The organism is Enterobacter sp. 342 (assembly GCF_036663495.1).
Classification (GTDB): domain Bacteria; phylum Pseudomonadota; class Gammaproteobacteria; order Enterobacterales; family Enterobacteriaceae; genus Enterobacter.
The window spans coordinates 1-57,423 of the sequence record NZ_JAWUEI010000014.1 but is presented as its reverse complement, the minus strand read 5'-3'; the positions used below and the strand labels follow the sequence as shown (position 1 = coordinate 57,423).

The following is a 57,423-nucleotide window of genomic DNA, read 5'->3' as shown; positions in this document are numbered from 1 at the left end:
GGTTGAACCGCTGGACTTCGAAACGCTTTTCGCGCAGCGCAAGGCCGCATTTATTGCGATGTACCCGGAAGATGAACAGGAAGAGATCGCCCGCACGCTTGAGCTTGAATCGGAGCCGATCACCATGCTGCTGGAAGAGAATTGCTATCGCGAATTGCTGTTGCGCCAGCGGGTGAATGAAGCGGCCCGCGCGGTGATGCTGGCTTATTCCACGGATAGCGATTTGGATAATCTGGCGGTCAATTTCAACGTTGAACGTCTGACCATTCAGGAAGAAGACGACAGCGTTACCCCGCCAATTGAAGCCGTGATGGAGTCAGACCCGGATTTACGCACGCGTACCCAGCAGGCTTTTGAAGGTCTGAGCGTGGCCGGGCCAACGGCGGCGTATGAATTTTGGGGGCGTTCAGCAGACGGGCGCGTAGCTGATATTTCGGCGGTCAGCCCTACGCCTGCCTGCGTCACCATTTCGGTGCTATCGCGTGAGGGTGACGGAACGGCCAGCGATGATCTGCTTTCCGTGGTCGCTGCTGCCCTGAACGATGAAGAGGTGCGCCCGGTGGCCGACAGGGTAACGGTGCAGTCTGCGGAGATCGTGACGTATCAGATCGATGCAACGCTTTACATCTATCCGGGGCCGGAAGCTGAACCCGTCCGGCAGGCATCGGAGCAACAATTACAGGCGTATATTGCCGCGCAGAATCGCTTAGGGCGCGATATCCGTCTTTCAGCTATCTACGCCGCCCTGCACGTCGAAGGTGTCCAGCGCGTTGAACTGGCGCAGCCTGTTGCGGATATCGTGCTGAGTGACTACCAGGCATCGCACTGCACCGAATACACCATAACGGTGGGTGGTTACGATGAGTAATGACCTGTTACCACCCAGCGCCAGCCGAATGGAGAGAGTCGCCGCGCGCGTCTGCGCGTCGTTGGGTGAAGTGCCTGTGCCGCTGCGCCAGTTGTGGAACCCGTGGACGTGTCGGGCTGATCTGTTGCCCTATCTGGCGTGGGCCTTCTCCGTTGATCGCTGGGATGAGGCCTGGCCGATAAGCACAAAACGAAAGGCGGTGGCCGATGCGTTCTACCTGCATAAGTACAAGGGTACAACGGGCGCCATGCGCCGGGTTGTGGAGCCGTTCGGCTTCTTCATCCGGGTAAACGAGTGGTGGAACATCGACACCGCACCGGGCACCTTCACGCTGGATATTGGGGTGGAGGACCAGGGCATTAGTGAAGAAACCTATCAGGAGCTTGAACGCCTGATCGCCGATGTGAAGCCGTGCAGCCGTCATATGCTGGGAATGTCTCTTCACCTGCAAACAACCGGCGATCTGTATATCGGCGTGGGCAGTTATTCCGGCGATACGTTGACCGTGTATCCGTATTTCCCTGAAACCATAGCCGTGGGCGGTGATGATTACACCGGGGCGGCAATCCATTTAATTGACACCGTGGAGATCGCAAGTGGCGACTAAATATTATGCCGTGCTAACCAATGTGGGCGCGGCGAAACTGGCAAATGCCACGGCATTGGGTGCGCAGGTTGAGATCACCCAGATGGCTGTAGGCGATGGAAACGGCGCATTGCCGACGCCGAACCCGGCACAAACAGCGCTGGTTCATGAGTTGCGCCGCGCGCCACTCAATACCCTGAGCATTGATCCGAACAACGCCAACCAGATTATTGCCGAACAGGTGATCCCCGAAGACGTGGGCGGGTGGTGGATCCGTGAAATCGGCTTATTCGATAAAGACGGCGATATGATTGCCGTAGCCAACTGCGCAGAAACCTATAAGCCGCAGTTGCAGGAAGGTAGTGGGCGCGTTCAGATTGTCCGCATGATCCTGATCGTCAGCAGCACTGCAGCGGTGACGCTCAAAATTGACCCGTCTGTGGTGCTGGCTACCCGCGCTTACGTCGATTCTCAAATTATTGTCGCGAAATCCTATGCGGATGGTTTGATGAGTGATCACCTCGGTAAAGATAACCCGCATAATCAATATCCGCTGATTGCTAATGCTCTTAAGGAAATGGCCGATGCGGGATTAATCGGCGATGTCTTTGTTAATCTAGGATTGGGTTCATCGGCAAAATTAGCCGCTTCATCAGCCGTTACATCATCGACAGGGCGATTAACCATTTCCGTTTTGATAGACGGTAATCCCAGCTCGGTTTTAATCCAATGGGGAATAGTTAATGCTGCCAGGCAAGAGACAACGAATTTAACACTTCCAGTAACGTACGATAATGCATGTCTCTTTGCGATAGCTGTTAAGGGGAGTGCAATTTCACTTACCCAAGAGTATGGATGCGGCTGCTCGCCAGTCGATAAATCTACGATTGCAATTACGAATTCAAACGCTGGATCGGGATCAACTCAAGGTATCCGATGGCTAACTATAGGTTATTAGTATGAATAAATATTTCTCTGGTTCTGCTCTGGGTTTCTATATTGAAGGAACAAGCTTAGTTATCCCAGAAGACGCCTTGATAGTATCCGACTCTGTTTATCAGGAGTTTACTAATGTTGCGTGGCCTGAAGGTAAAGTGTTGGGGACGGATGCTGGGATGCCAGCCTGGATTGATGCCCCGCCTTTAACACATGAAGAAGAGGTCGAGAACGCCGACGAAAAAAAGCAGTCTTTAATTGAGCAGGCTAATGCATATATCAATAGTAAGCAGTGGCCAGGCAAAGCATCATTAGGGCGTCTTACTGATGATGAACTGATCCAATACAATATTTGGCTAGATTATCTGGATGAGTTGGAGGCTATTGATACATCTAAAGCGCCGGATATCACCTGGCCGGATAAGCCGGAATAAGTTCATGTTCCGGCACGCATGGCCGGTTCTAACCGTGCTGGCCGTGCGTATCGAGTACAGTCATTTTTAACGGTGCTGTAGCACGGTCAGTTATGGCGGTGTGTTCCGGAAGACGAAGCGGGCAAAGGCCCGCTTTTCTTATATCGAAAGGTTGGTTTTCACAAGAGAGAAGAGATCGTCGGTGGTCGTTTCGGCCAGCTTTTCCCGTATGTCCTCGCTTACGCGTTTCAGGTTGAGCGTAAAATCAATTTTCTTTGCCTTCCCGTCCTTAAAAAACTCCGTCCGGTTTTGCGTGATCTGCTCAATTACATACATGCCGTAGATCCTGCCCGTGCCTTCTATCAGGGGCCACGGGCGCCCGGAAAAAGCCATAGTTTCCAGCATGACAATCGACACATCACCGCCGCTTATTTCGGGGTACAGCGTGCCGCTGAGTACGAAAGGTTCTTCATCTGCGCCGATGAACTGATAGCGCGGGGATTTCCCCACGCGATCGTTTTTGACGTGCCGCCAGGAGTTGGTTTTATTCGCACTCTGGTAAGGCGTGGTTTGCAGTGAAAAGGGGAACATCCCCAGAATCATCATCATGATATTGCCCTTAGACGTGATCGGTCAGTTGGGAACGCTTGCGCCGGTCGGCTTGCTGCTTCGCTAACGCAAGTTCTTCGCGCACGCGCCTGATAATGGTTTCTTCATCCAGTTTCTGGCCGCTAAAGTCGAAGTTAAGGTTATATACATCGCCACCCTGCGCAGGCATTAGCGCAGCGACGGAAGCCGCAGACGGCGACGCCGAAACGGGCACTCGTGCGGCGGGCTTCTCAACCTGCCACGGCGTAACGGAAGCGATCAGCGATCCGGCCTGCTGCGTCACCCAATCGGTAAGGGATGGTAGCTGGCGCTGCGTCTGCTTAAGCGGTTCCGAATATCCGCCACGGATCGGGATATAGGGCTGCTTATTCTTGAAGACAATCTCGCCGGGGCCGTCTTTCTTCTCCGTGGTATTGGTGGCGATCTTGTCCAGGCTGCTGCTCATCTTCGGCACGATGTTGGCCGGGCCCTTGAGCGAGTTAATTAAGCTTTCCTGCTTTTTCTGCTGGTCAATGGCCTGCTGTTGCTTCTGGTTGGTTTTCTTCTGCTGATCGTCTTTCGGCGACCAGTTCCAACCCTTTTTAACCATTTTCTTTTGCTGCGGATCCCACTCCCAGACAACAGGGTCTTTGTGCATACTTTCCGCAGCTTGCTGCGCTGCTTTTGTTGCGTCGGGGATGGCGCCGAGTTTCTCAAGTATCCATCCAATCCCGTTAGCGACGGCTTGAATAGGTAGCGTCAGCGCGCTAATTGCGGCCCCTACAACCTTGCCGAACGTTTCCCCGGCACTGGTGCAGGATGCCAGCGCTTCACTGGAAAACTGGATCGGTTCCAGCAGTTTGGTAAACCATTCCCAGACCCCACTGATCGCGTTGCCGATACTGTCAAAAATCGGGGCCAGTGGTGCAAATACGGCGTTAAATGCCTGCGTGATTGGTTGAAGGCCAGCCATCAGGCCGGTAAAGAAGCCGCTGAAAAACGCCTGTATGGGTTGCCAGAATTTAATGACGGCCACTGCTGCCGCAGCAAAGAGCGCAATCAGCCCCCAGACGGGCGCAGAAATACCAGCCAGTAGAGTAATAAGCGGGCCGAATACCATGCGACCGGCGCTTAATAATGCCTGCATAGGCGAGCCAGCAAGCCACTGGAACGCACCACCCAGGCGCATTACTCCGCCAGTCAGCCGCGCTATTCCTCCTTCCCCGGCCAGCGTGGTGAAGCTGAGGCGAACAAGTGCCATCGGGCCCAGCACTGCGCCGATGGACAGCATCAGACCACCCACGACAACCAGCAACGCGCCTATGGCTGCGGTGACTTTCATGATTGAACCAACCAGTGCCGGGTTTGCCTCAACCCAACGGCGGACGCTGCCAACCACCTTACTGACAGTAAGCATGATATCCATCAGCGGCTCGCGGAGCGTTTCCCCTGCTGAACTGAATGCGTTAACCGCGCCGGTTTTGGTCAGTTGCCACTGAGCAGAAAGGGAAGCTTTATTGATATCAGATTCCCGATTCATGGAACCTTTAGCGGCTGCTCCCTGCGTCAGTTCTATCTGGCGGCGTAGTTCGGGCAGGTTGTTCGCAAGTTTCTGTGCATCATCCCCGAACTCTTTACCGAAAATCTGGGTAAGGTTGGCTACCTGCTTATCTGGTGCAAGTTTTTTGGACGCTTCCAGCACTGAAATGATCGTGCCCATCGCGTCCACTGACATGCTTTTCTGGACTTTTTCAGCATTGACGCCGATTTCATCCAGCGCACCCAAAAATTTATCGCTTTGTACTGTGGCGATCGACAGTTCGCGCACCATTGCATTTGTTGCGCTGGCGGCAACTTCGGCAGGTGATCCAAGAGTCAGAAAGGTGGAACCCAGCGCGGCGGCTTGCTTGTAATCCAGTTGGCTGGCAAGCCCGCCAACGCGCTGGAGCACGTCGATAATATCGGAGCCTTTCGACTTCGCGTTATCGTCCAGATAGTTTATTGCGTCGCCTAACTGTTCAATATTCTGGGTGGGTATCTTATACAGCCCGGCAATCTTACCGAGGCTTTCAGAAAGCTGATCGGCGGGCAGTTCAAAGGCTACCGAAGCTTTTGCCGCCATGCTGGCGAAAGCCAGCAGATCGGCTTTTTGTTTTTCCCACGGATCATCGCTGTTTGCCACGCCCATGCGCGCGCCACCTTCGACCAGGGCGGCATAGTCAACAGCGCCGTTAGCCATTGGTAGCTTTTCGCTGGCATCCATGATCGCCCGCTGCATTTCTTCATACTGCGGGGTGCGGTTGCCGCTGTCGTCACGCAAGCCGTTTACCTGTTTGGCTACGCCTTTCATGGCGTCTTCAAGGCTGCTGTAGGATTTCACCGCAGCGGCGACAGGTGCCAGGGTTGCCGCCCCTACTGCGGCGGTTTTCATCCCCCCGCTCATCATCTTTTCGCCGGTTTCTTTGGCGCGGCTGTAACGGGCCTGCGCCTGGTTAACAGCGTCAAGCCGTCGCTGCTGTTCGGCAAGCTGGCGGTTGTATTGCGCGGTGCGCTGGTTGATCTGTTCCGTCGCCCGGCTGGCGCTGCTGATCGCAATGCCTTCGCTGTAGAAGCTGGCGCGCAACTGGTTAAGCTGCGTCTGCTCGCCTTTCTGCTGCTGGGTTAACTGGCGAATGGCTGCACGTTGCTGATTGAGGGCGGCAACCTGTTCGGCGCTGCGCTGGCGTAACGGGCCATAAGCCGCCGCCATTTGCCGGGCCTGTTCTTTCGCCTGGGCCAGTTGTTCGGTGGTTTTTTTATTGGCTGCGGTGAGGCGGTCAAAGCTGGTTGCCTGACGCTCAAGCCCTTTAATGCTGGTTTTGGTCTGGTTGATTTGAGACGCCAACGCGGCGGCACTCTGGCGCGCCGCGTTGACAGGGCGGGACATATTATTCAGGGCGCTGAATGCCACCCTGATATTTAAATTGCGGTCTGCCATTTAGTGATCTCCACCACTGCGCGCAGCCGCCTGATCACGCCATAACAGTATTTCCTGTACCGTCATGGCGTCCATCTCTACCGGCCGCCAGTGGAATATGACGGCGATATCTGCCATCAGGTCTTCTATGCGTTCGCAGGGGCATCGGATGATTCGTTGCCCGTATCCGTCGCGGTCAGTTCCGAAGAGGGTTGCAAAAAATCAACCACCGCGTTGGCTAACTGGCAAAAATCCCAGGTATCCATTCGGGCAATCTCATCGGCGGTTAATGCCGGAGCGGTAACGCGAGGCAGCAGAATAACCAGTGCGTCATAGTTGGACGTCAGAACGTCATAGGCTTTTAAGCCGCGCAGTGATCCAGCCTGTTTAAGCACGGAAGTGATCGCCACTTCGGTGATCTTGGTCTTACCGCGCGTAATAGGGGCGGTAAGAATAACGGTGTTTTCTTTGGTCTTGCTCATGGTGCCAGGTTTCCTTATAGGCCGATGTTAGCGCGGTGTTTTTCCAGCACATCCACACCGGCAACTTTGTAGATCATGTTGAGCACATCAACTTCGATAATCTCTTCGCCGTTGATGGTCAGCTTGTAATAGGTGTTTTTCAGGGTGTACTTATGCGAAGTGTCATCCCCGACTTTTGCCGAACCGGGATCCAGTTCAGTGAAGCGGCCACGCGTCTGGATTTCGCACGGTACAGCGTCGCCGGTCGCATCGTCCTGATAAGAGCCAGCAAAACGTGTTTGCATCCCGTCCGCAGTGGTGACGCCCCATTTTTTCAGCAATCCGGCATCCAGACCGCCAAGCGTGATATCCATATCTAGGGCGCCAGCGTCGAAGCCAAGATCCACCGCAACCGAACCCGGCATACCACCCGCCTGGTAGTCTTCGGTTTTTTTGGTGAGTTTGGCGGGGGTGATTTCCGGCACCATGCCGAAGTAGTTATCCCCGTCAAAGAACATATTGAAATATTTGAGTTTCTTAGGCAGTGCCATAAGCGCCCCCGGTTAGTTATTCACTGCGCTGGAAAACGTAGCGAAATATTCGTCGGTGAACTCCTGTACCAGGCTGAGATTTTCCAGCGGTGGAACAGGGGTGTAGTTGTACTTAATGGTCAGTTGACCATTGCGCAGGGTTTCCGAGGTATTCGGTTCCGGGTCATACCAGCAGCGGGCGCCCAGGAGCTTGCCAGCCGTCACATATGAGGTCAGCTTCTTATTGATGCCGTCCACAATGTCCTTTACCAGCGACGGGGTAAGCGGTTTATCAACATAGGCGAAATGGGCTTCGGCGACGGTATCCGCAACGATCTGCGCGGTTCGGGTATAGCTTTCGAAGATATACGTTTCGGCGTCGCAGGTACGCGATCCCCAGATGCGGTAGCCGTCCTGCTTGATCAGCGTGGTAACGCCTGCTGCGTTCAGTTCGTCGGCGTCGGTATCGGTGCCCTGCAACGTGAAATAGATATCCCGATCCATCCCCAGCACGTTATTAACGGGCACGTTGGAAATGGTTTTATGCCAGCCCTGAGTTGCGTCGATTTTGGCGCGCATCCCAACCGCATGGGCACCCACGGGAACGGTGGCATTCGCCCCGGCGTTGGTGTCGTAGCATATGAAATTAGGCCAGATAACCATCATTTCACGCTGGGAGAACTGTTCGCGGTATTCCTTCACCTCAGCGATGGTGTTGCAGCCGTTCGCTGCCACGTAAGCAAACGCGCGCAGCTTTTCGGCAATGACGCCGAGTTGTGCGGCCACCGCTTCCGTATCAAGACCGGGAACGGCCAGCACACGCGGGCGCACGCCTACGCGCATTTCGGCAGACAGCAGCGCGTACATGCCGGTAAAGCGTCCGTTTGCATCGGTGCCGCCAATAACCAGTTGATCCTGTGTCTGTGCTGTGCCGCCTTCAGGTGGTTCGATATTTGCAGCATCAGCAACGCGGATCACAATGGTTTGCGGGCTGGTCTGGTCTGAAATCGCTTTCAGGGTGGTAAACAGGGTGCCGGTTTTACCTGCCTTGCCCAGCATGTTAGCCACGCGGGTGATCAGTACAGGGGTATCCAGCGGGAACGCTGTTTCGTCCGCATCATCAGCGGTGCAGACAACGCCGATCACCGCCGAATCAATGTCGGTGATCATCGTGCTAAGGTCGGTGGTTTCCGTGACGGTTACACCGTGATGGTAGTTAGTGGCCATGTATTTGCCTCGCCAGTTTAATGACTGCGAATATCATTGCGGCAATGGCAGGCCGATGCGATGAATAAGGGTTGTCAGCAACCTGCAACAATGACGGGGCGTTGTTCATGCGCGCGCGCGTGGCGACGATGTACCCCATCATGATGAAGGGGTTGATATGGACACGACAGAAAACCGATATTCGCCGCGCCCGGCGTTCAATATTGAAATTGAAGGTAATCAGCTTACGGCGCTGGATAACCGGCTGATCTCCCTTTCCCTGACAGATAACCGGGGCTTTGAAGCGGACACGCTGGATCTGACTCTGGATGATGCAGACGGGCAGGTAGCATTACCACCACGCGGCGCAAAGATATCGGTGGCGCTGGGCTGGGATAATGATCCATTGGTTTTTAAGGGCGTGTATACGGTTGATGAGATAGGTCACTCAGGCCCGCCTGACCAGCTAACGATCAGTGCCAGAAGCGCAGATTTCCGCGATACCTTCAACGTGAAGAGGGAATATAGCTGGCACGATATTACCGTGGGGGATGTGGTCGCCAGCATTGCCAGCCGCTACGATCTGCGTGCGGGCGTCAGCGAAGAACTGGCGAAGATTGAGATAGACCACGCCGATCAGACGAGTGAATCAGATATCAGCTTCTTAACGCGCATGGCCGAAATGCTGGGCGCGGTGGCGACCATTAAAAACGGTATGCTTCTGTTTATCACGCCGGGCAAGGGAGTGACGCAGAGTGGCAAGCCGCTGCCGGTAATCGAGATCGTCCGGTCAAGCGGTGATAAACATCGGTTTAACGTAGCTGACCGCGACGCGTACACAGGCGTAACTGCATACTGGCTTGATCTCAACTTTGGCAAAAAACCATCCACTACCGTGAAGAAAACCACCCGCAGGCGACGAACCAGCCAGGCCAAAAAGAAAGAGCCTGCATCCAGCAAAAAAGAGGGTGATTATCTGGCCGGGGCCGAAGGTAACGTTTTTGTTATCCGTAAAACCTTCAAGACGGAAAAGGCGGCGAAGCGTGCCGCTGCGGCTAAGTGGCGGGAGTTGCAGCGTGGAGCGGCGACATTCAGTATCACCCTGGCGCGTGGCCGCGCAGATTTGTACCCGGAACAGCCCGCCAGCGTCTACGGCTTTAAGTCCACGATCGACAGTGGGAACTGGACGATAACGCGGTGCGTTCACGATATTGGCGGGGGAGGGTTTACCACGTCGCTGGAGCTGGAAGTAAAAATCGACGACTGGACAGCGGAGAGTGACGATTCAACGTCTTAAGCGTTATACTTGCGTTGATATTAACCAGTCCTGAAAGGAGGCCCGCGTATGGCAATGCGCTGTCCTCGCTGCCGTGCAATAGCAAAAACCAGAACCAGCGTTGAGCTGAGTTTGCTTGTGCGGCGCAGCTATCACCAGTGTCAAAATATGTTGTGCGGGTACTGTTTCACCAGCATGACGGAAATAGACGGTTCACTAAACCAGACCCAGCCAGCGCCCGGCGCGATGGTGCCACAAGAAGCTTTTCCAAGAAGTCACCACGGCGAAGATCAGTTATCGCTGGCACTCTAAAATAACCCGCCTATATGGCGGGTTAATTTTTATTTATTCAAACAAAATCAACTGATAGGCTTTATGGCGGTTATGTAACCATGTCTATGGAGTCTAGGAAAATGGCATTAGTAAACTGCCCGGAATGCAGTAAAGAAATTAGTGATTCAGCGTTTAAATGCCCGTCTTGCGGCCATCAGGTCAGAAAGCCGAAGCGCTCATTTTTTGGCAAGATCGTTAAGTGGATATTTATCCTGTTTAACATCTTTATGATCTATTGCATTTTTGCCGGGGCTGGCGGCAGTAGTGACGTTATCAATAACGCAGCCTCAGACGCAGAACGGGCCGGAGCCGCAATTGGTACGGGGCTGGGGATGATGATGCTGGGAACCATCTGGGTTATTGGCGATATCATTATCGGAATGTTTGTTTTCTTTACTCGCCCGAAATCATGAAAGGTAATGGTATGAAAAAGATAATCATTGCTATGGCGCTTTGCTCTTCTGCTGTATCAACAGCGTATGCGGTAGAACCAGTTAAAGCCGATATTAACAATGACGCATTAATGAAATGCCAATCCGAGGCAAAAAGTGATGCGCGTTTAGCTTGTTACGATAAGGTTCTTCCTCCGAAAGTAGCCGAAGAGGCTAAGCCAGTTGTAGGAGTTGGAAAATGGCAGGTATCCACGAAAACTTCACCCGTGGATGATTCAGAGAATGTTTATGTTAGCCTTTCTGCTAATGATTCTTTCCGGTCGCAGTTTGGTGAATCGATCACACCAAGTCTTTACATCACTTGCCGCGAGAAAAAAACAGAACTTTTCCTCAATTGGGATACCTATCTTGGGTTGAACGAAACACAGATGTTGTCTCGCCTGGATAAACAGAAGGCAAAAACGAAAACATGGGACATATCTAGCGATACCAAATCGGTATTTTATCGTGGCAATGTCATCGAGTTCGTCAAGGCGCTTAGCCAGGCTAACTCAATGTTTACTCAGATCACGCCTTACAATGAAAGTCCCGTGAGTGCGACATTTGATGTTGCTGGTCTGTCAGAGGCATTGAAGCCGCTTCAAAAAGCGTGTGGATGGAAGTAATGCGGTGTGCAGCCCCGTAATGCACGGGGCTTTTTTTTGTCGAAGTGTAGTCAAAATGTAGACGAAGATTAGAATAAATCCTTTTATTCCATTGTGTTACTGGACGGATTTCTTCACCATCCCTGTCTTCCCCCACATGATGTGGGGGTTTTTTTTTGCCTTCATTCTAATTTGTTAACCGTTTATTCATCCTTTGACTCCTCACGCTTCCGTTATACTAGCGGCATGACATGACAGGAGTGTTTATGAATCAATCCTATGGAAGGCTGGTAAGCCGGGCCGCCATTGCGGCAACCGTCATGGCCTCTAGCCTGCTACTGATCAAAATCTTTGCCTGGTGGTATACCGGTTCGGTCAGTATTCTGGCGGCGCTGGTAGACTCTTTGATGGATATTGCAGCCTCATTGACCAACCTGCTGGTGGTGCGTTACTCACTGCAACCGGCGGATGAAGAGCACACATTTGGGCACGGCAAAGCGGAGTCGCTGGCCGCGCTGGCGCAAAGTATGTTCATTTCCGGGTCTGCACTGTTCCTGTTTTTAACCGGCATTCAGCATCTTGTCTCACCGTCACCGATGAACGATCCCGGTGTGGGCGTGATTGTGACGATCGTTGCACTTATAAGCACACTTGTTCTGGTAACGTTCCAGCGCTGGGTCGTACGCAAAACGCAAAGTCAGGCGGTACGGGCGGATATGCTTCATTATCAATCTGATGTTATGATGAATGGGGCTATTCTTATTGCACTCGGCCTGGCCTGGTATGGCTGGCATCGGGCCGATGCGTTGTTCGCGTTAGGGATTGGTATCTATATTTTATATAGTGCCTTACGGATGGGGTATGAAGCGGTGCAATCACTGCTTGATCGCGCCCTCCCTGACTCAGAACGTAATGAAATTTTTACTATTGTGACCTCCTGGCCTGGTGTCAGTGGTGCGCACGATCTTCGAACGCGGCAGTCAGGGCCGACCCGCTTTATTCAGATTCACATTGAAATGGAAGACAACCTGCCACTGGTTCAGGCTCACGTTATTGCTGAGCAGGTCGAGCAGGCGATTTTGCAGCGTTTTCCTGGTTCAGACGTCATTATTCACCAGGATCCCTGCTCGGTTGTACCTGGACATGTTGGGCTTTCGTAATTCGTTGTAAAAAAGTGAGCCAGGCCAGCATTTTGTGTATAAATTACCGCCATTTGGTCTGACCTGAATCAATTCAGCTGGAAGTGATTGATATACTATTTGCAGTATTCGTTGGTCGATAAGTTTCTTCCGGCAACAGATTTCAATTTTGCATTCCTAAGTTCAGAGGTAGTCATGATTAAGAAAATCGGTGTGTTGACAAGCGGCGGTGATGCGCCGGGCATGAACGCGGCAATTCGTGGGGTTGTCCGTGCAGCGCTGACGGAAGGTCTGGAAGTTTTTGGTATCTATGATGGTTACCTGGGTCTGTACGAAGACCGTATGGTTCAGCTCGACCGTTACAGCGTGTCTGACATGATCAACCGTGGCGGTACCTTCCTTGGGTCTGCACGCTTCCCGGAATTCCGTGATGAACACGTCCGTGAAGTGGCTATCGAGAACATGAAAAAACGTGGCCTGGATGCCCTGGTGGTTATCGGTGGTGACGGCTCTTATATGGGTGCAAAACGTCTGACTGAAATGGGCTTCCCGTGCATCGGTCTGCCAGGCACTATCGACAACGACATCAAAGGCACTGACTACACCATCGGTTATTTCACCGCGCTGGGTACCGTTGTGGAAGCGATTGACCGTCTGCGTGACACCTCTTCTTCTCACCAGCGTATCTCCATCGTTGAAGTGATGGGTCGTTACTGTGGTGACCTGACCCTGGCTGCCGCGATTGCGGGTGGTTGTGAGTTTGTGGTTGTGCCGGAAGTGGAATTCAGCCGTGAAGATCTGGTGGCTGAAATCAAAGCAGGCATCGCGAAAGGTAAAAAACACGCGATTGTTGCCATCACCGAGCACATCTGTGATGTTGACGAACTGGCGAAGTACATCGAAACCGAAACCAAACGTGAAACCCGTGCAACCGTACTGGGACACATCCAGCGTGGCGGTTCCCCTGGACCATACGACCGTATTCTGGCGTCCCGTATGGGGGCATACGCTATTGAACTGCTGCTGCAGGGTCACGGCGGCCGCTGCGTCGGTATTCAGAACGAGCAGCTGGTGCACCATGACATCATTGACGCCATTGAAAACATGAAACGTCCATTCAAAGGTGACTGGCTGGACTGCGCGAAAAAACTGTACTGATCCCTCAAGCCCTCTCCGTTGCGGAGAGGGCTTTTATTCCTCTACGTTATAGCCAATCTTTTTTTATTCTTTAATCATCGCATCTCTTTCTGGCACGCTGCATTCATCAAAACACTACACACGAGAGCTGGGCGATGAATAAATGGGGCGTGGGTTTAACATTATTGCTGGCATCGACCAGCGTTCTGGCTAAGGACATCCAGTTACTGAACGTGTCATACGATCCGACGCGTGAACTTTACGAGCAGTACAACAAAGCGTTTGCTGCACACTGGAAGCAGCAAACCGGTGACACCGTTGTGGTTCGTCAGTCTCACGGTGGTTCCGGCAAGCAGGCGACATCTGTGATCAACGGTATTGAAGCCGATGTGGTCACTCTGGCACTGGCCTACGATGTCGACGCCATCGCCGAACGTGGTCGTATAGATAAAAACTGGATCAAACGCCTGCCGGATAACTCCGCGCCTTACACCTCGACCATTGTTTTCCTGGTGCGTAAAGGCAACCCAAAACAAATCCATGACTGGAATGATCTGATTAAACCCGGTGTGTCAGTCATCACGCCTAACCCAAAAAGCTCTGGCGGCGCTCGCTGGAACTACCTGGGGGCGTGGGGTTACGCGCTGCACCACAACAACGGTGACCAGGCCAAAGCTCAGGAATTCGTGAAAGCGCTGTATAAAAACGTTGAGGTGCTGGACTCCGGCGCGCGTGGCGCAACCAACACTTTCGTCGAGCGTGGTATTGGTGATGTGCTGATCGCATGGGAAAACGAAGCCCTGCTGGCCACCAACGAACTGGGTAAAGACAAATTCGAGATTGTGACCCCAAGCGAATCTATCCTCGCGGAACCAACCGTTTCTGTGGTCGACAAAGTGGTAGAGAAGAAAGAGACCAAAGCAGTGGCGGAAGCCTACCTGAAGTATCTCTACTCGCCAGAAGGCCAGGAAATTGCGGCGAAAAACTTCTATCGCCCTCGTGACCCGGCGGTTGCGAAGAAATACGAGAATGTATTCCCGAAACTGAAGCTCTTCACCATTGATGACGAGTTTGGTGGCTGGACCAAAGCCCAGAAAGATCACTTCTCTAACGGCGGTACCTTCGACCAGATCAGCAAACGCTAAGTATTTCGCAAAGAACGACACGGTGACCCGGTGTGAGAAATCCACCGGGTTTTTTGTTTGGTCATCATTTTGCGTTACTCTTTCACTTCAAATGGATACGGGGAACGCGCTGTGAAAAAAATTATCTTATTGATCCTGATTGTCATCGCCCTTGCCGCCGGCGGCTGGTACTGGATGAAAGCGGGTAATCCGGATGCGCTGCGACATATCGTTCTCGACCAGTGTGTGCCGAATCAGATCCAGAACCGTAACCCGGCGCCGTGTGCGCAGGTGAAAACAGATGCAGGTTATGTGGTGTTTAAAGACCGCAATGGACCGCTGCAGTATCTGCTGATGCCAACCTACCGTATCAACGGCACAGAAAGTCCGCTTTTGACCGAGCCTCACACGCCGAACTTTTTCTGGCTGGCGTGGCAGTCACGCAGTTTTATGACCCTGAAACGGGGAACCGAGGTGCCTGACAGCGCCATTTCACTGACGATTAACTCCCCGACAGGCCGTACGCAGAACCATTTTCATATTCATATCTCCTGCCTGCGCCCGGACGTGCGTGAGAAGCTGAACGCGGCTCAGGGAGAAATTAGCACCCAGTGGCTGCCTCTGCCGGGTGGGCTGGAAGGGCATGAGTATCTTGCCCGTCGGGTAACGGAGAATGAGCTGGTGCAGCGCAGTCCGTTTATGATGTTGGCTGAAGAGCTGCCGGAAGCACGCGACCATATGGGACGCTTTGCACTGGCGATGGCTCAGCAGTCAGATGGCTCTTTTGTTTTACTGGCAACGGAACGTAACCTTCTGACCCTTAATCGCGCGTCGGCTGAGGAATTGCAGGATCATCAATGCGCTATCCTGAAGTGACCCCACCATAAATCGCGTTTACTCCGGCTGCCTGTCACCGTAGACTTGCTGAAAAAATCTACAGGAGACAGGTATGTCGCTCTGGTTAGCTCATCCTCTACTGCTGCCCTCACTGATTGTTGGCGTTACCATCGTGCTGTGGGCGACGTCGCTATTACCGGAATTTATCACCGCACTGTTGTTCTTCACGGCGGCAATGACCGCCAGAATCGCCCCGCCGGAGGTGATCTTCGGCGGTTTTGCCTCGTCGGCGTTCTGGCTGGTGTTTAGCGGTTTTGTGCTCGGCGTGGCGATCCGAAAAACCGGTCTGGCGGACAGGGCCGCGCGGGCGCTCTCGGCAAAGCTCACCGATTCCTGGGTGTTGATGGTGGCGAGTGTGGTACTGCTGAGCTATGCGCTGGCGTTTGTGATGCCGTCGAATATGGGGCGTATTGCGCTTCTGATGCCTATCGTTGCTGCGATGGCGAAAAGGGCGAGTATCGCAGACGGTTCGCGGGCGTGGTTTGGCCTGGCGCTGGCTGTGGGGTTCGGTACTTTCCAGCTCTCGGCAACTATTTTGCCTGCAAACGTCCCTAACCTGGTGATGAGCGGTGCGGCGGAAGGTTCGTACGGCATCCACCTGAGTTACGTCCCGTATCTGCTGCTGCACACCCCCGTACTGGGCATTCTCAAAGGTCTGATTCTGATTGGCCTGATCTGCTGGCTCTTTCCCGGTAATCCAAAACCACCGAAGGATCAGGCACCGTCTGAACCGATGGGGCGGGATGAAAAGCGTCTCGCCTGGCTGCTGGCGGTGGTGCTGGGAATGTGGGTGACAGAGAGCTGGCATGGTGTGGGACCCGCGTGGACGGGGCTGGCGGCCTCGGTCATCGTCATGCTACCGCGCATTGGTTTTATCACCGGAGAAGAGTTTTCTACGGGGGTGAATATGCGTACCTGTATTTATGTCGCGGGTATTCTGGGTCTGGCGATTGTGGTGACGCAGACCGGGATTGGCGCAGCCGTGGGTGAAGCTTTGCTGCGGATAATGCCGCTGGACGCTGATAACCCCTTCACCAGTTTCCTGGCACTGACGGGGATCACCACGGCGCTCAACTTCATTATGACTGCCAACGGTGTTCCTGCGCTGTATACCACGCTGGCACAGAGTTTTTCCGACGCGACGGGTTTCCCGCTGCTGTCGGTGATCATGATCCAGGTATTGGGGTATTCCACACCGCTGCTGCCGTATCAGGCGTCGCCAATTGTGGTCGCAATGGGGCTCGGGAAGGTGCCTGCAAAGGCGGGGATGGTACTCTGTCTGGCGCTGGCGATAGCGACCTATCTGGTGCTCTTGCCGCTGGATTACTTGTGGTTTAGCGTATTGGGTCGTTTGTAGCGGAGTAGGGCGGGTAAGCGCAAGCGCCACCCGCCACAACAGCATTATGCCTGTTTAGCCGCTTCTGCTGCTTTAACGATCACCGCGAAAGCGTCAGCTTTCAGGGATGCACCGCCAACCAGTGCGCCATCGATGTCTGGCTGGGTGAACAGCTCAGCAGCGTTGGAGGCGTTTACGGAACCGCCGTACTGGATAATCACTTGCTCAGCCACTTTCGCATCAGCTTTAGCAATGTGATCACGGATGAACTTGTGAACTGCCTGAGCCTGCGCAGGGGTTGCTGATTTGCCGGTACCGATCGCCCAGACTGGCTCGTAAGCAATGACCGCGCCTTCGAATGCTGCCGCACCCTGAGTTTTCAGAACTGCGTCGATCTGGCGAGCACACACTTCTTCCGTTTTGCCAGCTTCGTTTTCAGCTTCGGTTTCACCGATGCACAGAACAGGGATCAGACCCTGCTCTTTCAGCACAGCGAATTTCTTCGCGATGAACTCGTCGGATTCTTTGTGATAGGTACGACGCTCAGAGTGGCCGATGATGATGTATTTCGCGCCGATATCTTTCAGCATTTCAGCGGAGGTTTCACCGGTGAACGCGCCAGACAGGTTAACGTCAACGTTCTGTGCACCCAGAATGATGTGGCTGCCGTCAGCGGCATGTTTAGCCAGATCCAGGTACATATCCGGCGGAGCGATAGCAACCGCACAGCCCGTCACGCCAGCCAGCTCTTTACGCAGGTTCGCAACCAGTTCGTTTACCATGTGGCGGCTGCCGTTCAGTTTCCAGTTACCCATCACTAAAGGATGTCGCATTTCAATTCTCCACGCTAAATAAGCGAATTAAGGAATATGGCCACCCTGTCGGGCAGCATGGTCTGTGAATCAGTATAGAGATTTTCCCTCGAAAGGCTTTGCTTTTTGTCATTAATTCGCCCCGCCGAGAGTGTCAGATAGTGCCAGCTTAATCGGTTCAACTGCGAAGGTCAGTCCTTTTTCGCCGTTGTCTGCGACAACATAGCGAATCGCACCTTCGGTATCGGCGTAGTAACGCTTGTTTTTACCGGCGGTGAGGAGTTTTTGTAGCTTTTGCTGGCTTTGCTTTTTCGTCAGTGCCGGTGTAAAGGCCTGCAACACCGCACTCATATACTCAAGCGCCTTCGCCTTCGCGGCTTTCTGCTCTGGCCCCTGAATCGGCAGCCAGGTGATTTGCATGCTTTTGATTTTTAGCGTGCCGCGTTCCAGCGCCGTTGAAGCATACAAGTTTTCGTTAATCTTGCTTGCCGCACGGGTCAGTGTCGGTGTATCGCGAGAGCTATCAATGGCACGAAATTCATCCAGCGGCAGCGTTGGGTTGGTCTGGTTGAAGGTTTCACGAAACTGGCTGATGGACTGATCAAAAGACGGTGCACCGGCCAGAAGATATGGTGCCGTTGTCGGGGCGGTGGTTTCGGCAGCGTGCAGGGGAAAGCCCGCGCTGAGCAGCGCTAAACACAGGAAAAGAGAACGTGCCGAACTTTTCATCAACATTGCCCCTGGCCGTAAGTGCTCATGATTAAAACGATATCTGGTCGGCTTGTCAAAAGGTCACAACTCCAGGGTAAAATGCGCGCTATACGATAATAAGGAACCTTACATGACCATACAGCAGTGGTTGTTTTCATTCAAAGGGCGTATTGGACGCCGTGATTTCTGGATCTGGATGGTGACATGGGTCGTCGCCATGCTGGTTCTGTTTTTTGTTGCTTACAATGCATGGCTGAGTACGCAAACGGCGGCATTTGCGCTGGTCTGTCTGCTATGGCCAACAGCGGCCGTGGTTGTAAAACGTCTGCACGATCGCGGGCGTTCCGGTGCGTGGGCATTTCTGATTATTCTGGCGTGGATGCTGGTGGCAGGGAACTGGGCGATGCTTCCGTCCATTCTTCCCTGGGTCGTCGGCAGGTTACTGCCGTCAGTCATCTTCGTGATGATGATTGTCGATCTGGGTGCGTTTATTGGCACCCAGAGCGAAAACAAATACGGTAAAGACACCCTTGAGGTGAAATTCCGCTGATCACCAGTAGTGTTCAGCGGTCATATGGCCCGGTCGGCGGCGAAGATGTTTCGTCATCTGCCGGGTATCTTTCAGAAGTTGTTGCGTGTCACGAACCATCTGCGGGTTTCCACACAGCATGACGTGGCTGGTTTCCGCCGTCATCGGCAAACCCACTGCTTTTTCCAGGACTCCACTCTCAATTAATGCCGGCACACGACCCGTCAGCGCACCTTGTGCCATTTCACGACTGACCACCGTTTGAATTTTGAGCTTACCGCCATACTTCTGTTCCAGCTCGCGCATTTGCGGCAAATAGCTTAAGTCTGCAGCGTAGCGCGCGGCATGAACCAACACGATGTTTTTAAAGCGTTCAAGGTCTTTGCCATATTGCAAAATGGAGAGATAAGGGCCGATGGCCGTGCCGGTTGCCAGCATCCATAGCGTGTCACAGTCAGGAATTTCGTCGAGCACGAAGAAGCCGGCAGCGTCACTCACAATTTGCACATCATCACCGGGCTTTAGAGCGGCGAGGCGCGGGCTGAGTTTGCCGTCCGGAACGGTAACCAGATAGAACTCGAGATCCGGGTTATCTGGCGCGTTAACGTAAGAGTAGGCGCGCTGTACGCGTTCACCGTCGACATCCAGCCCCAGCTTCGCAAATTGCCCGGCCGTAAACGGGTGAACGGGAGCATGCAGGGTGAGACTAAATAGCGTATCGGTCCAGAACTGTATCTTTGTGACTTTACCTGTTACCCAGTCCGCCATGATCTTCTCCTGTGCTGTTTCTCTGTTCTATCTTCCTGTCTTGTCGTGAAGATTTCCAGCCCATTTGGGCCGGAAAGCTCTATCGATCAAACGGTTTTACAGAATGTGCGTCTGTACGTCCGGGTCTTTACGGTCGAGATAGTGGATAGACTGAATGCGACGAATGGTGCGTGATTTACCGCGGATCAGCAGCGTTTCAGTGGTTGCCATGTTGCCCTTGCGGGTAATGCCGTCCAGCAGATCACCTTTCGTGATGCCGGTTGCCGAGAAGATAACATTATCGCTGCGGGCCATTTCGTCCAGAGTGAGAACTTTATGGGCTTCGATGCCCATTGCTTCGCAGCGTGCCAGCTCCTCTTCGCCAATCCGACGGTTCTCTTCGCTATCGCCTTTGACATCATGACGTGGCAGCAGGCGTGCCTGCATGTCGCCGTCCAGGGCGCGGATCACTGCTGCGGACACGACTCCTTCCGGTGCGCCACCGATGCCATAAAGCACATCGACTTCGCTATCCGGCATGCAGGTCAGAATCGAGGCGGCAACGTCGCCATCCGGAATGGCAAACACGCGCACGCCGAGTTTTTGCATCTGCACAATCGTGGCATCGTGGCGCGGTTTCGCCAGAATGGTGACGGTCAGCTCGCTGAGCGGTTTACCCAATGCTTTGGCGATATTGTGCAGGTTCTCTTCCAGCGGCAGGCTGAGGTCGATAGCGCTTTTCGCGCCAGGGCCGACAATCAGCTTTTCCATGTACATATCTGGCGCGTTGAGGAAGCAGCCTTTGTCGCCCACTGCCAGCACCGCCAGGGCGTTGGCCTGACCCATCGCCGTCATGCGTGTGCCTTCGATCGGATCGACGGCGATATCCACCGCATCGCCTTTTCCGGTGCCGACTTTCTCACCAATATAGAGCATTGGCGCTTCGTCGATCTCGCCTTCGCCGATCACGATGGTGCCGTCGATGTTGACCTGATTAAGGACGATGCGCATGGCATGGACAGCCGCACCGTCTGCGGTATTTTTGTCGCCACGACCCAGCCATTTATAGCCTGCGAGGGCGGCCGCTTCGGTGACGCGGGAAAACTCGATAGCAAGTTCACGTTTCATGAGGTACTCGTGCAATCAAAAGGAATTGCACGAAGTTTATCACAGAGTGGGGAGACGAGTTCCCTCTCCCCTTTGGGGAGAGGGTTAGAGTGAGGGGAGTTACTCTTCGTGATCTTCCCATGCCAGGGCGCGTTTCACCGCTTTTTTCCAGCCGCTGTAGCGGAAGTTACGTTCGGTGGTTTCAATACCTGGGCGGAATTCGCGTTCGATCACCGCTTTCTCCTGCAGCTCGTCCAGGTTCTGCCAGAAACCTACTGCCAGACCGGCGAGGTATGCGGCACCCAGCGCTGTGACTTCACGCACTTCAGGACGCTCAACGCGAGTACCCAGAATGTCCGACTGGAACTGCATCAGGAAGTTGTTCGCGACCGCACCACCGTCCACGCGCAGAGCGTGCAGACGAATGCCGGAGTCAGCCTGCATCGCTTCCAGCACGTCGCGCGTCTGGTAGGCGATGGATTCCAGCGTGGCGCGGATAATGTGGTTTGAGTTCACACCACGCGTCAGGCCGAAAATCGCGCCGCGTGCATACGGGTCCCAGTACGGTGCGCCCAGACCGGTGAATGCAGGCACCACGTACACGCCGTTGGTGTCTTTCACTTTGGTCGCGAAGTACTCGGAGTCGAACGCATCGCTGATCAGTTTCATCTCATCACGCAGCCACTGAATAGACGCACCCGCCATGAACACTGCACCTTCCAGCGCGTAGTTCACTTCACCACGTGGGCCGCAGGCAATGGTGGTCAGCAGGCCGTTTTCTGATTTCACCGCTTTCTCGCCGGTGTTCATCAGCATAAAGCAGCCAGTGCCATAGGTGTTCTTCGCCATCCCTTCCTTGACACACAACTGGCCGAACAGCGCCGCCTGCTGGTCACCCGCGATACCGGCGATAGGAATACGCGTGCCGCCTTTACCGCCGATGTTGGTCTGGCCGTATACCTCAGAAGACTTGCGTACTTCAGGCAGCATCGCGCGTGGGATATCCAGCGCGTCCAGCATCTTGTCATCCCACTCCAGGGTGTTGATGTTGAACAGCATGGTACGTGAGGCGTTGGTATAGTCGGTGACGTGGACGCGTCCCTGGGTCATCTTCCAGATAAGCCAGGTATCAACCGTACCGAACAGCAGTTCACCACGTTTTGCACGCTCACGTGAACCTTCCACGTGGTCGAGGATCCACTTCACCTTGGTACCGGAGAAATACGGGTCAACAACCAGACCGGTGGCGCTGCGCACATACTCTTCCATGCCATCGCGCTTCAGCTGTTCACAGATTTCTGATGTGCGGCGGCACTGCCAGACAATGGCGTTGTAAATAGGCTTACCGGTTTCACGTTCCCAGACAATCGTCGTTTCACGCTGGTTGGTAATACCAATCGCGGCAATCTCGTCGGAACTGATATCGGCTTTCGCCAGCACTTCGACCAGCGTGGAGCTTTGCGATGCCCAGATCTCCATCGGGTCATGTTCTACCCAGCCTGGACGAGGATAAATTTGCTCAAATTCGCGCTGTGACACGCTGACGATGTTCGCGTCATGATCCATTACGACAGCGCGGGAGCTGGTAGTGCCCTGGTCGAGCGCAACGATATATTTTTTTTCGGTCATGGTATGTGTCCCGTAGTCAGATTACAGCGAAGCTTTATGTTGTGCGGCAGAAGTCGTTTCCTTCTCCTCTTCCACACAGGTGTCGCACGGTAAGTGGCGACCAATTAATTTGCGGTAGCTAAACGCACCCAGTGCAGCCCCGACAACCGGCGCAAACAACGGAACCAGGAAGTAAGGAATGTCTTTGCCGCCAGTGAAGGCCACGTCACCCCAACCCGCAATAAAGGCGAAGGCTTTTGGTCCGATATCACGTGCCGGGTTCATCGCAAACCCAGTCAGTGGGCCCATTGATGCGCCAATTACCGCAATCAGCAGGCCAATCAGCAGGGGGGCCAGCGGACCGCGCGGAATGCCGTTTCCGTCGTCAGTCAGCGCCAGGATAACGCCCATCAGGATAGCGGTAATCACCATTTCAACTGCGAACGCCTGCACAAAATTGATATGCGGGTTTGGATAGGTTGAGAAGATACCTGCCAGGTCCAGACTTTCGACACTGCCGCGCACCATATGATGCGTCTGTTCGAAGTCGATGAAAAGATTGTAATAAAGCCCGTAAACTAACGCCGCTGCGCAAAACGCGCCGGCAAACTGAGAAAGAATGAAAGGAACAACTTTGCGTCCGTCGAAGCACGCGAACAGCCACAGTGCGATAGTCACCGCCGGGTTAAGATGTGCACCAGAAACACCTGCAGTCAGGTAGATGGCCATTGCCACGCCCAGACCCCAGATAATACTGATTTCCCACTGACCAAAACTGGCACCCGCCACTTTCAGTGCAGCGACACAGCCCACTCCGAAGAATATCAACAACCCGGTACCAAGGAACTCGGCAATGCACTGGCCTTTTAAGGTTGATGTCTGACTCATAATCGGAATCCTGAAGAAATTGATGTTTATTGTTAGCATGGCCGCCCGTGACAGCCACGATGCCCTGTAGACATAGTGTTAATTTATCGTTAACGAGCAAAAACGAGAAATATCGAAATCAAAATGTGTGGTCTTCGTCATAAAATGAGCGTTTTCGCGCCATAAAGCACATTTTTGCATCAGTGGCGGAATGTGAGCTGAATCATTTCATTAACGAATGAGTTAACAATTTAGGGTGATATGACGCGAACGCACCAGGACCAGACCTAAAAGTGTTGCAAACCGCGATCTGCGCGGTGTGTCGCTGGACACAGAGCGCCGTGCTCCATACAATCGACGGTATATGTCGTGCGCGTTTACGTTAAAGCGTCGCCTTGCAATTCAGGAGAGGTAGCATCATGTCTTTAGAAGTGTTTGAGAAACTGGAATCGAAAGTACAGCAGGCGATTGACACCATCACCCTGCTGCAGATGGAAATTGAAGAGCTGAAAGAGAAGAACAACAGCCTGGCGCAGGAAGTTCAGAACGCTCAGCACGGCCGCGAAGAACTGGAGCGCGAAAACAACCAGCTGCGCGAACAGCAGAACGGCTGGCAGGATCGCCTGCAGGCGCTGCTGGGACGTATGGAAGAAGTTTGATTCCCAATGGGATGAACTGACCAGGCCGGGTAAGGCGAAGCCGCCACCCGGCTTTTTTTATGCCAGTTATAAAAAAGGCCGCCAGAGGCGGCCTTAACGCTACTTGTCCTGCGCTGTCATAGTAAGAGCAATCAACACATTCGGTTCATCACTCTTTACTACGAGTACGCTGGCGACAATGAACGCAATACATAAATAGCGTTTCATTATGCGGTCCCTGCAGCTAACCGCTCCACCGTTCACCACCGGTGATAAGTCGGTGGACACAAGCCCTGGTGTCAGCCTGCTTTACGGTAGTGAATACACCTTTCCCTGGACCGATGCCCATGTGCGAGATGGCGGAAAGGGACGCTGTATCATAAAGAGCATCAACCGTGGCGTTAAGGTTTTCATAGACAAATAGGATTTTATAAAGGTTCTGAGGGGTTGCCCAAGGTTTAGACGAGAGTATGATGAAGTTCCTTGGTGTTAGTCTGTAAGACTTCCCAACGGACCGCGAATCCCGAGGGACAAAAAAACCGCCACATTTCTGTTGGCGGTTTTTTTATGGCCCACGCTTACGGTTTTATTACTCGATATCCAGCGGATCTTCGGAAAGGATAATGCCGGTATTATCGGCGTAGAGATGGTCCCCGGAGAAGAAGGTCACGCCGCCGAAGTTAACGCGCACGTCGCTTTCACCAATGCCTTCACCCGCCGCACCGACCGGAATGGCGGCGATGGCCTGAATACCAATATCCAGATCTTCAAGATCGTCTACCTGGCGCACGGAACCGTAAACCACAATCCCTTCCCACTCGTTTTGCACGGCAAGGCGAGCCAGCTCAGCATCAATAAGCGCGCGACGCACGGAACCCCCGCCATCAACTAACAGAACGCGACCACGGCCATTCTGTTCGAGCAGATCGTACAGCAACCCGTTGTCCTCGAAACATTTCACCGTGACGATTTGTCCGCCAAACGACGACCGCCCACCAAAGTTGGAGAACAGCGGTTCAACGACGTTGACATCTTCCTGGTAGATGTCACAAAGCTCGGAGGTATCGTATTTCATAGGTTTAACGCTCAGTTGCTGCGAATGTGTTCAGTATATCGTGCGAAATGCGTTGTTGGCAAAATCATCAATTGTTAATTGATATTTGTCAGCTAACGAAGCGTCTGGCTTAAGACAATCCCGATGACGAACAACAGGTTAGTCAGGAGCGCGCCTTTTACCGTGCGTTCCAGCATCGGTGGCATGGCTGCAGGGCTCAGTTCGCGCATGACAAATCGCGCCTGCTTAATCAGCAGGGGGGCGGCAAGTACAAACAGCCAGCCCCATACGCTGTGCAGCGAGATCAGGTTAAACAGCGCAAGGCAGATCAGCGCACCCATCAGCAGGCAGGCGTGGTAGCGGCGCGCGTTAACCGGACCCAGACGTACCGCCAGCGTGTTCTTCCCGTTCTCACGATCGCTGTCGATATCGCGCAGGTTGTTGATGTTGAGCACTGCCGTCGCCAGCAGTCCGCAGGCGGTTGCAGGCAGGAACAGAGCAGGGATAAGGGTATGTGCCTGTAAGTACCAGCTCCCCATCACGCTCAACCAGCCGAAGAACACCAGCACGGAAATATCACCCAGACCAATATAACCATAAGGACGCGTGCCGACGGTGTAGGTGATGGCCGCGACAATGGCCAATAAACCTAACACCAGGAAGCCAATAAAATCGCTGGTGGTTTTAGACGCCACCGTCACCAGTGCCAGACCCGATAAACAAATCAGCACCACGGTGATAATCAATGCGCGTTTCATCTGCGCCTGAGTAATCACCCCTTTCTGCATCCCGCGCAGCGGCCCGATACGGTCAGGTTTATCGCTGCCTTTTACTGCGTCACCGTAATCGTTGGCGAGATTGGAGAGAATTTGCAGTAGGCCGGCGGTAATCAATGCCAGCGCGGCGACCAGCGGGTCAAAATAACCTTGCCACCAGGCAAGAGCCGTACCGACGACAATCGCAGCAAAGGCCAGAGGAAGTGTTTTAGGGCGCAGACTTTCGAGCCACGCCTGAGTACGGCTGATTTCAGTCATAGTTATTTAGCCAATAAAAATGGGGGCATTAGCCCCCATTAAACGTGATGAGAATCCAGTAACCGCGATTATAGGATAAAACGGCTCAGATCTTCATCTGCCACTAACGCATCCAGATGTTTACTCACATATTCTGCGTCAATGGTAATGGTTTGACCGTTAAGGTCGCTCGCATCATAAGAGATATCTTCCACCAGGCGTTCCAGCACGGTATGGAGACGACGCGCACCGATGTTCTCGGTGGTTTCGTTCACCTGCCATGCGGCCTGAGCGATACGTTTGATACCGTCTTGGGTGAACTCGAGGTTCACACCTTCGGTCGCCATCAGCGCTTTGTACTGTACGGTAGCAGAGGCATTTGGCTCGGTCAGGATACGTTCGAAATCTTCAGTGGTCAGCGCCTGCAGCTCAACGCGGATTGGCAGACGACCCTGCAATTCCGGGATCAGGTCAGACGGGCTGGCAACCTGGAATGCACCGGATGCGATAAACAGAATGTGGTCTGTTTTTACCATGCCGTGCTTAGTGGAAACGGTGCAGCCTTCAACCAGCGGCAGCAGGTCGCGCTGAACGCCTTCACGGGACACATCCGGGCCGGAGCTGTTGCCGCCACGTTTACAGATTTTATCGATTTCATCGATAAACACGATACCGTGCTGCTCAACCGCTTCGATAGCATCCTGTTTCAGCTCTTCCGGGTTCACCAGTTTTGCCGCTTCTTCTTCGATAAGCAGCTTCATCGCGTCCTTGATTTTCAGCTTACGCGCTTTCTGCTTCTGGCCGCCCAGGTTCTGGAACATGGACTGCAACTGGCTGGTCATCTCCTCCATACCTGGAGGCGCCATGATTTCCACGCCCATCGGTGCGGCAGCGAGATCGATCTCAATCTCTTTATCATCCAGCTGGCCTTCACGCAGTTTTTTGCGGAACGCCTGACGTGCGGCTGAAGGTTCAGACTGTTGTTCAGCCTGGCCCCAGTTGTTTTTTGCCGGTGGGATCAACACGTCGAGAATGCGCTCTTCGGCCATCTCTTCTGCGCGGTAACGGTTTTTCTCAATCGCCTGAACGCGCACCATCTTGATAGCTGAGTCGGTCAGATCGCGAATGATAGAATCCACTTCTTTACCGACATAACCCACTTCGGTGAACTTGGTGGCTTCAACTTTGATGAATGGCGCGTTCGCCAGTTTTGCCAGACGACGGGCGATTTCAGTTTTACCGACACCGGTCGGGCCGATCATCAGAATGTTTTTTGGTGTCACTTCGTGGCGCAGCTCTTCATCAAGCTGCATGCGGCGCCAGCGGTTACGCAGGGCGATCGCCACGGAACGCTTGGCGTTATCCTGGCCGATGATGTGTTTGTTCAGTTCGCTAACAATTTCGCGTGGGGTCATTTCAGACATGGGAGATCCTTACGCTTTAGACGGTAATTCTTCGATGGTGTGGTTGTGGTTGGTATAAATGCAGATATCACCTGCAATATCCAACGCCTTCACCGCGATATCTCGCGCGTTCATGTCGGTATTTTCCAACAGCGCGCGGGCTGCAGCCTGGGCATAAGGGCCGCCAGAGCCGATGGCAATCAGGTCGTTTTCCGGCTGAATGACGTCGCCGTTACCGGTGATAATCAGCGACGCGGTTTCGTCGGCCACGGCCAGCAGCGCTTCGAGCTTGCGCAGCATGCGGTCGGTACGCCAGTCTTTCGCCAGCTCAACGGCGGCTTTCACCAGATGACCCTGGTGCATTTCCAGTTTGCGTTCAAACAGTTCAAACAGCGTGAAGGCATCAGCGGTGCCGCCAGCAAAACCGGCGATCACTTTGTCGTTATAGAGACGACGTACTTTCTTCACGTTGCCTTTCATGACGGTATTACCCAGCGTGGCCTGGCCATCACCGGCGATTACCACATGGCCGTTACGGCGTACACTTACTATTGTTGTCACGAGCAGACCCCCTGGTTACAGAATCGGGAAACAGAAGCCCTGAGCCTGTGCTCAGGGCTGAATAGAATGATAGATGGGGGGGAAATTGGGGGTTTCAACCCCCGGATGCGAGTCGAATACAGTTTGTGTGACCGGCGACTTTCAAACGTGAAATGGTGCCATCAGCATTTTCTTTGCCTTTAACCGGGCCAATCACCACGCGATTCCAGCCATTGTTGGTGGTAATACGTGAATCAAACCCTTCAAAGGCCAGCTGTGCGCGCACCGTTTCCGCCTGCTCTGCACCTTTAAACGAACCGCACTGAACCATCCAGCGGCGCTCATCTTTTTTCTCCGCCGTCTGCTTCGGTGCATCGGTCTCTTTAGTGATCGGTGCGGCCTGCTGCGTTTTCGGCTGCTGAGCGGTGGTATGCGCTGGCGTCTGCAAGAGATCCTGATATGGCTGAGCCGTTTGCTTCTGCGGCTGAGCCTTCGGCTGTTGCTGAACCGGCTGGGACTGCACCGTTCGCGTCTGCTGCTGGTAAGGCTGTTCCGTTACCCGCGGCTGTGCTTTCGGCTGCTGTACCGGCTGGGTTTGCGCCCACTGTTGTTGCTGTTGCTGTTGCTGCTGAATTTGCTGTTGCGCCTGACGTCGCTGTAACGTTTGCTGACGCTGTGCCGGAGTCTGTTCATTCCACGGAACTTCATTCAACTGCGTGGGTTGCTGGCGCATATCAGCCTGCATTTGTGCCAACAACTGACGCTGTTCATCCGTCAGCTGATTCGCATTCTGCACTTCTCCACCTGCGGAAGGCTCGGTTGGCGCACGTACGCCAGGCTGACGGCTTTCCAGCTCTTTGATATAGCGCCAGCGTTCTTCAGGCTTCGGAGGAAGACCGTTTCCGGCCACTTTGCTGGCCTGAAGCGCCTCAGACTCTTCTTTTTTATGGTGCGTAATAAAGTACAGTCCACCAATAAAGGCGACGACTACAGCCGCAGCAATAGCGACCATTGCTGGCGAGACAGCAGGCAGGTTACTCTGCTTTTTCCTTGAGCTACTCTTTTTGCGTCGCGAAGGTGCCGGCTGGCCGCGACGTACATAATCTCGTTGTGCCACTATCGTTTCGCTGTATTTATTCGTTCGTCAGTCCGCCATGTTACTTAAGCGGCGGGGCTTTGACCAGATAAGGGTGTCCTAAAGACGTTTACTTTAAGTCAATGCCTGGGTAGAACCGCGAACAATCAGTTCGCAGTCCAGCAGCCGTGAGCCGCTGCTAACTGTTTGACCGTGAAGCTGATCCAGCAGAAGAAGCATCGCTTCGCGGCCAATTTGATAGCGCGGCTGAGCGACCGTTGAGAGCGGCGGATCGCAAAATTCTGAAAGCGAAATATTATCGAATCCGATGATCGATAAATCTTTCGGTATCCGCAGGCCACGACGTTTGGCATACGACAATGCGCCCAACGCCATTACGTCGCTGTGACAGAATACGGCGGTGGGTGGTTCAGGCAGGTCCAGAAGTTTTTCCAGCGCCTGTCCACCCGCAGCGAAGGTGAAGTCACCACGAGCAATATAGTGCGGATCGACAGTGACGCCGGTACGGCGCAGCGCCTGAACGTAACCCTGCAGACGGTAGTGGCACAGTGGCATCTCTTCCGGCCCGGCAATGCAGCCAATACGTTTATGCCCTAATTCCTGGAGATAGTTGACGGCGTTGAATGCGGCGGTGAGGTTATCGATATGGACCGTCGGCAGCTCCAGCTCTGGCGCAAACTCGTTGGCCATCACCATCGGCGGTAAATTACGCTGCTCTTCAATGCTGGCATCAAACGGCAGGCGAGAGCCAAGCAGCAACATACCGTCGATCTGCTTGGTGATAATGAGGTCGATAAAGGTTTTTTCCTGCTGGTTCTGGTGCGCGCAGTCGCCAATCAGTACCAGATAACCCTGTTCAGCCGCGGTCACTTCAATACCGCGGATAATCTCGCTGAAAAAGGGATCGCAGATGTCCGGCACAATCACCAGGATGGTGCGCGACTCATTGCGCTTGACGTTACGCCCCATCGCCTGTGGGAAATAGCCCACTTCCAGCGCAGCCTGCTCAACCCGGTTGCGGGTCGCCTGGGAGACTTTATCCGGATTCATTAATGCGCGGGATACCGTTGCCGTAGAGACTTGTGCTTTCTGGGCAACGTCTTTCATGGTCGCCGGTGCAACCTCTTTGCTGGACTTCAACGTCTTCTCCTCGCCTGAACACCGAACTTCTGACATCACCATTTTTACAGATAGTTAATGGAATCGGTTACAGAATTTTCATAAAAAGTGTGAGGAACGTTAAATTTTTCGATCCGTCTTCAGCCTTCGATGGGATCGACGTCCAGCACCCACTTCACTTTTCGCGCTTCCGGAAGAGTGTTAATCAGTACCAGCGCGCCGCTGACGATATGCTGAAGACGAATTCTTGAGGGATGCTGAAGCAAAATTTGCCAGCGAAAACGTCCGCCGCGTTTCGGAGCCAGTGCCGGAACCGGGCCCAGGATCCACAGCTGGTTATCCACCAATGGACTGGCCTGCAGGAGATTTCTCAGCTGCTGCAGGAAAAGAGGGGCCTGCTGATTGTTGTGATCTTCCGCGCGGATGATGACGTGACTGGTCCACGGCGGCAGCTGCAGGGTCTGGCGTTCTGCCAGCGCCTGTTCAGCAAAAGCATCGTAGCCTTTGTGTAGCAGGGTCTGGAGTAACGGGTGTTCAGGGTGGTGCGTTTGCAGAACCACTTCACCCTGTTTGCCCGCGCGTCCGGCACGACCGGCGACCTGGGTATAAAGCTGGGCAAAGCGTTCCGCGGAACGGAAGTCTGCTGAGAAGAGTGCGCCGTCGACATCCAGCAGGGCAACCAGCGTTACATCAGGGAAATGATGCCCTTTCGCCAGCATCTGGGTGCCAATCAAAATGCGGGCACCGCCACGATGCACTTCCGCCAGTTGCTGTTCCAGCGCGCCTTTGCGGCTGGTGGTGTCCCGGTCGATGCGGGACAGGGGGACGTCAGGGAAGAAGGGCGCAAGAGCCTGTTCCAGTTGTTCCGTTCCCAGACCCACCGGCACGATATGCGTTGAGCCACAGGAAGGACACTGTCGTGGAACAGGGCGCTGGCTGTCGCAGTGGTGGCAGCGCAAATGACGCTGGGCCTGATGGAAAGTGTAGTAATGGTCGCAGCGCGGGCACTCGGCAATCCAGCCGCAGTCGTGGCACAGCAGGGCTGGCGCAAATCCGCGTCGGTTGAGAAACAGAATGACCTGGTTCCCGGCCTGCAAATGCTGGCGCATCCGGGTGATAAGTGCGGGTGCTAACCCCGCCTGCACCTGCTGGCCTTTCAGATCCAGCACGTGCTGAATGGCCGGACGCGCATTTCCCGCGCGACGCGTCAGGCGCAGCATATGGTATTTACGCTGGCGCACGTTGTGGAGCGTTTCGAGCGCCGGTGTGGCGGAGCCGAGAATAATAGGGATTTGCTCACTGTGAGCACGATAAACCGCCAGATCACGGGCGTGATAGCGCCAGCCTTCCTGTTGTTTATAGGAGCTGTCGTGCTCTTCATCGATCACGATAACGCCGAGATTTTTAAACGGTGTAAACAGCGACGAACGGGTGCCGATCACAATCGCTGCTTCACCGTTTTTCGCTTTCAGCCAGGCGCTGAGGCGCTCGCTGTCGTTCAGGCCAGAGTGCAGTACCTCAACAGGCGCGTTAAAGCGTTCGCGAAAGCGGGCGATGGTCTGCGGTGTCAGGCCGATTTCCGGCACCATCACCAGCGCTTGTTTACCCTGGGCGAGCACATTTTCCAGCACGCTCAGGTAGACTTCGGTCTTACCGGAACCGGTGACCCCCGCCAGTAGCCAGGCAGAAAAATGATCGGAGGCGCTATGAATCGCGCCCACGGCGGTGGCCTGCTCGGTATTCAGACGTAGTCTGTCGCCTGATACGGAAAAACTCGTTCGCCAGTCGTAAAGTGCAGGCGCTTCGCTGCCCAGTTCACTTAACCCTTTCTTTCTCAGAGCCTGTAGCGCCGTTTCGCTGACCTCAAGTTCGTCGACCTGATGACGCCAGATTTTCCCCTGGCGCAGCGCCGCCAGCGCCTGCTGCTGTTTCTGCGAGCGTTTGAGGCTGTTGATGTCGACTGCTTGACCTTCTTCGGTGGCAAACCAGTACCACATTGGCGCATGGCTGGCGCTTTTACCCTGACGTAGCATAACCGGCAGGGCATGGAACAGGACGTCGCCGATGGGGTGGTGGTAGTAATCCGCCGCCCACAGCAGCAGGCGCCAGATGCTGGTGGAGTAAACCGGCTCACTGTCCAGCACCTCAACAACCGATTTCAGTTCATTGAGCGGTAACTCGCTTTTATCGCTGACCGAAACCACAATCCCCACGCGCTGCTGTTTGCCAAAGGGCACGGTCACGCGACAGCCCGCTTTGGCGCTCATGCTGTCAGGCAGCAGATAGTCAAAGGTGCGGGGAAGCGGAACGGGCAGGGCAACGTGAGCGACGGGCATCGAATCTTCCTGACTTGAAAAGTGGCGCGTTAGTATACACATTAGTAAAAGCGGCGTGCGGATCAGTTTGCATACGTTGGTCAAATTCTGTATGATTCGCCGCCTTTGGTGTACTTTACGCCAAAGAACTTACAATCAACATCGCGTGGTGTCTGGCGTTAGGGCTGGAAGAGCGACGCGGCCTTAACTGAGGTTCTCCCATGAAAAAAGATATTCACCCGAAATACGAAATGATTACTGCAAACTGCTCTTGCGGTAACTCTATCCAGATCCGCTCTACCGTGGGTCACGATCTGAACCTGGACGTGTGCGGCAAATGCCACCCGTTCTACACTGGTAAGCAGCGTGATGTTGCAACCGGTGGCCGTGTTGACCGCTTCAACAAGCGTTTCAGCATCCCGGGCGCTAAATAAGTTTCCCGAAAAAAAGGCACCGCAAGGTGCCTTTTTTGTATCCGCTTTTCAGTATTCCCACGTCTCCGGGTCAATACCCAGTTCACGCATGATCACCTTCGCCTCTTCCGGGATTTCGTCGCTACGCTCTTTGCGCAGATCGTCATCGTTCGGCAACGGTTGACCGGTAAACGCATGCAGAAACGCTTCGCACAACAGTTCGCTGTTGGTTGCGTGGCGCAGGTTATTCACCTGACGACGCGTACGTTCATCGGTGAGGATCTTCAACACCTTCAGAGGAATGGAAACCGTAATTTTCTTTACTTGCTCACTCTTCTTACCGTGCTCAGCGTATGGGCTGATATATTCGCCGCTCCATTCAGCCATGAGATACCTTTAATCCTCTCAGTCATTTATCTAAGGGTGCAAAACCTGTAACTCTGGGTTTTGAACCGTAATCTTGCCTAGTTTACCGTAGAGACGATACCGTGGCACGGATATTGCCGCTGCAGCGTGCACTAAAGCATATAATTTTAACGGCTATTTGCGCATTGCTCAATCTATACGCAAAGAAGTTTAGATGTCCAGATGTATTGACGTCCATACTTTCAATGTTTACTCTGGTGCCTGACTTTTCACCTAATTAGCCAGGAAGCCTTCACCATGACGCGTAAACAGGCCACCATCGCAGTGCGTAGCGGATTGAATGATGACGAGCAGTACGGCTGTGTTGTTCCGCCCATTCATCTTTCCAGTACCTATAATTTCACCGGATTTAATGAACCCCGCGCGCATGACTACTCGCGTCGTGGTAACCCTACGCGTGACGTGACCCAGCGAGCGCTGGCAGAGCTGGAAGGTGGCGCAGGTGCAGTATTAACCAATACCGGTATGTCCGCCATTCATCTGGTGACCACGGTGTTCCTGAAACCGGGTGACCTGCTGGTTGCGCCGCACGACTGCTACGGCGGCAGCTATCGTCTGTTTGATAGTCTGGCGAAGCGCGGCTGTTATCGCGTGCTGTTTGTCGATCAAAACGACGAACAGGCGCTGAAACAGGCGCTGGCAGAGAAACCGAAGCTGGTACTGGTGGAAAGTCCAAGCAACCCATTGTTGCGCGTTGTCGACATTGCGAAAATTTGTCAGCTCACAAAGGATGCGGGAGCGATAAGTGTAGTGGATAATACGTTCCTCAGTCCGGCCCTTCAGAACCCATTAGCATTGGGTGCTGATCTGGTATTGCATTCATGCACTAAATATCTGAATGGCCATTCTGACGTGGTAGCGGGCGTGGTGATTGCAAAAGACCCCGAGGTTGTCACGGAACTGGCATGGTGGGCCAATAATATTGGCGTCACCGCGGGTGCCTTCGACAGCTATTTGCTGTTACGTGGCATTCGTACGCTGTCGCCGCGTATGGAAGTGGCGCAGCGTAATGCTCAGGCGATTGTCGATTTCCTGAAAACGCAGCCTCTGGTGAAGAAGCTCTATCACCCGTCGCTGCCGGAAAACCAGGGGCACGAGATCGCCGCGCGCCAGCAGAAGGGATTTGGCGCGATGTTAAGTTTTGAACTGGACGGTGACGAGCAAACGCTGCGTCGCTTCCTGAGCGGGCTGTCATTGTTTACGCTGGCGGAATCCCTGGGTGGGGTTGAAAGCCTGATTTCCCACGCCGCAACCATGACGCACGCAGGTATGGCACCCGAAGCACGTGCCGCCGCCGGTATTTCTGAGACGCTGCTGCGAATCTCAACCGGTATTGAAGATTCTGAAGATTTAATTGCCGATCTGGAAAATGGCTTCCGGGTCGCAGCCAAGGGGTAATCATGAGTGTGATAGCGCAGGCAGGGGCGAAGGGTCGTCAACTGCACAAGTTTGGTGGTAGTAGTCTTGCTGATGTGAAATGTTATCTGCGTGTCGCAGGGATCATGACAGAGTATTCGCAGCCGGGGGACATGATGGTTGTCTCTGCGGCGGGCAGCACCACCAACCAGTTGATTAGCTGGCTGAAATTGAGCCAGACCGATCGCCTTTCTGCGCATCAGGTGCAACAGTCCTTACGTCGTTATCAGAGCGAGCTGATTGCCGGCTTGCTGCCTGCAGACGTAGCAGACGGGCTGATCAGTGCCTTCACCCATGACCTTGAGCGTCTGGCTGCCCTGCTGGACAGCGGCATTACCGATGCGGTGTATGCCGAAGTGGTCGGTCACGGGGAAGTGTGGTCTGCTCGCCTGATGGCTGCTGTTTTGCAACATCTCGGCGTTGAAGCCGCCTGGCTCGACGCACGTGACTTCCTGCGCGCTGAACGTGCTGCACAGCCCCAGGTCGACGAAGGATTGTCTTACCCGTTACTGCAACAGCTGCTGGTGCAGCATCCGGGCAAACGTATTGTCGTCACCGGCTTTATCAGCCGCAGCAACGCGGGCGAAACTGTACTGTTGGGGCGTAACGGCTCCGACTACTCTGCAACGCAAATTGGGGCTCTGGCGGGCGTGTCCCGTGTCACCATCTGGAGTGACGTGGCCGGTGTTTACAGTGCCGACCCGCGCAAAGTGAAAGATGCCTGTTTACTGCCGCTGCTGCGTCTCGACGAAGCCAGCGAACTGGCACGTCTGGCGGCGCCGGTACTGCACGCGCGCACGCTGCAGCCAGTTTCCGGCAGCGATATTGACCTGCAACTGCGCTGCAGTTACACCCCGGATCAAGGTTCTACTCGTATTGAGCGCGTGCTGGCGTCCGGTACCGGTGCTCGTATCGTTACCAGCCATGACGACATCTGCCTGATTGAGTTCCAGGTTCCAGCAGGACAGGATTTCAAACTGGCACATAAAGACATCGACCTGGTGTTAAAGCGTGCTCAGGTGCGTCCGCTGGCTGTTGGCGTGCACAACGACCGCCAGCTGCTGCAGTTCTGTTACACCGCTGAAGTGGCGGACAGCGCGCTGAAAATTCTGGATGAAGCGGGCTTGCCGGGCGAACTTCGTCTGCGTCAGGGGCTGGCGCTGGTGGCGATGGTTGGGGCGGGTGTCACCCGTAACCCTCTGCACTGCCACCGTTTCTGGCAGCAGCTGAAAGGCCAGCCGGTTGAGTTTACCTGGCAGTCCGAAGAGGGCATCAGCCTGGTCGCCGTGCTGCGTAAAGGGCCTACCGAGAGCCTCATTCAGGGTCTGCATACCTCTCTGTTCCGCGCGGAAAAACGCATCGGCCTGGTGCTGTTCGGTAAAGGCAACATCGGTTCCCGCTGGCTGGAGCTGTTCGCCCGCGAGCAAGTGACTCTCTCTGCACGTACCGGGTTTGAATTTATTCTCGCAGGCGTGGTGGACAGCCGTCGCAGCCTGTTGAATTACGAAGGGCTGGACGCCAGCCGTGCGCTTGCTTTCTTTAATGATGAAGCTGTCGAGCAGGATGAAGAGTCGCTGTTCCTGTGGATGCGTGCGCACCCGTATGATGATCTGGTGGTGCTGGACGTCACTGCCAGCGAACAGCTTGCCGATCAGTATCTTGATTTCGCCAGCCATGGGTTCCACGTCATTAGCGCCAATAAGCTGGCGGGGGCAAGCAGCACCGATAAATACCGTCAGATCCACGACGCGTTTGAAAAAACAGGGCGTCACTGGCTCTATAACGCCACCGTGGGCGCGGGCCTGCCGGTTAACCACACCGTGCGTGACCTGATTGAAAGCGGCGATAGCATTCTGGCGCTGAGCGGTATCTTCTCCGGCACGCTCTCCTGGCTGTTCCTGCAGTTTGACGGCACCGTACCGTTCACCGACCTGGTAGATCAGGCATGGCAACAGGGTTTAACCGAGCCCGATCCGCGTGTTGACCTCTCCGGTAAAGACGTAATGCGTAAGCTGGTGATCCTGGCGCGTGAAGCCGGTTACGACATCGAACCGGATTCGGTACGCGTCGAATCACTGGTGCCTGCTGGCTGTGAAGAAGGTTCTGTAGATCATTTCTTTGAAAATGGTGAAGAGCTTAACGAACAGATGGTACAGCGTCTGGAAGCGGCGAACGAGATGGGACTGGTACTACGCTATGTGGCGCGTTTTGAGGCCAACGGTAAAGCGCGTGTGGGCGTTGAGGCGGTGCGTCCTGAACATCCGCTGGCAGCACTGCTGCCGTGCGATAACGTCTTCGCAATAGAAAGCCGCTGGTATCGTGATAACCCACTGGTGATCCGTGGACCGGGTGCGGGGCGCGATGTGACCGCTGGCGCAATTCAGTCCGACATCAACCGTCTGGCTAAGCTGCTGTAATACCTAAAGTTCCCTCTCTCACCGGGAGAGGGAATTACCCTCATCATGAATTTTCCTCATATTCCCTGAGCAAACCTCACCTTTATTGTTGATTATTTCTGTTGACGTCCCTCCGCTTTTCCGTCATTTTTACATCTGGACGTCTAAACGTATAGAAGTTCACAACACAACAAACAACGACACGCGAAAGATAGAGGTACGGTATGAGCTTTTTTCACGCCAACCAGCGGGAAGCCCTGAATCAGAGCCTGGCCGAAGTAAACGGCCAGATTAACGTCTCTTTTGAATTTTTCCCGCCGCGCACCAGTGAAATGGAGCAAACCCTGTGGAGCTCTATCGATCGTCTCAGCAGCCTGAAACCGAAGTTTGTCTCTGTAACCTACGGTGCAAACTCCGGCGAGCGTGACCGTACGCACAGCATCATTAAAGGCATTAAAGATCGTACCGGTCTGGAAGCGGCCCCACATCTCACCTGCATCGACGCAACCCGTGAAGAATTGCGTGCTATCGCCCAGGATTACTGGAACAACGGCATTCGTCATATTGTTGCCCTGCGCGGTGACCTGCCGCCGGGTAGCGGTAAGCCGGAAATGTATGCTGCCGACCTGGTCGTGCTGCTGAAAGACGTGGCCGATTTTGATATCTCCGTTGCTGCTTATCCTGAAGTTCACCCGGAAGCGAAAAGCGCCCAGGCCGATCTGCTTAACCTGAAGCGTAAAGTGGAGGCGGGTGCAAACCGCGCGATTACCCAGTTCTTCTTTGATGTGGAAAGTTACCTGCGCTTCCGCGACCGTTGTGTTTCAGCGGGCATCGACGTTGAAATTATCCCGGGTATTCTGCCGGTCTCTAACTTCAAACAGGCGAAGAAATTTGCTGACATGACGAATGTGCGTATTCCGCTTTGGATGTCTAAAATGTACGAAGGGCTGGACGATGACCCGGAAACACGCAAGCTGGTGGGCGCAAATATCGCGATGGACATGGTGAAGATTTTAAGTCGTGAAGGGGTGAAGGATTTCCACTTCTACACGCTGAACCGTGCGGAGATGAGTTACGCCATATGCCACACGCTCGGTGTTAGACCAGGCGTGTAACAAAAAAGCCCTCTTCGGAGGGTTTTTTGATTTATAAGGGTTTTATTTTCCTGTCATATCGGCAATTCTGCCAAAGACGTACAAAAGTCATAAATTTTCAAAGTGTAATTAAACGGAATTAACTATCGAATCTGTGGGTTATCCCAACTGTACCTTATCAATAAGGGCGTATATCGTAACGGTAACACTGTAAAAGGGAGCATAGCGATGAGCACGTCAGACGATACCAATAAAGTCGGCAAATGCCCGTTCCATCAGGGCGGTCACGATCAGAGCGCGGGGGCAGGTACCAGCAGCCGTGACTGGTGGCCAAAACAACTCCGTGTCGACCTTCTTAACCAACATTCCAACCGTTCGAACCCTCTGGGTGAAGACTTCGACTACCGCAAAGAATTCAGCAAACTTGATTATTCCGCGCTTAAAGGCGACCTCAAAGCACTTTTAACCGACTCTCAACCGTGGTGGCCAGCCGACTGGGGCAGCTATGCCGGTCTGTTTATTCGTATGGCCTGGCACGGTGCAGGCACCTATCGCTCCGTTGACGGGCGCGGTGGCGCAGGACGCGGTCAACAGCGCTTTGCGCCGCTGAACTCCTGGCCTGATAACGTCAGCCTGGATAAAGCACGTCGCCTGCTGTGGCCAATTAAGCAAAAATACGGGCAAAAAATCTCCTGGGCTGACCTGTTTATCCTTGCAGGTAACGTGGCGCTGGAAAACTCGGGCTTCCGCACCTTTGGTTTTGGTGCCGGGCGTGAAGACGTCTGGGAACCGGATATGGACGTTAACTGGGGCGATGAAACGACCTGGCTGAAGCACCGCGATCCGGAAGAGCTGGCGAAGCGTCCACTGGCCGCAACCGAAATGGGCCTGATTTACGTTAACCCGGAAGGGCCAAATGCCAGCGGCGAACCGCTGTCAGCGGCAGCGGCGATCCGCGCCACTTTCGGTAACATGGGTATGGATGACGAGGAGACCGTCGCGTTGATTGCGGGGGGGCATACTCTCGGTAAAACCCACGGCGCAGGTGAAGCGACCCATGTAGGTGCTGATCCGGAAGCCGCACCGATTGAGGCGCAGGGTCTTGGCTGGCATAGCACGCACGGCTCTGGCGTTGGCGAAGATGCCATTACCTCTGGTTTGGAAGTCATCTGGTCACAAACCCCGACCCAGTGGAGCAACTATTTCTTCGAGAACCTGTTCAAATATGAGTGGGTGCAGACACGTAGCCCGGCGGGTGCCATTCAGTTTGAAGCCGTAAATGCGCCGGACATTATGCCTGATCCGTTCGACCCGTCGAAAAAACGCAAACCAACCATGCTGGTCACCGACCTGACGCTGCGTTTTGACCCGGAATTCGAGAAAATTTCCCGTCGTTTCCTGAACGATCCGCAGGCCTTCAACGAAGCCTTCGCACGTGCATGGTTCAAACTGACCCACCGTGATATGGGGCCAAAAGCGCGGTACATTGGTCCGGAAGTGCCGAAAGAAGATCTGATTTGGCAGGATCCGCTGCCACAGGCGGTGTTCAACCCTTCGAAAGAAGATATTGAAAGTCTGAAAGCGGAAATTGCGGCATCGGGTCTCTCCGTAAGCGAACTGGTTTCTGTTGCCTGGGCGTCTGCTTCAACCTTCCGCGGCGGCGATAAGCGTGGCGGTGCGAACGGCGCACGTCTGGCGCTGGCACCTCAGCGTGACTGGGATGTGAACGCCGCAGCGGTTCGTGCACTTCCTGCTCTGGAAGCTATTCAGCGCACCACCAACAAAGCTTCCCTGGCAGATATCATTGTGCTGGCGGGTGTAGTGGGTGTTGAGCAGGCTGCGAAAGCGGCAGGCGTTTACGTCACCGTACCGTTCACGCCGGGCCGTGTGGATGCTCGTCAGGATCAAACGGATATCGAGATGTTTAACCTGCTCGAACCTATTGCCGATGGCTTCCGCAACTACCGTGCACAGGTTAATGCCTCGACCACGGAATCACTGCTGATTGATAAGGCCCAGCAGCTGACGTTGACCGCGCCTGAGTTGACGGTGTTGATCGGCGGCCTGCGCGTACTGGGGGCAAACTTTGATGGCGGCAAGAATGGCGTGTTCACTGACCGTGAGGGCGTGCTGAGTAATGACTTCTTCGTCAATCTGCTGGATATGAATACCCAGTGGAAAGCGACCGATGAGTCAAACGAACTCTTTGCCGGTAGCGACCGCACCAGCGGTGAAGTGAAATATACTGCGACCCGCGCTGACCTGGTCTTCGGCTCTAATGCCGTCCTGCGCGCGCTGGCAGAAGTTTATGCGAGCAGCGATGCCAGCGAGAAGTTTGTCCGTGACTTCGTTGCAGCATGGGCGAAAGTGATGGATTTGGATCGTTTCGACCTGCAGTAATAAAAATCCCCGCTTCGGCGGGGATTTTTTTAACACCATGTGGGCTGCGACTATTCCCATTCCTGTAAGAAGCGCTATATCAAAACTGGATTTGTATGTGGCGATTTATCACCTGTTTTCGGGTGAACTAACCTGCGATGTTCTGATGAATTTTAAGGATAAAAATCCATGAAAGTTAGCGATAAAGCACTGCTGGAGTCCGGCTTCAGTCATACAGAACTCCAGAGAATTAAAAGAAATGTAGAGAATTTCGGGGGAACTCTTGATGAAGTAATTCAGGATTTAGCAAAACGATTTAATGTAGCTAAGTGGATAACTATTGTTGCTTCCGTAATCCTGATTTTAGCATCTGTTTTTTCGACAAAAAATAACACACTCTCTCTGGCTTTTTCGTTGATTGTAGGATTACCTTTTATCTGGTATTTGACTTCCGCCAAACTCGCATTTAAAGCCTGGCGGTATAAACAGTATGCTTCCAGGATTGAGGGCGATCAGTGATTGTCATCAGATCAAAAATAACTTTAGCCTTCACTCCGTATCCAACTATTTTCATAGTTAGTTTTGGTCGACTTAATGTACTGACTTTTCTGTAATAATCGACCGGTATATAGCGAAATAGTCTCCATGTTCCAGGCTTCCAGATTGATCATCGTGTCAGCCCACTGACGACGACTCTGACCGGGAAAGAGAGCAATATCCATTACATCTTCCATTGCTCCTTCAGTGACGATCTCCAGACGAGGAAAATCGACCTGAAAGGCAAGTTCGGGTGCAGAGGAGGCTGGATTTGCAAAATGCACCTGACGTAGCGACAACGTGCCGTTTATCAGGTCAGTCAGGATGTGGGGGATATCATGGTGCATGATGTGAATACCGAGGTATTGCCCGGCAAGCGCAGCGCTGCCGGGCATAAAGCATTAGCCGGTGTTACGCATACCTGCCGCAACGCCTGCAATCGTCACCATCAGCGCCTGTTCAACGCGTGGATCCGGCTCTTTACCTTCTTCTTCCGCCAGACGCGAGCGGTGCAACAATTCTGCCTGCAGGACGTTCAACGGGTCGGTATAGATGTTACGCAGCTGAATAGACTCGGCAATCCACGGCAGGTCTGCCATGAGGTGTGAGTCGTTGGCGATATCCAGCACCACTTTGATGTCGCCTTCCAGCAGCTCGCGCAGCTCTTTACCCAATGCCCACAGCTCAGGTTTCACCAGACGCTGATCGTAGTATTCCGCCAGCCACAGGTCAGCTTTCGAGAAGACCATCTCCAGCATACCCAGACGGGTTGAGAAGAATGGCCAGTCGCGACACATAGCTTCCAGCTCGCTCTGTTTGCCATCTTCTACCACTTTCTGCAGCGCGGCACCGGCACCCAGCCAGGCTGGCAGCATTAAACGGTTCTGCGTCCAGGCGAAGATCCACGGGATAGCACGCAGAGATTCTACGCCACCGGTTGGGCGACGCTTAGCAGGACGTGAGCCCAGCGGCAGTTTACCCAGCTCCTGCTCAGGCGTCGCTGAACGGAAGTAAGGTACGAAGTCTTTGTTTTCACGCACGTAGCCACGGTACAGATCGCAGGAGATATCTGACAGCTCGTCCATAATATGACACCAGGACGCTTTTGGCTCCGGCGGTGGCAGCAGGTTCGCTTCCAGAATCGCGCTGGTATAAAGCGACAGACTGCTGACGGTCACTTCTGGCAGGCCGTACTTGAAGCGGATCATCTCGCCCTGTTCGGTTACGCGCAGACCGCCTTTCAGACTTCCCGGTGGTTGTGACAGCAGTGCGGCATGAGCCGGTGCACCGCCACGGCCAATCGAACCACCACGCCCGTGGAACAGGGTCAGTTCAATACCGGCTTTCTCGCAGGTTTTAATCAGAGCATCTTGCGCCTGGTACTGGGCCCAGGATGCCGCCATCACACCCGCATCTTTTGCGGAGTCGGAATAGCCAATCATGACCATCTGTTTGCCCTGAATAAAGCCACGATACCAGTCGATGTTCAGCAACTGGGTCATGACATCATTGGCATTGTTCAGGTCATCGAGGGTTTCAAACAGCGGCGCGACCGGCAGGGCGTAGTCGATACCCGCTTCTTTCAGCAGGAGATGAACGGCCAGCACGTCGGATGGCGTTTTCGCCATGGAGATCACATAGGCCGCCACCGATCCTTTCGGCGCATCAACGATCGCTTTGCAGGTGTTGAGTACTTCGCGGGTGTCGTTGCTTGGCTCCCAGTTGCGAGGCAGCAGAGGACGTTTGGAGTTCAGTTCGCGGATCAGGAAGGCCTGCTTGTCGGCTTCGGACCAGCTTTCATAATCGCCGATGCCGAGATAGCGGGTCAGTTCACCCAGGGCTTCAGTATGACGGGTGCTCTCCTGACGCACATCGATACGCACCAGCGGCACGCCAAAACACTTCACGCGGCGCAGGGTGTCAAGCAACTCACCGTTGGCGATGATGCCCATCCCACAGGCCTGCAGAGATTTATAACAGGCGTACAGAGGTTCCCAGAGCTGTTCGTTCTGGCTCAGAAGACCTTCTGGTTTTGGCAGACGCTGGCCTTTAAGACGTGCTTCCAGCCAGGCCTGAGTAGCCATCAGCTGACTGCGCAGTTTTTTCATCAGGAAACGATACGGCTCGCTGGCACCTTCTTCACCAGCCAGCTCGCGCAGCTCCGGTGTTGCTTCAACCATCGACAGTTCGGAAATCAGCACCTGAATGTCTTTCAGGAACAGGTCGGTGGCCTTCCAGCGGCTCAGCAGCAGGACATGACGGGTGATCTCTGCGGTAACGTTCGGGTTGCCATCGCGGTCGCCGCCCATCCAGGAGGTGAAGCGCACTGGCACAAAATCCACCGGCAGGCGGTAGCCCAGGTTCTCTTCCAGCTGTTCGTTCAGTTCGCGCAGGTAGTTCGGAACCCCTTCCCACAGGCTGTTTTCTACCACCGCAAAGCCCCATTTGGCTTCGTCAACCGGGCTTGGGCGATGCTTACGAATTTCATCGGTGTGCCAGGATTGGGCAATCAGCTGGCGCAGGCGGCGCATCAGCTGGTTGCGTTCGTAGTCAGCGATGTCTTTGTTATCCAACTGCTTCAGGCAGTTGTTCACTTCCACCATTTTGTGGATCAGGGTACGACGGGTGATTTCGGTTGGGTGAGCAGTCAGTACCAGCTCCAGCGAAAGGGACTCCACCGCTTTTTTGATGGTGTCTTCGTTGAGGCCTGGCTGATCTTTAAGTTTACGAAGCGTACGGGCAATGACTTCCGGGTTGCTGGCAGCTTCACCATTTGGCGAAATGCTGTGGTATTGCTCAGCGGTATTTGCCAGGTTCAGGAACTGGCTGAATGCGCGTGCAACGGGTAACAGCTCATCGTTAGAGAGGTTCTGCAACGTGGTTAGCAGCTCCTGACGATTGGCCTCATTACCTGCACGAGAAGATTTCGATAGCTTGCGGATGGTTTCAACGCGGTCGAGGATGTTCTCCCCCAACGCATCTTTGATGGTATCTCCAAGCACTTTGCCGAGCATACTGACATTACTACGCAACGCGGAATATTGTTCGTTCATAAAAACCCAGTCACCCCATCATTTTTGTTTATGCCCAGTCGAAAATCTTCTGAACATTATTTTGTCATCTCCCTTTATAAAGCCACGTAAAACCCCCGTCGTCAATTGCTGCGAAAACGGTTCAGCAAACGAATAAATGTGGGCAATTTACGAAATTTAATTCGCTTCGCATCAGATAAGTGATGCTTATGGGAATGTGACAGAGATCGCGAGATTTTCCCCTCTCAGATGAGAGGGGAAGCGTCATTAATGCCAGCAGAAGTGATGAACAACCTGGGTAATCAATTCGCGGGTTGGTTTGATAAAGCGGGTTTCCAGATACTCATCCGGCTGGTGGGCCTGGTTGATGGAGCCAGGACCAAGGACCAGCGTCGGGCAGAGCGTTTGAATAAACGGTGCTTCGGTGCAGTAGTTCACCACATCGGTTTTCTCGCCGAGAAGTTTTTCCACCACTTCGACCAACTGGTGATCCGGCGGGCACTCGTAGCCTGGGATTGGTGGATGTAGCTCGGAAACTGTCAGGCGACCAGGCCAGCGTTCACTCACCGGTGCCAGGGCTTCTGTCAGCAACCCGTTCAGATCGCTCAGCGTCATGCCTGGCAGCGGGCGGATATCCATATGCAGCTCGCAGCAGGCGCAGATACGGTTCGAGGCATCGCCGCCGTGCAGGCTGCCGAGGTTCAGCGTCGGGTAAGGAACAGTGAACGAATCATGGTGATAGCGCTCTTTCAGGGAATCACGCAGCTGCATGATGTGGCCGATGGCATCATGCATCAGCTCAATGGCGTTCACGCCGCGCGCCGGATCGCTGGAGTGCCCGGACTGGCCCAGCACACGTACCGCCGTCGAGATATGGCCTTTGTGCGCACGAATCGGTTGCAGAGATGTTGGTTCGCCGATAATGGCGCAATCCGGGCGAATCGCCGTATTTTCTGAGAAGTAGCGTGCGCCTGCCATGCTGGTTTCTTCATCGGCAGTCGCCAGAATGTAGAGTGGTTTCTTCAGTTTTGTCACGTCGACGTCACGCAGCGCGTCGAGGATAAAGGCAAAGAAGCCTTTCATATCGGCAGTGCCCAGACCGTAAAGTTTGTTGTCGTGCTCGGTCAGGGTGAAGGGATCGCGGGTCCAGCGGCCATCGTCAAATGGCACGGTATCGGTATGTCCGGCCAGCAACAAGCCGCCTGCGCCGGTTCCGGTGCTGGCGAGCAGGTTAAATTTATGGCGTGTACCGGGGACAGGCTGAACCTCAACGTTAAACCCAAGATCGCTAAACCAACCCGCCAGCAGATTGATTAAAGACTCATTGCTCTGATCCAATGCTTCTTCGGTTGCACTGATGGACGGTGTGGCGATCAGGGCGCGGTAGATCTCGATAAATGGCGGTAAGTTCATTTTCATTGTTGACACACCTTAGGTCGTGATAGTATCAATATTCATGCAATAAATGTGAATAAAAATACATTAACGTTGAGCATAAAGGAACCCGATGTTGAATACGCTGATTGTAGGCGCTAGCGGTTATGCGGGCGCAGAGCTTGTAAGCTACGTGAATCGCCATCCACATATGACCATAACCGCTTTGACCGTGTCAGCGCAAAGCAATGATGCAGGAAAGTTAATTTCTGATTTGCATCCGCAACTTAAGGGCATTGTTGATCTGCCGTTGCAGCCAATGTCTGACATCAGTGAGTTCACCGACGGTGTCGACGTGGTGTTTTTGGCCACTGCGCACGAAGTCAGCCACGACCTGGCACCGCAATTTCTGGCGGCCGGTTGTGTGGTGTTCGACCTCTCTGGCGCGTTTCGTGTTAACGATGGCGCGTTCTATGAAAAATATTACGGTTTCACCCATCAGCACCCGGATCTGCTTGAAAAAGCGGTATACGGCCTGGCGGAGTGGAGCGCAGACAAACTGAAAGAAGCGGATCTGATTGCTGTACCGGGTTGCTACCCGACGGCGGCGCAGCTTTCACTTAAGCCATTGATCGACGCAGGTTTGCTGGATCTGAATCAGTGGCCGGTGATCAACGCCACCAGTGGCGTGAGCGGTGCCGGGCGCAAGGCCGCTATCTCCAACAGTTTCTGCGAAGTGAGCCTTCAGCCGTATGGCGTGTTTAACCACCGTCATCACCCTGAAATTACCACCCATCTGGGCGCGGAGGTGATTTTCACCCCGCACCTGGGCAGCTTCCCGCGTGGGATCCTCGAAACCATTACCTGCCGCCTGAAACCGGGTGTGACCAAAGAACAGGTGAACGAGGTATTTACTCAGGCATACGCGGATAAACCACTGGTGCGTTTGTACGATAAAGGCGTGCCGGCGCTGAAAAACGTGGTCGGTCTGCCGTTCTGCGATATCGGCTTTGCTGTGCAGGGCGAACACCTGATTGTGGTCGCCGCAGAAGATAACTTACTCAAAGGCGCTGCCGCTCAGGCCATGCAGTGCGCAAATATTCGTTTCGGCTTCCCTGAAACGCAGTCTCTTATTTAAGGTGTGATGATGAACCCATTAATTATCAAACTCGGTGGTGTACTGCTGGACAGCGAAGAAGCGCTGGAGCGTCTTTTTACCGCGCTGGTTAACTATCGCGAATCTCACCAACGTCCGCTGGTGATTGTTCACGGTGGCGGTTGCGTGGTGGATGAGCTGATGAAAGGACTCAATCTGCCGGTGAAAAAGAAAAATGGTCTGCGCGTCACGCCTGCCGATCAGATTGACATCATCACCGGTGCGCTAGCGGGGACGGCGAACAAAACGCTACTGGCATGGGCGAAGAAACACCATATTGCTTCCGTAGGCCTCTACCTGGGCGATGGCGATAGCGTAAAAGTGACTCAGCTCGATGAAGAGCTCGGCCATGTTGGACTGGCACAGCCAGGTTCGCCCAAGCTGATTAACACACTGCTGGATGGTGGTTTCCTGCCGGTGGTCAGTTCTATCGGTGTCACCGAAGAGGGTGAGCTGATGAACGTGAATGCGGACCAGGCGGCAACGGCACTGGCGGCAACGCTGGGCGCAGACCTGATCCTGCTTTCCGACGTGAGCGGTATTCTGGACGGCAAAGGTCAGCGCATTGCGGAAATGACGGCGGCGAAAGCCGAGCAGCTGATTGCGCAGGGCATTATTACCGACGGCATGATCGTCAAAGTGAACGCTGCACTGGATGCCGCGCGCACGCTCGGTCGCCCGGTAGATATCGCGTCCTGGCGTCACGCGGAGCAACTCCCGGCGCTGTTTAACGGCACGCCGATTGGCACGCGTATTTTAGCGTAAGTTTTTATTGAATGACCGTAGGCCGGGTAAGCGCAGCGCCACCCGGCGGAACTAACGAATAAAGGAACGATGTTATGGCACTTTGGGGTGGGCGTTTTACACAGGCAGCGGATCAGCGGTTCAAACAGTTCAACGACTCTTTGCGCTTCGACTACCGCCTGGCCGAACAGGATATTGTCGGCTCTGTGGCCTGGTCCAAAGCGCTGGTGACAGTTGGCGTACTGACCGCAGAGGAACAGCAGCAGCTGGAAGAGGCACTGAATAATCTGCTGGAAGAAGTGCGCCTGAACCCGGAGCAAATCCTCCAGAGCGACGCCGAAGATATTCACAGTTGGGTGGAAGGGAAGCTCATCGACAAAGTTGGCCAACTGGGTAAGAAGCTGCATACCGGCCGTAGCCGTAACGACCAGGTCGCAACTGATCTGAAGCTGTGGTGTAAAGATACCGTTGGCGAACTGCTGGCGGCAAACCGTCAGTTACAGAGTGCGCTGGTGGAAACCGCGCAGAACAACCAGGACGCGGTCATGCCGGGTTACACCCACCTGCAACGTGCCCAGCCAGTGACGTTTGCTCACTGGTGCCTGGCCTATGTTGAGATGCTGGCGCGTGATGAAAGCCGTCTTCAGGATACCCTGAAACGTCTGGACGTCAGCCCGCTGGGCAGCGGCGCGCTGGCCGGTACGGCTTACGAAATTGACCGTGAACAGCTGGCAGGCTGGCTGGGCTTTGCCTCTGCCACCCGTAACAGCCTGGACAGCGTGTCTGACCGTGACCATGTGCTGGAACTGCTCTCAAATGCTTCAATCGGCATGGTCCACCTGTCGCGTTTCGCAGAAGACCTGATCTTCTTCAACTCCGGTGAGGCCGGGTTTGTCGAGTTGTCTGACCGTGTGACTTCAGGTTCTTCCCTGATGCCGCAGAAGAAAAACCCGGATGCGCTGGAGCTTATCCGCGGTAAGTGTGGCCGTGTTCAGGGCGCACTGACTGGCATGATGATGACCCTGAAAGGGCTGCCGCTGGCGTATAACAAAGATATGCAGGAAGACAAAGAAGGGCTGTTCGACGCGCTCGACACCTGGCTGGACTGCCTGCACATGGGCGCACTGGTGCTGGATGGTATTCAGGTGAAACGCCCGCGTTGCCAGGAAGCGGCGCAGCAGGGGTATGCAAACTCCACTGAGCTGGCGGATTACCTCGTCGCGAAAGGCGTACCGTTCCGTGAAGCGCACCATATTGTTGGCGAAGCGGTAGTGGAAGCGATTCGCCAGGGTAAACCGCTGGAAGACCTGGCGCTTGCCGAGCTGCAGAAGTTCAGCGCGGTTATCGGGGATGATGTTTATCCGATTCTGGCGTTGCAGTCTTGCCTGGATAAGCGTGCGGCGAAAGGCGGCGTGTCACCTAAGCAGGTCGCGCAGGCGATTGCGGATGCGAAAAACCGGTTAGTTTAAACTGTGCGGGCGGGTGCCCTCACCCACGGCCCTCTCCCACAGGGAGAGGGAGAAAAACGGAGCCTGGCTTAACGCCAGGCTTTTTTACGCAAAAAAAAAGCGGACCACGGGGTCCGCAAAAGTTCACGTTGGCTTTAGTTGTTCGAGTTTTGAGAGAAACTCGCTGACGGAGCGGGGACGTCAAGGGTCAAACACGTACCGCCTCGTCTATGTGGTGTATTATTCAACAGAATGCTTGATAGGGATAATCGTTCGTTGCTATGCTATCTATCGCCATGAACTATCGTGGCGACGGAGGATGAATAATGAATATTCGTGATCTTGAATACCTGGTAGCGTTAGCCGAGCACCGTCATTTTCGCCGCGCGGCAGATTCCTGCCACGTCAGCCAGCCTACGCTGAGCGGTCAGATCCGCAAGCTGGAGGATGAGCTGGGGGTGATGCTGCTGGAGCGCACCAGTCGTAAGGTACTGTTCACCCAGGCCGGTCTGCTGCTGGTTGATCAGGCGCGCACTGTGCTGCGCGAGGTCAAAGTGCTCAAGGAAATGGCAAGCCAGCAGGGGGAAACAATGTCCGGCCCACTGCATATTGGCCTGATCCCAACCGTTGGCCCGTACCTGTTGCCGCACATCATTCCGATGCTGCACCAGACGTTCCCGAAACTTGAAATGTACCTGCATGAAGCGCAGACCCATCAACTGCTGGCGCAGTTAGATAGCGGCAAACTCGACTGCGCCATTCTGGCGCTGGTGAAAGAGAGTGAAGCCTTTATTGAGGTGCCGCTGTTTGACGAGCCGATGATGCTGGCGATCTATCAAGATCACCCGTGGGCGAACCGCGATCGTGTGCCGATGGCCGATCTGGCCGGCGAAAAACTGCTGATGCTGGAAGATGGCCACTGTCTGCGCGATCAGGCGATGGGTTTTTGCTTTGAAGCGGGTGCTGATGAAGATACCCATTTCCGCGCAACCAGCCTGGAAACGCTGCGTAATATGGTGGCTGCGGGAAGTGGTATTACACTGCTGCCTGCGCTGGCCGTACCGCGAGAACGCACGCGAGATGGCGTGGTGTACCTGCCGTGCATTAAGCCAGAGCCACGCCGTACGATTGGCCTGGTTTATCGCCCTGGTTCGCCGCTGCGCAGCCGCTATGAGCAGCTGGCAGAGGCCATCCGGAGTTCAATGGATGGCCACTTTGACAGCGCGTTAAAACAGGCGGTTCAGACCGTTTAGTGCCGCTACCCGATAGGCTTCTGCCATGGTCGGGTAGTTAAAGGTGGTGTTAACGAAGTACTCGATGGTGTTACCACCCCCTTTTTGCTCCATTATCGCCTGGCCGATATGAATGATTTCCGCCGCGCGTTCACCAAAGCAGTGAATACCGAGGATCTCTTTCGTCTCGCGATGGAACAAAATCTTCAGCGTTCCCACACTCATCCCCACGATTTGCGCGCGCGCCAGATGTTTAAACTGCGCACGACCCACCTCGTAAGGCACTTTCATGGCCGTCAGTTGCTGTTCGGTTTTCCCGACTGAGCTAATTTCCGGGATGGTGTAAATCCCTGTCGGAATATCTTCAATCAGATGCGCCGTTGCTTCGCCTTTCACCAGCGCCTGAGCCGCAATGCGTCCCTGGTCGTAGGCTGCTGACGCGAGACTTGGATAGCCAATAACATCACCGACTGCATAAACGTGCGGCAGGGCGGTCTGGTACATACTGTTGACCTTCAACTGACCACGGCTGTCGGTTTCCAGACCAATGTTTTCCAGCGCCAGTGAATCGGTGTTACCGGTACGGCCGTTGGCATACAGCAGGCAGTCGGCTTTGAGCTTCTTGCCAGATTTCAGGTGCATGATCACACCGTCATCGCAGCCTTCGATTTTCTCATACTCTTCGTTGTGGCGAATGACGACACCACTGTTCCAGAAGTGATATGAGAGGGAATCTGACATCTCCTGGTCGAGGAAAGCCAGCAGGCGATCGCGGGTGTTGATCAGGTCAACTTTGACCTCCATGCCCCGGAAGATCGACGCATATTCACAGCCAATCACCCCTGCGCCGTAGATAATCACGTGGCGTGGTTCGTGGTGCAGGCTGAGGATGGAGTCGCTGTCATAAATACGTGGGTGCGAGAAGTCGACGTCGGCCGGATGGTACGGGCGCGAGCCGCAAGCAATAACGAATTTTTCAGCGGTAATGGTTTCAACCGAACCGTCGTGGCATTCGAGTGCCAGGGTGTGCTCATCAACAAAATGCGCGTTGCCCTGCAAAATTTCACAGTGGTTACGCTCATAAAACCCCTGACGCATACGTGTCTGCTGGTTAATGACGGTATCCGCATGATTCAGGATGTCGGCAAATGATGAACGAAGAAGTCGGGAGTGGTCGCTGTAGAGAGGGTTCTGGTTAAATTCAATAATGCGGCTAACGGCGTGGCGAAGGGCTTTCGAAGGGATGGTGCCCCAGTGGGTGCAACCGCCGCCAACATTATGGTAGCGCTCAATGACCGCTACTCTGGCTCCCTGTTTCACCAGACCCATAGCAGCACCTTCGCCGCCGGGGCCGGAACCAATAACTATTGCGTCGTAATCGTAGGAATGTGGCATGGCAAGGCTTACCTGTTCTTATACATAAAAGCAACAGAATCATAACATCATTGCCAGAGTAACCCAATTATCGTTGTGCTTTTTTCGGGCAGTGGAGCACAAACCGCGCGTAAACAATCATTCACAAAGCCAGGCAAACAGATTAATTTTATTCTCTGGTATAGTGCCATTAGGCCTTTGGAAGGATTCAACTATCGTGATGGGCGTAAGAGCACAACAAAAAGAGAAAACCCGGCGTTCGCTGGTGGAAGCCGCATTCAGTCAACTGAGTGCCGAGCGTAGTTTTGCCAGTTTGAGCCTGCGTGAAGTTGCGCGCGAGGCCGGGATTGCGCCAACGTCCTTCTATCGTCACTTCCGTGATGTGGATGAACTGGGTCTGACCATGGTCGACGAAAGTGGTCTAATGCTTCGCCAGCTCATGCGCCAGGCGCGTCAGCGTATCGCAAAAGGTGGCAGCGTGATCCGCACCTCCGTGTCGACCTTTATGGAATTTATCGGCAATAACCCCAACGCGTTTCGTCTGCTTCTGCGCGAGCGTTCCGGAACCTCTGCGGCGTTTCGTGCTGCCGTCGCGCGTGAAATTCAGCATTTCATCGCGGAACTTGCCGACTATCTTGAACTCGAAAACCATATGCCGCGTGCGTTTACTGAAGCACAGGCTGAGGCGATGGTGACGATTGTGTTCAGCGCGGGTGCCGAAGCGCTGGATATAAGCATTGAACAACGCAAGCAGCTCGAAGAGCGACTGGTATTACAGCTGCGCATGATTTCTAAAGGTGCGTACTACTGGTATCGCCGTGAACAAGAGAAACTGGCACATCAAACCGAAGAGTGAAGGTGAGTAATGAAACAGTCAGGTCAGGATAAAGGGACGCTGTTGCTGGCATTGATCGCTGGCTTATCCATTAATGGTACGTTTGCCGCTATTTTTAGCTCAATCGTGCCCTTTTCGATTTTCCCGCTAATTGCACTGGTGCTGACGGTTTACTGTCTGCATCAACGTTACCTGAACCGCACTATGCCGGTCGGGTTACCGGGGTTGGCTGCCGCCTGCTTTATTCTGGGTGTGTTGCTGTATAGCACGGTAGTGCGTGCCGAGTATCCGGATATCGGCTCTAACTTCTTCCCTGCGGTACTGTCTGTGGCGCTGGTGTTCTGGATTGGCTCGCGCATGCGTAGCCGTAAGAGCCAGTTACCAGAGTAATAGGTTTTGTCATTGTAGGCCGGATAAGCGAAGCGCCATCCGGCTTTTTTGGCAGGTGGCACTTCGCTTACCTGCCCTACAAGGCCCACATTACTTTGCCGTGAGCAGTACACCGCACTCCATATGGTGCGTATACGGGAATTGATCGAACAGCGCCAGACGTTCAACCTTGTGCGTCTGGCCTAATGTTTCGAGGTTCTTGCACAGCGTCTCCGGATTACAGGAGATGTACAAAATACGCGAGTACGCCTGCACCATCTTCTCGGTTTCGCTGTCCAGGCCACTGCGCGGCGGATCGACAAAAATCGTCTCACACTGGTAACTCTTCAGGTCGATACCCTGTAATCGATTGAACTCACGTACGCCGTTCATCGCCTGCGTAAACTCTTCTGCGGCCATACGAATGATCTGCACGTTGTCGATATGATTGGCCGCGATGTTGTACTGTGCAGCCGCAACCGATGGTTTGGCGATTTCTGTGGCCAGCACGCGTTCGAAATTTCGCGCCAGCGCCAGCGAGAAGTTGCCGTTACCGCAGTACAGCTCAAGCAGATCGCCCGTCGACCCTTCCGTCGCCTTCAGCGCCCATTCCAGCATCTGCACGTTCATCGCAGCGTTCGGCTGGGTGAAGCTGTTCTCGACCTGACGATACACCATCTCTTTACCTGCCACCGGCAGACGCTCGTCGATGTAATCCTGATCCAGCATGATTTTGGTTTTGGTGGCACGGCCAATCAGATGAACATTGATGTTCTGCGCGCGCAGTGCATCGCGCAGGGCTTCTGCCTGCTCACGCCACTCGTCATTCAGCGCTTTGTGATAAAGCAGAGAGACAATCGCCTGGTTACTTTGGGTAGTCAGGTAGTCAATCTGGAACAGCTTATTGCGCAGCACAGGGTTGGTGCGCACACCGTCCATAATGAGGGTCATGAGCTGGTTAATCAGCTCGCTTGCCGCCGGAAAACTGTCTACGCGGATACGGGATTTTGTCTGCTGATCAAAAATGATGTGGTACAGGTCGTCACCGTCGTGCCAGATGCGGAATTCAGCGCGCATGCGGTAGTGGCTGACAGGAGAGCGGAACACCTCGGGAACGGGCGCGTTGAAAGGCGTCATCATACTTTGCAGGCGGACAACTTTCTCTGCCAGCTGCGCGTCGTACTGTTCTGTCGGGAGGTGTTCTGGGGTCATGATGCGTCCTGAGTGATAAAGAATTACGCGGGGATTGTAGGCATTGTTCAGGGGATGTCCAGATTTAATGGCTAATAGCTATCTGGACATCTATACGTGTCTAATTGTAGCATTCTGTTTCCGGTCTCCTGAGAGTGAAAAGGGAATCCAGTGTAAATCTGGAGCTGACGCGCAGCGGTAAAGACTGGCGGGATGAGAGTTGTAGACACTGTGAAAATGGGAAGTCTTCATCCTTATAAAGCCACCTAGCCCGAAGACCTGCCGGGATCACGTCGCATTTGGTTTCATTATCGCGTGCTATAGATGAGGCCTGCGGCATCCTTCTTATATTGTGGATGCTTTAACAATGATTAAAAAAGTATCGCTGCTGACGGCGTTGTCCGTCACGGCATTTTCGGGCTGGGCGCAGGATAGCGAAGACTCGTTGGTGGTGACTGCAAACCGTTTTGAACAACCGGCAAAAACCGTTCTGGCTCCGACATCTGTTGTGACGCGTGAAGATATTGAACGCTGGCAGGCAAAGAGTGTGGTGGAAATCATGTCACGTCTGCCTGGCGTGGATATCGCGCAAAGCGGTGGAATGGGCACGAACTCTTCGACTTTTATTCGCGGAACTGAATCTCGCCATGTGCTGGTGCTGATTGACGGTATTCCTTTGAATAACGCCGGGATCAGCAACGTTCCTGACCTGAGCCAGATCCCGACTTCCCTGATTCAGCGCATTGAATACATTCGTGGCCCACGTTCGGCCCTGTATGGCTCCGACGCGATTGGCGGTGTGATCAACATCATTACCGGGCGCGATAAACCGGGCGCGGAAATATCTGCGGGTGTGGGGTCTAAGGGTTACCAAACCTATGATGGCTCTTTCCAGCAGGTTCTTGATAAAACCAAAATCACCATGGCGGGTAACTACACCTATACCCGTGGTTTTGATATTGCTGCGAACGATGTCCCGCGCCAGCCGGATCGTGATGGCTTTATGAGTAAGTCGTTATACGGCTCTGTGGAACAGCAGATCACCGATAGCGTGAGCGGCTTCTTCCGTGGTTTTGGTTATGACAACCGCACGGCGTATGACGGTTACGATACTTACAATGATGATTACACGGCGATACTCGGCACCCCGGACACGCGTCAACTGTATAGCCAGAACTGGGATACCGGTCTGCGCTTTAGCCAGGGAATTTATCAATCTCAACTGGTGGCAGGCTATGGTCGCAGCAAAGACCTGAACTATGATCCGAGCAAAGGTCGCTATGCAGCCTCTTCCAGCATGGATGATGTGAAGCAATACACCGCTCAGTGGATGAACAATGTGGCCGTCGGTCACGGTAATATCGGAGCAGGTCTGGACTGGCAGAAACAGAAAGCCCAGCCGGGGACGGCATCTCTGAAGAAAGGCTACGAGCAGCACAATACGGGTGTTTTCCTCTCCGGTATGCAGCAGTTTGATAGCGTGACGCTGGAAGCCGCCGCCCGTAATGATGACAACTCGAACTTCGGCAACCACAGCACCTGGCAAACCAGCGCGGCCTGGGAGTTTATCGAAGGATATCGCTTCATTGCCTCCTACGGTACGGCCTATAAAGCGCCAACCATGAGCCAGATCCACAGTACGAAGTACGGCAACCCGGATCTTAAACCTGAAGAGAGCAAGCAGTGGGAAGGCGGATTTGAAGGCTTAACCGGCCCGGTGAGCTGGCGTGTTAGCGCTTACCGTAACGATGTCGATAATCTGATTGGTTACGATCAGATGAACCGTCCTTACAACGTGGACAAAGCGCGTATCGAAGGGGTTGAAGCCACCGCTCAGTTTGATACCGGTCCGGTAAGCCATCAGGTCTCTTATGACTATGTTGATCCGCGCAATGCAAACACCAATGAAGTGCTCAAGCGTCGCTCTAAACAGCAGGTGAAATATCAGCTCGACTGGCAAACCTGGGATATTGACTGGGATCTTGCATATCGTTATCTGGGCACCCGCTACGACGATGACTTCAGCGGTTACCCTTCTCGCGAAGTGAAAATGGGCGGTGTGAGCCTGTGGGATATCGCAGTTTCATATCCTGTCACCTCTCACCTCACAGTTCGTGGTAAAATAGCCAATCTGTTCGATAAAGATTACGAGACAGTTTATGGCTACCAAACTGCAGGACGGGAATACACCTTGTCTGGCAGCTACACCTTCTGATCCGCGTCCCACTGTGCTGGTGTTTGATTCCGGCGTTGGTGGGCTTTCGGTCTATGATGAGATTCGGCATCTCCTGCCGAATCTCCATTACATCTACGCTTTTGATAACGTCGCTTTTCCGTACGGGGAAAAAAGCGAAGAGTTTATTGTTGAGCGTGTGGTTGAAATTGTCACCGCGGTACAAAAGCGTTACCCCCTTGCGCTGGCGGTCATCGCCTGCAATACGGCGAGTACGGTTTCCCTTCCTGCCTTGCGTGAAAAATTCCAGTTCCCGGTTGTGGGTGTCGTTCCTGCAATAAAGCCAGCCGCGCGTCTGACGGCGAACGGTATCGTTGGTTTGCTGGCAACACGTGGCACGGTGAAGCGTCCTTATACGCGTGAACTGATCGAACGCTTTGCTAATGAATGCCAGATTGCAATGCTCGGATCGGCGGAGCTTGTGGAAATGGCTGAAGCGAAGTTGCATGGACACGCTGTTTCGCTGGAAGAGCTGCGCCGCATTTTGCGCCCCTGGTTGCGGATGCCGGAGCCGCCAGACACCGTTGTTCTGGGATGTACCCATTTCCCTCTTTTACAGGAAGAGCTTCTGGCTGTTCTGCCAGAGGGGACTCGTCTGGTGGATTCCGGTGCGGCTATTGCGCGTCGTACCGCCTGGTTGCTGGAACATGAAGCGCCAGATGCAAAATCTACCGATGCAAATATCGCTTTTTGTATGGCGATAACAAAAGAAACTGAACAACTTTTACCCGTTTTACATCGTTACGGCTTTGAAACGCTCGAAAAACTGGCGTTGTAACACGGTTTTGAGCAAAAAAGAGGCGGTTGAGAGTTTTTTTTTAAAGAGGGGTTGTCAACGTCTGAGAACTCCCTATAATGCGCCTCCACTGACACGGAACAACGGCACACACGCCGCCGGGTCAGCAGAGAAAAGCAAAATAAACGCTTGACTCTGTAGCGGGAAAGCGTAATATGCACACCCCGCGCCGCAGCGAAAACGAAGCGGCACTGCTCTTTAACAATTTATCAGACAATCTGTGTGGGCACTCAAAGTGACATGGATTCTTAACGTCCCCGGACGATAAATGAATACCAAGTCTCAACGAGTGAACACGTAATTCATTACGAAGTTTAATTCATTGAGCATCAAACTTTTAAATTGAAGAGTTTGATCATGGCTCAGATTGAACGCTGGCGGCAGGCCTAACACATGCAAGTCGAGCGGTAGCACAGAGAGCTTGCTCTCGGGTGACGAGCGGCGGACGGGTGAGTAATGTCTGGGAAACTGCCTGATGGAGGGGGATAACTACTGGAAACGGTAGCTAATACCGCATAACGTCGCAAGACCAAAGAGGGGGACCTTCGGGCCTCTTGCCATCAGATGTGCCCAGATGGGATTAGCTAGTAGGTGGGG

54 protein-coding genes, 1 rRNA gene, 1 pseudogene and 1 riboswitch (1 of these 57 only partly in view) are annotated in these 57,423 nt (G+C 53.9%); of the genes and pseudogenes, 30 read left to right on the top strand and 26 right to left on the bottom strand.

The genetic code is table 11. The annotated features are described in order from the left end of the window. The 4 genes in view from V6E55_RS13245 to V6E55_RS13230 are tightly spaced (at most 1 nt apart) and all read left to right on the top strand, a layout consistent with a single transcriptional unit that may run on beyond the window. Positions 1-868, top strand: partial view of a baseplate assembly protein gene (locus V6E55_RS13245; RefSeq protein WP_316943036.1) — the 3' portion only. The gene continues 44 nt to the left of window position 1, outside the view; only the last 868 of its 912 coding nucleotides appear in the window; the start codon falls outside the window, past its left edge; the stop codon is at positions 866-868. Then, positions 861-1,475: a phage tail protein I gene (locus V6E55_RS13240; RefSeq protein ID WP_316943034.1), complete on the top strand. Its 615-nt coding sequence runs from the start codon at positions 861-863 to the stop codon at positions 1,473-1,475. The genes V6E55_RS13245 and V6E55_RS13240 overlap by 8 nt, the downstream gene beginning before the upstream one ends. Beyond that, positions 1,465-2,412 (top strand): phage tail protein, encoded by a 948-nt coding sequence (locus V6E55_RS13235; protein ID WP_316943032.1) that lies wholly within the window; start codon positions 1,465-1,467, stop codon positions 2,410-2,412. The genes V6E55_RS13240 and V6E55_RS13235 overlap by 11 nt, the downstream gene beginning before the upstream one ends. 1 nt (position 2,413) lies before the next feature. Continuing rightward, positions 2,414-2,824 carry a tail fiber assembly protein gene (locus V6E55_RS13230; protein ID WP_316943030.1) on the top strand — a complete coding sequence of 137 codons (411 nt, stop codon included), beginning with the start codon at positions 2,414-2,416 and terminating at the stop codon, positions 2,822-2,824. A gap of 138 nt (positions 2,825-2,962) precedes the next feature. On the opposite strand, the gene V6E55_RS13225 is transcribed toward V6E55_RS13230, so the two are convergent. The 6 genes from V6E55_RS13225 to V6E55_RS13200 are packed head-to-tail and all read right to left on the bottom strand — an operon-like array spanning position 2,963 to position 8,565. Further along, positions 2,963-3,412, bottom strand: coding sequence for a phage tail protein (locus V6E55_RS13225; RefSeq protein WP_316943029.1), 450 nt, complete (start codon positions 3,410-3,412; stop codon positions 2,963-2,965). A 10-nt stretch (positions 3,413-3,422) separates the two neighbouring features. Next, positions 3,423-6,368 carry a phage tail tape measure protein gene (locus V6E55_RS13220; protein ID WP_316943028.1) on the bottom strand — a complete coding sequence of 982 codons (2,946 nt, stop codon included), beginning with the start codon at positions 6,366-6,368 and terminating at the stop codon, positions 3,423-3,425. Then, on the bottom strand, positions 6,369-6,443 hold the full coding sequence (locus tag V6E55_RS13215) for a GpE family phage tail protein (protein ID WP_322928566.1): 75 nt from the start codon (positions 6,441-6,443) through the stop codon (positions 6,369-6,371). Positions 6,444-6,493: 50 nt separating this feature from the next. After that, positions 6,494-6,829 (bottom strand): phage tail assembly protein, encoded by a 336-nt coding sequence (locus tag V6E55_RS13210; protein WP_316943027.1) that lies wholly within the window; start codon positions 6,827-6,829, stop codon positions 6,494-6,496. Positions 6,830-6,843: 14 nt separating this feature from the next. Further along, positions 6,844-7,359 (bottom strand): phage major tail tube protein, encoded by a 516-nt coding sequence (locus tag V6E55_RS13205; RefSeq protein ID WP_001207578.1) that lies wholly within the window; start codon positions 7,357-7,359, stop codon positions 6,844-6,846. A 12-nt stretch (positions 7,360-7,371) separates the two neighbouring features. Beyond that, entirely contained in the window at positions 7,372-8,565 is a 1,194-nt protein-coding gene (locus V6E55_RS13200; protein ID WP_000224787.1) for a phage tail sheath subtilisin-like domain-containing protein, read from the bottom strand. A 157-nt stretch (positions 8,566-8,722) separates the two neighbouring features. Here V6E55_RS13200 and V6E55_RS13195 point away from each other — a divergent pair, with 157 nt between their 5' ends. The 9 genes from V6E55_RS13195 (at position 8,723) to V6E55_RS13155 (ending at position 16,843) form a co-directional block, all read left to right on the top strand. After that, complete coding sequence (locus V6E55_RS13195) at positions 8,723-9,841, top strand: phage late control D family protein (protein ID WP_316943026.1); 1,119 nt, start codon at positions 8,723-8,725, stop codon at positions 9,839-9,841. A 48-nt stretch (positions 9,842-9,889) separates the two neighbouring features. Next, positions 9,890-10,132 (top strand): ogr/Delta-like zinc finger family protein, encoded by a 243-nt coding sequence (locus V6E55_RS13190; protein ID WP_001251454.1) that lies wholly within the window; start codon positions 9,890-9,892, stop codon positions 10,130-10,132. Between the two features lie 101 nt (positions 10,133-10,233). Then, on the top strand, positions 10,234-10,566 hold the full coding sequence (locus V6E55_RS13185; RefSeq protein ID WP_001229865.1) for a zinc ribbon domain-containing protein: 333 nt from the start codon (positions 10,234-10,236) through the stop codon (positions 10,564-10,566). Positions 10,567-10,577: 11 nt separating this feature from the next. Further along, the gene (locus V6E55_RS13180) at positions 10,578-11,210 is read left to right on the top strand and encodes a type VI secretion system-associated protein TagO (protein ID WP_000720167.1); all 633 of its coding nucleotides are present in this window, start codon (positions 10,578-10,580) and stop codon (positions 11,208-11,210) included. A gap of 245 nt (positions 11,211-11,455) precedes the next feature. Further along, positions 11,456-12,349, top strand: coding sequence for a CDF family cation-efflux transporter FieF (fieF, locus tag V6E55_RS13175; RefSeq protein WP_316943024.1), 894 nt, complete (start codon positions 11,456-11,458; stop codon positions 12,347-12,349). A gap of 174 nt (positions 12,350-12,523) precedes the next feature. Then, positions 12,524-13,486 carry a 6-phosphofructokinase gene (gene pfkA, locus V6E55_RS13170; RefSeq protein ID WP_028018123.1) on the top strand — a complete coding sequence of 321 codons (963 nt, stop codon included), beginning with the start codon at positions 12,524-12,526 and terminating at the stop codon, positions 13,484-13,486. Positions 13,487-13,620: 134 nt separating this feature from the next. After that, entirely contained in the window at positions 13,621-14,610 is a 990-nt protein-coding gene (locus tag V6E55_RS13165) for a sulfate ABC transporter substrate-binding protein (protein WP_316943022.1), read from the top strand. 111 nt (positions 14,611-14,721) lie between these two features. Continuing rightward, positions 14,722-15,465 (top strand): CDP-diacylglycerol diphosphatase, encoded by a 744-nt coding sequence (locus V6E55_RS13160; protein ID WP_129994717.1) that lies wholly within the window; start codon positions 14,722-14,724, stop codon positions 15,463-15,465. A 73-nt stretch (positions 15,466-15,538) separates the two neighbouring features. Beyond that, the gene (locus tag V6E55_RS13155; RefSeq protein ID WP_316943021.1) at positions 15,539-16,843 is read left to right on the top strand and encodes an SLC13 family permease; all 1,305 of its coding nucleotides are present in this window, start codon (positions 15,539-15,541) and stop codon (positions 16,841-16,843) included. Positions 16,844-16,887: 44 nt separating this feature from the next. Here V6E55_RS13155 and tpiA read toward each other — a convergent pair whose 3' ends face one another. After that, positions 16,888-17,655 carry a triose-phosphate isomerase gene (gene tpiA, locus V6E55_RS13150; RefSeq protein WP_014172206.1) on the bottom strand — a complete coding sequence of 256 codons (768 nt, stop codon included), beginning with the start codon at positions 17,653-17,655 and terminating at the stop codon, positions 16,888-16,890. A 111-nt stretch (positions 17,656-17,766) separates the two neighbouring features. Then, a complete protein-coding gene (locus V6E55_RS13145; RefSeq protein WP_114980021.1) occupies positions 17,767-18,363 on the bottom strand; it encodes a DUF1454 family protein in 597 nt (198 codons plus the stop codon). A gap of 112 nt (positions 18,364-18,475) precedes the next feature. Here V6E55_RS13145 and V6E55_RS13140 point away from each other — a divergent pair, with 112 nt between their 5' ends. Then, the gene (locus V6E55_RS13140) at positions 18,476-18,895 is read left to right on the top strand and encodes a DUF805 domain-containing protein (RefSeq protein ID WP_114980020.1); all 420 of its coding nucleotides are present in this window, start codon (positions 18,476-18,478) and stop codon (positions 18,893-18,895) included. Here V6E55_RS13140 and fpr read toward each other — a convergent pair whose 3' ends face one another. From fpr to V6E55_RS13120, 4 genes are all read right to left on the bottom strand, one after another. Continuing rightward, positions 18,896-19,642: a ferredoxin--NADP(+) reductase gene (fpr, locus tag V6E55_RS13135; protein ID WP_316943019.1), complete on the bottom strand. Its 747-nt coding sequence runs from the start codon at positions 19,640-19,642 to the stop codon at positions 18,896-18,898. Between the two features lie 96 nt (positions 19,643-19,738). After that, positions 19,739-20,749, bottom strand: coding sequence for a class II fructose-bisphosphatase (gene glpX / locus V6E55_RS13130; RefSeq protein ID WP_316943018.1), 1,011 nt, complete (start codon positions 20,747-20,749; stop codon positions 19,739-19,741). 99 nt (positions 20,750-20,848) lie between these two features. Next, complete coding sequence (gene glpK / locus V6E55_RS13125) at positions 20,849-22,357, bottom strand: glycerol kinase GlpK (protein ID WP_028018115.1); 1,509 nt, start codon at positions 22,355-22,357, stop codon at positions 20,849-20,851. Positions 22,358-22,378: 21 nt separating this feature from the next. Then, positions 22,379-23,224, bottom strand: a complete 846-nt coding sequence (locus tag V6E55_RS13120) for an MIP/aquaporin family protein (RefSeq protein WP_114980017.1) — start codon at positions 23,222-23,224, stop codon at positions 22,379-22,381. Between the two features lie 398 nt (positions 23,225-23,622). Here V6E55_RS13120 and zapB point away from each other — a divergent pair, with 398 nt between their 5' ends. Beyond that, complete coding sequence (gene zapB / locus V6E55_RS13115) at positions 23,623-23,862, top strand: septal ring assembly protein ZapB (protein ID WP_010436935.1); 240 nt, start codon at positions 23,623-23,625, stop codon at positions 23,860-23,862. A 568-nt stretch (positions 23,863-24,430) separates the two neighbouring features. Here the strand turns inward: zapB and rraA are convergent. The 7 genes from rraA to priA all read right to left on the bottom strand — a co-directional run bounded on the left by rraA (position 24,431) and on the right by priA (position 32,402). Then, complete coding sequence (rraA, locus tag V6E55_RS13110) at positions 24,431-24,916, bottom strand: ribonuclease E activity regulator RraA (protein ID WP_014172197.1); 486 nt, start codon at positions 24,914-24,916, stop codon at positions 24,431-24,433. A 92-nt stretch (positions 24,917-25,008) separates the two neighbouring features. Further along, complete coding sequence (gene menA, locus V6E55_RS13105; RefSeq protein ID WP_316943017.1) at positions 25,009-25,929, bottom strand: 1,4-dihydroxy-2-naphthoate polyprenyltransferase; 921 nt, start codon at positions 25,927-25,929, stop codon at positions 25,009-25,011. A 68-nt stretch (positions 25,930-25,997) separates the two neighbouring features. Then, complete coding sequence (hslU, locus tag V6E55_RS13100; protein ID WP_049004905.1) at positions 25,998-27,332, bottom strand: HslU--HslV peptidase ATPase subunit; 1,335 nt, start codon at positions 27,330-27,332, stop codon at positions 25,998-26,000. Between the two features lie 9 nt (positions 27,333-27,341). After that, positions 27,342-27,872 (bottom strand): ATP-dependent protease subunit HslV, encoded by a 531-nt coding sequence (gene hslV / locus V6E55_RS13095; protein WP_014172194.1) that lies wholly within the window; start codon positions 27,870-27,872, stop codon positions 27,342-27,344. Positions 27,873-27,966: 94 nt separating this feature from the next. After that, positions 27,967-28,968 carry a cell division protein FtsN gene (gene ftsN / locus V6E55_RS13090; RefSeq protein WP_316943015.1) on the bottom strand — a complete coding sequence of 334 codons (1,002 nt, stop codon included), beginning with the start codon at positions 28,966-28,968 and terminating at the stop codon, positions 27,967-27,969. Between the two features lie 93 nt (positions 28,969-29,061). Next, positions 29,062-30,087: a DNA-binding transcriptional regulator CytR gene (cytR, locus tag V6E55_RS13085; protein ID WP_316943014.1), complete on the bottom strand. Its 1,026-nt coding sequence runs from the start codon at positions 30,085-30,087 to the stop codon at positions 29,062-29,064. A 119-nt stretch (positions 30,088-30,206) separates the two neighbouring features. Beyond that, positions 30,207-32,402, bottom strand: a complete 2,196-nt coding sequence (gene priA / locus V6E55_RS13080; RefSeq protein ID WP_316943013.1) for a primosomal protein N' — start codon at positions 32,400-32,402, stop codon at positions 30,207-30,209. Positions 32,403-32,602: 200 nt separating this feature from the next. On the opposite strand from priA, the gene rpmE reads away from it, so the two are divergent. Beyond that, complete coding sequence (gene rpmE / locus V6E55_RS13075; RefSeq protein WP_003862040.1) at positions 32,603-32,815, top strand: 50S ribosomal protein L31; 213 nt, start codon at positions 32,603-32,605, stop codon at positions 32,813-32,815. 48 nt (positions 32,816-32,863) lie between these two features. Here the strand turns inward: rpmE and metJ are convergent, their stop codons facing one another. Further along, positions 32,864-33,181 carry a met regulon transcriptional regulator MetJ gene (gene metJ, locus V6E55_RS13070; protein WP_003862042.1) on the bottom strand — a complete coding sequence of 106 codons (318 nt, stop codon included), beginning with the start codon at positions 33,179-33,181 and terminating at the stop codon, positions 32,864-32,866. A 276-nt stretch (positions 33,182-33,457) separates the two neighbouring features. Here metJ and metB point away from each other — a divergent pair, with 276 nt between their 5' ends. The 5 genes from metB to V6E55_RS13045 all read left to right on the top strand — a co-directional run bounded on the left by metB (position 33,458) and on the right by V6E55_RS13045 (position 41,024). Continuing rightward, positions 33,458-34,618, top strand: coding sequence for a cystathionine gamma-synthase (metB, locus tag V6E55_RS13065; protein ID WP_114980095.1), 1,161 nt, complete (start codon positions 33,458-33,460; stop codon positions 34,616-34,618). Positions 34,619-34,620: 2 nt separating this feature from the next. Then, a complete protein-coding gene (locus tag V6E55_RS13060) occupies positions 34,621-37,053 on the top strand; it encodes a bifunctional aspartate kinase/homoserine dehydrogenase II (RefSeq protein ID WP_114980094.1) in 2,433 nt (810 codons plus the stop codon). 203 nt (positions 37,054-37,256) lie between these two features. Continuing rightward, the gene (gene metF / locus V6E55_RS13055; protein WP_316943012.1) at positions 37,257-38,147 is read left to right on the top strand and encodes a methylenetetrahydrofolate reductase; all 891 of its coding nucleotides are present in this window, start codon (positions 37,257-37,259) and stop codon (positions 38,145-38,147) included. 207 nt (positions 38,148-38,354) lie between these two features. Next, positions 38,355-40,526, top strand: coding sequence for a catalase/peroxidase HPI (gene katG / locus V6E55_RS13050; protein ID WP_236920284.1), 2,172 nt, complete (start codon positions 38,355-38,357; stop codon positions 40,524-40,526). A 168-nt stretch (positions 40,527-40,694) separates the two neighbouring features. Continuing rightward, on the top strand, positions 40,695-41,024 hold the full coding sequence (locus V6E55_RS13045) for a hypothetical protein (RefSeq protein WP_316943011.1): 330 nt from the start codon (positions 40,695-40,697) through the stop codon (positions 41,022-41,024). Here the strand turns inward: V6E55_RS13045 and V6E55_RS13040 are convergent. The 4 genes and pseudogenes from V6E55_RS13040 to argE all read right to left on the bottom strand — a co-directional run bounded on the left by V6E55_RS13040 (position 40,972) and on the right by argE (position 45,493). Then, a complete protein-coding gene (locus V6E55_RS13040) occupies positions 40,972-41,133 on the bottom strand; it encodes a hypothetical protein (protein ID WP_332637252.1) in 162 nt (53 codons plus the stop codon). The two genes, V6E55_RS13045 and V6E55_RS13040, sit on opposite strands and share 53 nt — an antisense overlap. Before the next feature lie 94 nt (positions 41,134-41,227). Continuing rightward, positions 41,228-41,389: pseudogene (locus V6E55_RS13035) on the bottom strand (AraC family transcriptional regulator); the annotation flags it as partial. A gap of 54 nt (positions 41,390-41,443) precedes the next feature. Next, complete coding sequence (ppc, locus tag V6E55_RS13030; protein WP_114980083.1) at positions 41,444-44,095, bottom strand: phosphoenolpyruvate carboxylase; 2,652 nt, start codon at positions 44,093-44,095, stop codon at positions 41,444-41,446. Between the two features lie 246 nt (positions 44,096-44,341). Further along, positions 44,342-45,493, bottom strand: a complete 1,152-nt coding sequence (gene argE / locus V6E55_RS13025) for an acetylornithine deacetylase (protein ID WP_114980082.1) — start codon at positions 45,491-45,493, stop codon at positions 44,342-44,344. An 88-nt stretch (positions 45,494-45,581) separates the two neighbouring features. Here argE and argC point away from each other — a divergent pair, with 88 nt between their 5' ends. From argC to oxyR, 4 genes are all read left to right on the top strand, one after another. Further along, positions 45,582-46,586 (top strand): N-acetyl-gamma-glutamyl-phosphate reductase, encoded by a 1,005-nt coding sequence (argC, locus tag V6E55_RS13020; RefSeq protein ID WP_316943009.1) that lies wholly within the window; start codon positions 45,582-45,584, stop codon positions 46,584-46,586. A gap of 6 nt (positions 46,587-46,592) precedes the next feature. Then, on the top strand, positions 46,593-47,369 hold the full coding sequence (argB, locus tag V6E55_RS13015; protein WP_108091191.1) for an acetylglutamate kinase: 777 nt from the start codon (positions 46,593-46,595) through the stop codon (positions 47,367-47,369). A 74-nt stretch (positions 47,370-47,443) separates the two neighbouring features. Continuing rightward, positions 47,444-48,817 (top strand): argininosuccinate lyase, encoded by a 1,374-nt coding sequence (gene argH / locus V6E55_RS13010; RefSeq protein WP_028018091.1) that lies wholly within the window; start codon positions 47,444-47,446, stop codon positions 48,815-48,817. Positions 48,818-49,122: 305 nt separating this feature from the next. After that, a complete protein-coding gene (gene oxyR / locus V6E55_RS13005) occupies positions 49,123-50,049 on the top strand; it encodes a DNA-binding transcriptional regulator OxyR (protein WP_028018090.1) in 927 nt (308 codons plus the stop codon). Here oxyR and sthA read toward each other — a convergent pair. After that, entirely contained in the window at positions 50,023-51,423 is a 1,401-nt protein-coding gene (gene sthA / locus V6E55_RS13000; RefSeq protein WP_028018089.1) for a Si-specific NAD(P)(+) transhydrogenase, read from the bottom strand. The genes oxyR and sthA overlap by 27 nt on opposite strands. Before the next feature lie 196 nt (positions 51,424-51,619). On the opposite strand from sthA, the gene fabR reads away from it, so the two are divergent. After that, entirely contained in the window at positions 51,620-52,258 is a 639-nt protein-coding gene (gene fabR / locus V6E55_RS12995; RefSeq protein WP_028018088.1) for an HTH-type transcriptional repressor FabR, read from the top strand. Positions 52,259-52,267: 9 nt separating this feature from the next. Continuing rightward, a complete protein-coding gene (locus V6E55_RS12990) occupies positions 52,268-52,627 on the top strand; it encodes a YijD family membrane protein (protein WP_008501783.1) in 360 nt (119 codons plus the stop codon). A gap of 90 nt (positions 52,628-52,717) precedes the next feature. On the opposite strand, the gene trmA is transcribed toward V6E55_RS12990, so the two are convergent. Continuing rightward, positions 52,718-53,818: a tRNA (uridine(54)-C5)-methyltransferase TrmA gene (gene trmA, locus V6E55_RS12985; RefSeq protein ID WP_316943007.1), complete on the bottom strand. Its 1,101-nt coding sequence runs from the start codon at positions 53,816-53,818 to the stop codon at positions 52,718-52,720. Between the two features lie 104 nt (positions 53,819-53,922). Next, a riboswitch (cobalamin riboswitch) is annotated at positions 53,923-54,098 on the top strand. Positions 54,099-54,164: 66 nt separating this feature from the next. Between trmA and btuB the strand changes: the two genes are divergently transcribed. From btuB to V6E55_RS12970, 3 genes are all read left to right on the top strand, one after another. Beyond that, complete coding sequence (gene btuB, locus V6E55_RS12980) at positions 54,165-56,012, top strand: TonB-dependent vitamin B12 receptor BtuB (RefSeq protein ID WP_114980076.1); 1,848 nt, start codon at positions 54,165-54,167, stop codon at positions 56,010-56,012. Beyond that, entirely contained in the window at positions 55,957-56,808 is an 852-nt protein-coding gene (murI, locus tag V6E55_RS12975) for a glutamate racemase (RefSeq protein ID WP_114980075.1), read from the top strand. The genes btuB and murI overlap by 56 nt, the downstream gene beginning before the upstream one ends. A gap of 357 nt (positions 56,809-57,165) precedes the next feature. Next, positions 57,166-57,423 (top strand): 16S ribosomal RNA (locus tag V6E55_RS12970); the annotation flags it as partial.

Excerpts from the sequence above, each read along its gene's own strand:
- V6E55_RS13240 (WP_316943034.1), top strand. The coding sequence starts at position 861 with ATGAGTAATGACCTGTTACCACCCAGCGCCAGCCGAATGGAGAGAGTC.
- V6E55_RS13230 (WP_316943030.1), top strand. The coding sequence starts at position 2,414 with ATGAATAAATATTTCTCTGGTTCTGCTCTGGGTTTCTATATTGAAGGA.
- V6E55_RS13225 (WP_316943029.1), bottom strand. The coding sequence starts at position 3,412 with ATGATGATGATTCTGGGGATGTTCCCCTTTTCACTGCAAACCACGCCT.
- V6E55_RS13220 (WP_316943028.1), bottom strand. The coding sequence starts at position 6,368 with ATGGCAGACCGCAATTTAAATATCAGGGTGGCATTCAGCGCCCTGAAT.
- V6E55_RS13210 (WP_316943027.1), bottom strand. The coding sequence starts at position 6,829 with ATGAGCAAGACCAAAGAAAACACCGTTATTCTTACCGCCCCTATTACG.
- V6E55_RS13205 (WP_001207578.1), bottom strand. The coding sequence starts at position 7,359 with ATGGCACTGCCTAAGAAACTCAAATATTTCAATATGTTCTTTGACGGG.
- V6E55_RS13200 (WP_000224787.1), bottom strand. The coding sequence starts at position 8,565 with ATGGCCACTAACTACCATCACGGTGTAACCGTCACGGAAACCACCGAC.
- V6E55_RS13195 (WP_316943026.1), top strand. The coding sequence starts at position 8,723 with ATGGACACGACAGAAAACCGATATTCGCCGCGCCCGGCGTTCAATATT.
- V6E55_RS13190 (WP_001251454.1), top strand. The coding sequence starts at position 9,890 with ATGGCAATGCGCTGTCCTCGCTGCCGTGCAATAGCAAAAACCAGAACC.
- V6E55_RS13185 (WP_001229865.1), top strand. The coding sequence starts at position 10,234 with ATGGCATTAGTAAACTGCCCGGAATGCAGTAAAGAAATTAGTGATTCA.
- V6E55_RS13180 (WP_000720167.1), top strand. The coding sequence starts at position 10,578 with ATGAAAAAGATAATCATTGCTATGGCGCTTTGCTCTTCTGCTGTATCA.
- fieF (WP_316943024.1), top strand. The coding sequence starts at position 11,456 with ATGAATCAATCCTATGGAAGGCTGGTAAGCCGGGCCGCCATTGCGGCA.
- pfkA (WP_028018123.1), top strand. The coding sequence starts at position 12,524 with ATGATTAAGAAAATCGGTGTGTTGACAAGCGGCGGTGATGCGCCGGGC.
- V6E55_RS13165 (WP_316943022.1), top strand. The coding sequence starts at position 13,621 with ATGAATAAATGGGGCGTGGGTTTAACATTATTGCTGGCATCGACCAGC.
- V6E55_RS13155 (WP_316943021.1), top strand. The coding sequence starts at position 15,539 with ATGTCGCTCTGGTTAGCTCATCCTCTACTGCTGCCCTCACTGATTGTT.
- tpiA (WP_014172206.1), bottom strand. The coding sequence starts at position 17,655 with ATGCGACATCCTTTAGTGATGGGTAACTGGAAACTGAACGGCAGCCGC.
- V6E55_RS13145 (WP_114980021.1), bottom strand. The coding sequence starts at position 18,363 with ATGAAAAGTTCGGCACGTTCTCTTTTCCTGTGTTTAGCGCTGCTCAGC.
- V6E55_RS13140 (WP_114980020.1), top strand. The coding sequence starts at position 18,476 with ATGACCATACAGCAGTGGTTGTTTTCATTCAAAGGGCGTATTGGACGC.
- fpr (WP_316943019.1), bottom strand. The coding sequence starts at position 19,642 with ATGGCGGACTGGGTAACAGGTAAAGTCACAAAGATACAGTTCTGGACC.
- glpX (WP_316943018.1), bottom strand. The coding sequence starts at position 20,749 with ATGAAACGTGAACTTGCTATCGAGTTTTCCCGCGTCACCGAAGCGGCC.
- glpK (WP_028018115.1), bottom strand. The coding sequence starts at position 22,357 with ATGACCGAAAAAAAATATATCGTTGCGCTCGACCAGGGCACTACCAGC.
- V6E55_RS13120 (WP_114980017.1), bottom strand. The coding sequence starts at position 23,224 with ATGAGTCAGACATCAACCTTAAAAGGCCAGTGCATTGCCGAGTTCCTT.
- zapB (WP_010436935.1), top strand. The coding sequence starts at position 23,623 with ATGTCTTTAGAAGTGTTTGAGAAACTGGAATCGAAAGTACAGCAGGCG.
- rraA (WP_014172197.1), bottom strand. The coding sequence starts at position 24,916 with ATGAAATACGATACCTCCGAGCTTTGTGACATCTACCAGGAAGATGTC.
- menA (WP_316943017.1), bottom strand. The coding sequence starts at position 25,929 with ATGACTGAAATCAGCCGTACTCAGGCGTGGCTCGAAAGTCTGCGCCCT.
- hslU (WP_049004905.1), bottom strand. The coding sequence starts at position 27,332 with ATGTCTGAAATGACCCCACGCGAAATTGTTAGCGAACTGAACAAACAC.
- priA (WP_316943013.1), bottom strand. The coding sequence starts at position 32,402 with ATGCCCGTCGCTCACGTTGCCCTGCCCGTTCCGCTTCCCCGCACCTTT.
- rpmE (WP_003862040.1), top strand. The coding sequence starts at position 32,603 with ATGAAAAAAGATATTCACCCGAAATACGAAATGATTACTGCAAACTGC.
- metJ (WP_003862042.1), bottom strand. The coding sequence starts at position 33,181 with ATGGCTGAATGGAGCGGCGAATATATCAGCCCATACGCTGAGCACGGT.
- metB (WP_114980095.1), top strand. The coding sequence starts at position 33,458 with ATGACGCGTAAACAGGCCACCATCGCAGTGCGTAGCGGATTGAATGAT.
- V6E55_RS13060 (WP_114980094.1), top strand. The coding sequence starts at position 34,621 with ATGAGTGTGATAGCGCAGGCAGGGGCGAAGGGTCGTCAACTGCACAAG.
- metF (WP_316943012.1), top strand. The coding sequence starts at position 37,257 with ATGAGCTTTTTTCACGCCAACCAGCGGGAAGCCCTGAATCAGAGCCTG.
- katG (WP_236920284.1), top strand. The coding sequence starts at position 38,355 with ATGAGCACGTCAGACGATACCAATAAAGTCGGCAAATGCCCGTTCCAT.
- V6E55_RS13045 (WP_316943011.1), top strand. The coding sequence starts at position 40,695 with ATGAAAGTTAGCGATAAAGCACTGCTGGAGTCCGGCTTCAGTCATACA.
- ppc (WP_114980083.1), bottom strand. The coding sequence starts at position 44,095 with ATGAACGAACAATATTCCGCGTTGCGTAGTAATGTCAGTATGCTCGGC.
- argE (WP_114980082.1), bottom strand. The coding sequence starts at position 45,493 with ATGAAAATGAACTTACCGCCATTTATCGAGATCTACCGCGCCCTGATC.
- argC (WP_316943009.1), top strand. The coding sequence starts at position 45,582 with ATGTTGAATACGCTGATTGTAGGCGCTAGCGGTTATGCGGGCGCAGAG.
- argB (WP_108091191.1), top strand. The coding sequence starts at position 46,593 with ATGATGAACCCATTAATTATCAAACTCGGTGGTGTACTGCTGGACAGC.
- argH (WP_028018091.1), top strand. The coding sequence starts at position 47,444 with ATGGCACTTTGGGGTGGGCGTTTTACACAGGCAGCGGATCAGCGGTTC.
- oxyR (WP_028018090.1), top strand. The coding sequence starts at position 49,123 with ATGAATATTCGTGATCTTGAATACCTGGTAGCGTTAGCCGAGCACCGT.
- sthA (WP_028018089.1), bottom strand. The coding sequence starts at position 51,423 with ATGCCACATTCCTACGATTACGACGCAATAGTTATTGGTTCCGGCCCC.
- V6E55_RS12990 (WP_008501783.1), top strand. The coding sequence starts at position 52,268 with ATGAAACAGTCAGGTCAGGATAAAGGGACGCTGTTGCTGGCATTGATC.
- trmA (WP_316943007.1), bottom strand. The coding sequence starts at position 53,818 with ATGACCCCAGAACACCTCCCGACAGAACAGTACGACGCGCAGCTGGCA.
- btuB (WP_114980076.1), top strand. The coding sequence starts at position 54,165 with ATGATTAAAAAAGTATCGCTGCTGACGGCGTTGTCCGTCACGGCATTT.
- murI (WP_114980075.1), top strand. The coding sequence starts at position 55,957 with ATGGCTACCAAACTGCAGGACGGGAATACACCTTGTCTGGCAGCTACA.